Origin of the sequence: Streptomyces sp. NPDC047085 (assembly GCF_040643735.1) — a bacterium.
Lineage (GTDB): Bacteria > Actinomycetota > Actinomycetes > Streptomycetales > Streptomycetaceae > Streptomyces.
Window position 1 is genome coordinate 167,216 of record NZ_JBEYUW010000002.1, and the last position, 57,671, is coordinate 224,886.

37 protein-coding genes and 6 pseudogenes (2 of these 43 running past the window's edge) are annotated in these 57,671 nt (G+C 70.8%); 21 read left to right on the forward strand and 22 right to left on the reverse strand.

Annotated elements, in window-relative coordinates; translation table 11 throughout:
- Positions 1–200, forward strand: partial view of an FKBP-type peptidyl-prolyl cis-trans isomerase gene (locus ABZ865_RS06490; RefSeq protein ID WP_094221596.1) — the 3' end only. It extends 205 nt beyond the left edge of the window; only the last 200 of its 405 coding nucleotides appear in the window; the start codon falls outside the window, past its left edge; its stop codon occupies positions 198–200.
- 20 nt (positions 201–220) lie between these two features.
- Here the strand turns inward: ABZ865_RS06490 and ABZ865_RS06495 are convergent.
- Positions 221–435: pseudogene (locus ABZ865_RS06495) on the reverse strand (tyrosine-type recombinase/integrase); the annotation flags it as partial.
- Positions 436–882: 447 nt separating this feature from the next.
- On the opposite strand from ABZ865_RS06495, the gene ABZ865_RS06500 reads away from it, so the two are divergent.
- Positions 883–1,422 (forward strand): manganese efflux pump, encoded by a 540-nt coding sequence (locus ABZ865_RS06500; protein ID WP_361224867.1) that lies wholly within the window; start codon positions 883–885, stop codon positions 1,420–1,422.
- Here ABZ865_RS06500 and pqqE read toward each other — a convergent pair.
- The 10 genes and pseudogenes from pqqE to ABZ865_RS06550 form a co-directional block, all read right to left on the reverse strand.
- On the reverse strand, positions 1,382–2,509 hold the full coding sequence (gene pqqE / locus ABZ865_RS06505) for a pyrroloquinoline quinone biosynthesis protein PqqE (RefSeq protein ID WP_361224870.1): 1,128 nt from the start codon (positions 2,507–2,509) through the stop codon (positions 1,382–1,384). The genes ABZ865_RS06500 and pqqE overlap by 41 nt on opposite strands.
- On the reverse strand, positions 2,502–2,771 hold the full coding sequence (pqqD, locus tag ABZ865_RS06510) for a pyrroloquinoline quinone biosynthesis peptide chaperone PqqD (protein ID WP_293988689.1): 270 nt from the start codon (positions 2,769–2,771) through the stop codon (positions 2,502–2,504). Before pqqD ends, pqqE begins: the two co-directional genes overlap by 8 nt.
- 95 nt (positions 2,772–2,866) lie before the next feature.
- The gene (gene pqqC / locus ABZ865_RS06515) at positions 2,867–3,565 is read right to left on the reverse strand and encodes a pyrroloquinoline-quinone synthase PqqC (RefSeq protein ID WP_361224874.1); all 699 of its coding nucleotides are present in this window, start codon (positions 3,563–3,565) and stop codon (positions 2,867–2,869) included.
- Positions 3,566–3,569: 4 nt separating this feature from the next.
- Positions 3,570–4,475, reverse strand: a complete 906-nt coding sequence (pqqB, locus tag ABZ865_RS06520) for a pyrroloquinoline quinone biosynthesis protein PqqB (protein WP_361224877.1) — start codon at positions 4,473–4,475, stop codon at positions 3,570–3,572.
- Positions 4,476–4,599: 124 nt separating this feature from the next.
- Positions 4,600–4,704, reverse strand: a complete 105-nt coding sequence (pqqA, locus tag ABZ865_RS06525; RefSeq protein WP_293988696.1) for a pyrroloquinoline quinone precursor peptide PqqA — start codon at positions 4,702–4,704, stop codon at positions 4,600–4,602.
- 46 nt (positions 4,705–4,750) lie between these two features.
- Entirely contained in the window at positions 4,751–6,451 is a 1,701-nt protein-coding gene (locus tag ABZ865_RS06530; RefSeq protein ID WP_361224881.1) for a PQQ-dependent dehydrogenase, methanol/ethanol family, read from the reverse strand.
- Between the two features lie 22 nt (positions 6,452–6,473).
- The gene (locus ABZ865_RS06535; protein ID WP_361224884.1) at positions 6,474–6,935 is read right to left on the reverse strand and encodes an MSMEG_3727 family PQQ-associated protein; all 462 of its coding nucleotides are present in this window, start codon (positions 6,933–6,935) and stop codon (positions 6,474–6,476) included.
- Between the two features lie 200 nt (positions 6,936–7,135).
- Positions 7,136–9,329, reverse strand: a pseudogene (katG, locus tag ABZ865_RS06540) (catalase/peroxidase HPI).
- Positions 9,330–9,463: 134 nt separating this feature from the next.
- Complete coding sequence (locus ABZ865_RS06545; RefSeq protein WP_361224887.1) at positions 9,464–10,858, reverse strand: LytTR family transcriptional regulator DNA-binding domain-containing protein; 1,395 nt, start codon at positions 10,856–10,858, stop codon at positions 9,464–9,466.
- A 454-nt stretch (positions 10,859–11,312) separates the two neighbouring features.
- Positions 11,313–11,462 (reverse strand): annotated as a pseudogene (locus ABZ865_RS06550) (transposase); the annotation flags it as partial.
- Between ABZ865_RS06550 and ABZ865_RS06555 the strand changes: the two are divergent.
- From ABZ865_RS06555 to ABZ865_RS06570, 4 genes and pseudogenes are all read left to right on the forward strand, one after another.
- Positions 11,423–11,797, forward strand: a pseudogene (locus ABZ865_RS06555) (HoxN/HupN/NixA family nickel/cobalt transporter); the annotation flags it as partial. The pseudogenes ABZ865_RS06550 and ABZ865_RS06555 overlap by 40 nt on opposite strands.
- A gap of 128 nt (positions 11,798–11,925) precedes the next feature.
- The gene (locus ABZ865_RS06560) at positions 11,926–12,135 is read left to right on the forward strand and encodes a ferredoxin (protein ID WP_359069246.1); all 210 of its coding nucleotides are present in this window, start codon (positions 11,926–11,928) and stop codon (positions 12,133–12,135) included.
- The gene (locus tag ABZ865_RS06565; RefSeq protein WP_361224891.1) at positions 12,125–13,492 is read left to right on the forward strand and encodes an FAD-dependent oxidoreductase; all 1,368 of its coding nucleotides are present in this window, start codon (positions 12,125–12,127) and stop codon (positions 13,490–13,492) included. Before ABZ865_RS06560 ends, ABZ865_RS06565 begins: the two co-directional genes overlap by 11 nt.
- Positions 13,493–13,526: 34 nt before the next feature.
- Entirely contained in the window at positions 13,527–14,723 is a 1,197-nt protein-coding gene (locus tag ABZ865_RS06570; protein WP_361224894.1) for a cytochrome P450, read from the forward strand.
- 171 nt (positions 14,724–14,894) lie between these two features.
- Here the strand turns inward: ABZ865_RS06570 and ABZ865_RS06575 are convergent.
- A pseudogene (locus ABZ865_RS06575) lies at positions 14,895–15,035 on the reverse strand (glycosyl hydrolase family 65 protein); the annotation flags it as partial.
- 192 nt (positions 15,036–15,227) lie between these two features.
- Entirely contained in the window at positions 15,228–15,437 is a 210-nt protein-coding gene (locus ABZ865_RS06580) for a hypothetical protein (RefSeq protein WP_361224897.1), read from the reverse strand.
- A gap of 238 nt (positions 15,438–15,675) precedes the next feature.
- Between ABZ865_RS06580 and ABZ865_RS06585 the strand changes: the two genes are divergently transcribed.
- Entirely contained in the window at positions 15,676–15,957 is a 282-nt protein-coding gene (locus ABZ865_RS06585; protein ID WP_361224900.1) for a hypothetical protein, read from the forward strand.
- An 84-nt stretch (positions 15,958–16,041) separates the two neighbouring features.
- Positions 16,042–16,230 carry a hypothetical protein gene (locus tag ABZ865_RS06590; RefSeq protein WP_361224903.1) on the forward strand — a complete coding sequence of 63 codons (189 nt, stop codon included), beginning with the start codon at positions 16,042–16,044 and terminating at the stop codon, positions 16,228–16,230.
- Between the two features lie 37 nt (positions 16,231–16,267).
- Here ABZ865_RS06590 and ABZ865_RS06595 read toward each other — a convergent pair whose 3' ends face one another.
- Positions 16,268–16,471 carry a hypothetical protein gene (locus ABZ865_RS06595; RefSeq protein ID WP_361224907.1) on the reverse strand — a complete coding sequence of 68 codons (204 nt, stop codon included), beginning with the start codon at positions 16,469–16,471 and terminating at the stop codon, positions 16,268–16,270.
- A 192-nt stretch (positions 16,472–16,663) separates the two neighbouring features.
- On the reverse strand, positions 16,664–16,816 hold the full coding sequence (locus ABZ865_RS06600; RefSeq protein ID WP_361224910.1) for a hypothetical protein: 153 nt from the start codon (positions 16,814–16,816) through the stop codon (positions 16,664–16,666).
- Positions 16,817–16,850: 34 nt separating this feature from the next.
- Here ABZ865_RS06600 and ABZ865_RS06605 point away from each other — a divergent pair, with 34 nt between their 5' ends.
- The 3 genes and pseudogenes from ABZ865_RS06605 to ABZ865_RS06615 all read left to right on the forward strand — a co-directional run bounded on the left by ABZ865_RS06605 (position 16,851) and on the right by ABZ865_RS06615 (position 19,770).
- A complete protein-coding gene (locus ABZ865_RS06605; protein ID WP_361224914.1) occupies positions 16,851–17,414 on the forward strand; it encodes a GNAT family N-acetyltransferase in 564 nt (187 codons plus the stop codon).
- 152 nt (positions 17,415–17,566) lie between these two features.
- The gene (locus ABZ865_RS06610) at positions 17,567–17,863 is read left to right on the forward strand and encodes a transposase family protein (protein WP_361224917.1); all 297 of its coding nucleotides are present in this window, start codon (positions 17,567–17,569) and stop codon (positions 17,861–17,863) included.
- Positions 17,818–19,770 (forward strand): annotated as a pseudogene (locus ABZ865_RS06615) (N-6 DNA methylase). Before ABZ865_RS06610 ends, ABZ865_RS06615 begins: the two are co-directional and overlap by 46 nt.
- Positions 19,771–19,872: 102 nt before the next feature.
- On the opposite strand, the gene ABZ865_RS06620 reads toward ABZ865_RS06615, so the two are convergent.
- The gene (locus ABZ865_RS06620) at positions 19,873–20,142 is read right to left on the reverse strand and encodes a hypothetical protein (protein ID WP_361224920.1); all 270 of its coding nucleotides are present in this window, start codon (positions 20,140–20,142) and stop codon (positions 19,873–19,875) included.
- Between the two features lie 5 nt (positions 20,143–20,147).
- A complete protein-coding gene (locus tag ABZ865_RS06625) occupies positions 20,148–29,738 on the reverse strand; it encodes an HYD1 signature containing ADP-ribosyltransferase family protein (protein ID WP_361224923.1) in 9,591 nt (3,196 codons plus the stop codon).
- 467 nt (positions 29,739–30,205) lie between these two features.
- Here ABZ865_RS06625 and ABZ865_RS06630 point away from each other — a divergent pair, with 467 nt between their 5' ends.
- Both ABZ865_RS06630 and ABZ865_RS06635 read left to right on the forward strand, forming a co-directional pair.
- Positions 30,206–32,173, forward strand: coding sequence for a tachylectin-related carbohydrate-binding protein (locus ABZ865_RS06630; RefSeq protein WP_361224926.1), 1,968 nt, complete (start codon positions 30,206–30,208; stop codon positions 32,171–32,173).
- A 306-nt stretch (positions 32,174–32,479) separates the two neighbouring features.
- On the forward strand, positions 32,480–35,857 hold the full coding sequence (locus tag ABZ865_RS06635) for a sialidase family protein (RefSeq protein ID WP_361224929.1): 3,378 nt from the start codon (positions 32,480–32,482) through the stop codon (positions 35,855–35,857).
- 101 nt (positions 35,858–35,958) lie between these two features.
- Here ABZ865_RS06635 and ABZ865_RS06640 read toward each other — a convergent pair whose 3' ends face one another.
- On the reverse strand, positions 35,959–38,028 hold the full coding sequence (locus ABZ865_RS06640; RefSeq protein ID WP_361224932.1) for a SpoIIE family protein phosphatase: 2,070 nt from the start codon (positions 38,026–38,028) through the stop codon (positions 35,959–35,961).
- A 298-nt stretch (positions 38,029–38,326) separates the two neighbouring features.
- Between ABZ865_RS06640 and ABZ865_RS06645 the strand changes: the two genes are divergently transcribed.
- Complete coding sequence (locus ABZ865_RS06645) at positions 38,327–41,038, forward strand: SpoIIE family protein phosphatase (RefSeq protein WP_361224935.1); 2,712 nt, start codon at positions 38,327–38,329, stop codon at positions 41,036–41,038.
- Between the two features lie 370 nt (positions 41,039–41,408).
- Positions 41,409–42,416, forward strand: a complete 1,008-nt coding sequence (locus tag ABZ865_RS06650) for an extracellular solute-binding protein (protein ID WP_361227171.1) — start codon at positions 41,409–41,411, stop codon at positions 42,414–42,416.
- Between the two features lie 422 nt (positions 42,417–42,838).
- On the opposite strand, the gene ABZ865_RS06655 is transcribed toward ABZ865_RS06650, so the two are convergent.
- Positions 42,839–43,531 (reverse strand): GNAT family protein, encoded by a 693-nt coding sequence (locus ABZ865_RS06655; RefSeq protein ID WP_361224937.1) that lies wholly within the window; start codon positions 43,529–43,531, stop codon positions 42,839–42,841.
- A 253-nt stretch (positions 43,532–43,784) separates the two neighbouring features.
- Here ABZ865_RS06655 and ABZ865_RS06660 point away from each other — a divergent pair, with 253 nt between their 5' ends.
- The 4 genes from ABZ865_RS06660 to ABZ865_RS06675 all read left to right on the forward strand — a co-directional run bounded on the left by ABZ865_RS06660 (position 43,785) and on the right by ABZ865_RS06675 (position 47,683).
- Positions 43,785–45,692 carry an alkyl sulfatase dimerization domain-containing protein gene (locus ABZ865_RS06660; RefSeq protein ID WP_361224939.1) on the forward strand — a complete coding sequence of 636 codons (1,908 nt, stop codon included), beginning with the start codon at positions 43,785–43,787 and terminating at the stop codon, positions 45,690–45,692.
- Positions 45,693–45,868: 176 nt separating this feature from the next.
- Complete coding sequence (locus ABZ865_RS06665) at positions 45,869–46,510, forward strand: DUF6230 family protein (protein ID WP_361224942.1); 642 nt, start codon at positions 45,869–45,871, stop codon at positions 46,508–46,510.
- Positions 46,504–46,968: a DUF6114 domain-containing protein gene (locus tag ABZ865_RS06670; protein ID WP_361224945.1), complete on the forward strand. Its 465-nt coding sequence runs from the start codon at positions 46,504–46,506 to the stop codon at positions 46,966–46,968. Before ABZ865_RS06665 ends, ABZ865_RS06670 begins: the two co-directional genes overlap by 7 nt.
- Entirely contained in the window at positions 46,958–47,683 is a 726-nt protein-coding gene (locus tag ABZ865_RS06675; RefSeq protein ID WP_361224948.1) for a hypothetical protein, read from the forward strand. The genes ABZ865_RS06670 and ABZ865_RS06675 overlap by 11 nt, the downstream gene beginning before the upstream one ends.
- Before the next feature lie 78 nt (positions 47,684–47,761).
- Here the strand turns inward: ABZ865_RS06675 and ABZ865_RS06680 are convergent, their stop codons facing one another.
- Complete coding sequence (locus ABZ865_RS06680) at positions 47,762–51,544, reverse strand: S8 family serine peptidase (RefSeq protein WP_361224951.1); 3,783 nt, start codon at positions 51,542–51,544, stop codon at positions 47,762–47,764.
- Positions 51,545–51,989: 445 nt separating this feature from the next.
- On the opposite strand from ABZ865_RS06680, the gene ABZ865_RS06685 reads away from it, so the two are divergent.
- Positions 51,990–54,077: a SpoIIE family protein phosphatase gene (locus ABZ865_RS06685; protein WP_361227174.1), complete on the forward strand. Its 2,088-nt coding sequence runs from the start codon at positions 51,990–51,992 to the stop codon at positions 54,075–54,077.
- A gap of 229 nt (positions 54,078–54,306) precedes the next feature.
- Here the strand turns inward: ABZ865_RS06685 and ABZ865_RS06690 are convergent, their stop codons facing one another.
- On the reverse strand, positions 54,307–55,488 hold the full coding sequence (locus ABZ865_RS06690; protein WP_361224954.1) for a hypothetical protein: 1,182 nt from the start codon (positions 55,486–55,488) through the stop codon (positions 54,307–54,309).
- A 170-nt stretch (positions 55,489–55,658) separates the two neighbouring features.
- Between ABZ865_RS06690 and ABZ865_RS06695 the strand changes: the two genes are divergently transcribed.
- The gene (locus ABZ865_RS06695; RefSeq protein ID WP_361224957.1) at positions 55,659–55,844 is read left to right on the forward strand and encodes a hypothetical protein; all 186 of its coding nucleotides are present in this window, start codon (positions 55,659–55,661) and stop codon (positions 55,842–55,844) included.
- Between the two features lie 3 nt (positions 55,845–55,847).
- Here the strand turns inward: ABZ865_RS06695 and ABZ865_RS06700 are convergent, their stop codons facing one another.
- On the reverse strand, positions 55,848–57,671 hold the 3' portion of the coding sequence (locus tag ABZ865_RS06700; RefSeq protein WP_361224960.1) for a glycosyl hydrolase family 65 protein. The gene runs 561 nt beyond the window's last position; only the last 1,824 of its 2,385 coding nucleotides appear in the window; the start codon falls outside the window, past its right edge; its stop codon occupies positions 55,848–55,850.

The window sequence follows — 57,671 nt, forward strand, 5'->3', positions numbered from 1 at the left end:
GCAGTGGCAAGGTCATCAAGGGCTGGGACCGGGGGGTGAGGGGGATGAAGGTCGGCGGTCGCCGCGAGATCATCGTTCCCCCGCGTCTCGGCTACGGCAATCAGTCGCCCTCGCCGTTGATCCCGGCGGGCTCGACCCTGGTCTTCGTGGTGGACCTGCTGGACTCGTATTCCAGCACAACCGGGTGGAGCAACGCCTAGCACCCCGGACCGCTCCTCCCCATGGACTTGTGGCCCATCCATTCCGCCACGCCGGTGATCGGAATCCCGTTCCCAAGCGCGTTCGAGGCGAAGTAGTGCCGGAAGCTGTACATGTCGACACCGTCCTCCGCCGAGAGGTTCTTGAGGAGCCTCTGCACACGGCGGCGTTCCATCAGCTGCGTGTGGTAACCGCTTGGACCGCGCAGCAGATAGTCGTCCGGCCCGATCCTGGCCGTGATCGGCGGCGTCGGGGCCGTCTCTGCGATCGGTGCGATGCGGATACCCGCCCTCGCGGTGCTGGCAGTGGCAGCGGTCGCCGGGATCTTCGTCGTACGCCGACGTCGACGGGCAGCGGCCTGCCGCACCGCTCCATCCCGCGCCGCTCTCGGCATGCCCACCTTCGGCCCTCCGCACAAGGACAGCACACCGACGGGCCGAGGAAGCCGGCGGCCCTCGGCAGACGGGAGAGAGCGGCAATTGTGTGGCCCGGATAACGCCACCTACGAGATGGTCGAAATGAGGCGCGCAGGTTCAATCAGCGAGCCCTCATGGGAGCGGGAAATCTTCCGGAAAGCGGCTTGCCGGGTTTATTCCGCGAACCATCTGAGATACTATGTAGAATTATGGATTCAAGCCGAGGCAGAGTCGTTTTCGCCGACGCCGGTCGCCATCGGGCATCGCCATGATCTGGGAAATACTGGTCCTGGGTTTTGTACTCAGTCTCGACAATTTCCGGGTATCGATCGCGCTCGGCACGGTCCCATTCGGTTTGAAGCGCGCGGTGCAGGTGGCGCTGACCTTCGGGCTGATGGACGCGATTATGCCCCTGGTCGGGCTGTTGATCGGTCACCAGATCGGGGAGTCCGTCGGGGACGTCGCCGATGTGGTGGGCGCCGCCGCGCTTGGCGGGTATGGTCTCTACCTCGTCATCTCGGCCCTTCGGAACCCCGAGCCGGACGAGTTGGACCACCCGTGGGCGTTGTTCGGCATCCCGTTGACGCTGAGCCTGGACAACTTGTTCGCTGGGGCGAGCCTGGGGGTCCTTGGGCTCTCGCCGTGGTTCTCGGCCGCCGTCTTCGGTGTCATGACGGCGGCGTTGTCGCTGGTCGGGCTGCAGCTCGGACGTGCCGCGGCGCGTCTCATCCGGATCCGCTCGGACCTGCTGAGCGGGGTCACCTTGATCATCGCCGCTGCGGCGCTGCCGTTGTGGTCCGGTGGCTGAGCCGACCGGGGCGGTGCGCGCGGGGGACCAGCGGAAGATCGTCGTCCCGCGAGTCGGCGTTGGCGGCCTCGACGGCCTGGGCGACCAGGTCGTGGTCGGGCGACAGGTAGCAGACCGGGTCGGTGCGGGCGGCGTCGCCGGTGAGCAGGAACGCCTGGCAGCGGCACCCGCCGAAGTCCACCTCTCGCCGGAAGCAGCTCCGGCAGGGCTCCGGCATCCAGTCGGTCCCCCGGAACGCGGTCATCACCGGGGACTCGGCCCAGATCCACCGCAGCGAGTCCTCCCGCACGCTGGCCCGCGGCAACGGCAGGGACTGGGCGGCCGGGCAGGGCAGAACGTCGCCGTTCGGCGTCACGGTCAGTTGTCGGGAGGCCCAGCCGCCCATGCAGGGCTTCGGGTAGCGGCTGTAGTAATCGGGGATGACGTAGATGACGTCCATGCGGTCCCGCAGCCGCTCGCGGGCGGCCCGCACGACGACCTCGGCCGCCTCGAGCTGGGCCCGGCTCGGCAGCAGCGCGTCACGGTTTCGCCAGGCCCAGCCGTAGTACTGGGTGTTGGCCAGCTCCAGCCGGTCGGCGCCCACCTCCTCGGCCAGCCCGATCACCTCGGCGACGCGGTCGATGTTGAGCCGGTGCAGCACGACGTTCATGGTGAGCGGCCAGCCCAGCTCCTTGACCACGCCCATCGCCTCGATCTTGCGTTGGAAGGACGGGGTCCCCGCGATCCGGTCGCACACGGTCGGTTCGTCGGCCTGGATGCTGATCTGCACGTGGTCCAGGCCGACGGCCCGCAGCTGCTCGGCCCTCGGACGCGAGAGCCCGAGGGCGCTGGTGATGAGGTTGGTGTAGAGGCCCAGGTCGTGGGCGTCCGCCACGATCTCCACCAGGTCGCGCCGCAGCAGCGGTTCCCCGCCGGACAGGTGGCACTGCAGAACCCCCAGGTCACTGGCCTCGACCAGCACCCGCCGCCACTCGTCGGTGGCCAGCTCGTCCTGGTATCCGGCCATGTTGAGCGGGTTGGAGCAGTACGGGCAGGCCAGCGGGCAGCGGTAGGTGAGCTCGGCGAGCAGGCCGTACGGGCTATCCATCGCTGAGCTCCAGCCAGCGCCGGGCGACGAGCCGGTCCAAGAACTGCCGCACCTCGTCCTCGGGGACGGTCTGGTAGCGGGCGCCGAGCTCGGTCACGATCTCGGCCACGGTGTGCCGCCCGTCGCACAGCTCGAGGACGGCCGCGCCGCTGCCGTTCAGCACCACCACCGTCTCGGGGTGCAGCAGGACCTTGCGCTGCCTGGTCCGGCAGAAGGTCAGCCGGACATGGCGCGCAAGCCTGGGCCGGTCCGAGCCGGACACGCCGACGCCGGGTCGGGTCCTGGTTCTGGTCCGGGTCGTTCCGGTCTGGGTCGTTCCGGTATGGTTCGTTCCGGTATGGGTCGCGTGCATGGTGGTCACTCCGGGTAGGCCTGGTCGATGGCGTCCATCAGGCTCCACAGGACGTCGCACTTGAACGACAGCGCGTCGACGGCGCGCGCCTGGGACTCGGCGGAGAGGCAGTGCGCGGTGACCACCTCCAAGGCGTGCTCGCAGTCACGGGGAGCCTGCTCCAGGCGGGCACGGAAGTAGACAAGGCCCTCGGGGTCGATCCACGGGTACCACCGCTCGAACGCGGCCAGCCGCGCGGCCATCAGGTCGGGCGCGAACAGCTCGGTGAGCGAGGACGCCACCGCCTCCACCCACGGCCGGGTCCGGGCGAAGTTCACGTAGGCGTCGACGGCGAACCGCACCCCGGGTACCAGGTGCCGGTGGTCCTGCACCTGCTCGCGGGTCAGCCCGGCGGCCTCGCCCAGGCGCAGCCACGCCTCGATGCCGCCCTCGCCGCCGGCGCTGCCGTCGTGGTCGATGATCCGTCGGATCCAGCGGCGGCGGACCTCGAGGTCGGGGCAGTTGGAAAGGATCGCGGCGTCCTTGCGGGGGATGTTCTCCTGGTAGTAGAAGCGATTGGCCACCCAGCCCCGGATCTGCCGGCGGCTGAGTCGGCCCGCGTTCATCCGGACGTGGAACGGGTGCTGGTCGTGGTAGCGCCGCGAGTGGGCCCGCAAGATCTCGACGAAGCCGTCGGCGCCGGTTGTGGTGGTCGTTTTCGTCACGGCTCTAAACCTGGACCTCGAGGCCGTCCATGGCCACTTCCATGCCGCTCTCCTCCACGTTACGCCGCTCGGGCGCGCCCTCCAGGAGGATCGGGTTGGTGTTGTTCATGTGTACGAAGATCGTCCGCCCCACGCCCAGCGACGGGAGCTGCGCCAGGCTGCCGTCCGGGCCGTCGATGGGCAGGTGGCCCATCTCCCGGGACGTCTTGCCGGCCAGGCCGAGCCGTACCAGCTCGTCGTCACGCCAGCAGGTCCCGTCGATCAGCAAGCAATCGCAGCCCTCGATCTCCACGTGCAGCGCCGGTGTCAGCGATTGCACCCCTGGCAGGTACACCAGAGTCCCGCCGCTGCGCTCGTCGGCCAGCCGATAGCCCACGACGCGGCCGTGGTCCACCCCGGTTGCGAACCGGTCGCGCTTGACGGTGGGCACGTCGAAAGCCCGGCAGGACAGACCCTCCGCCAGGGCGAGGTCGGCGCCGGGGATCACCGCACGCCACTCGACCGGGCAGTAGCGCTCGAGCGTACGCAGAATCCCCGAGCCGTCGAACAGGGTCTTGCGCACCGCCTGAGTGGCGTACAGCCGCAGGGCGCGGGCCTCGCGCAACAGCAGCAGGCCCAGCGTGTGGTCCAGCTCGGCGTCGGTGAGCAGCACCGCCTCCAACGGCGTCGTCCGGTCGTCGCGCGGGTGCAGGTCTGGAAAGACCTCGATCTGGGCGCGTACGTCGGGCGAGGCGTTGATGAGGAACCACCGTCGTCGGTCGGCACTGACCGCGACCGACGACTGGGTGCGCGCGAGGCCGGCCCCGGAGCGGACCGCGGCGCACACCGGGCAGCCGCAGTTCCACTGCGGGGAGCCACCCCCCGCCGCCGAGCCCAGCACTCGCAGCAACACGCTGGCACTTCCGTTCATCGAGGATCCGGGTCCGTGAGGATCCAGGTCCGTGAGGATCCAGGTCCGTCGTCGGCGCGGCCGTCCGCGGCCGTCTCGAACCGTCGGAGGGCGCCGGACCAGGTCCGGCGCCCTCCCACCTCCGCTAGTCCTCCAGGTCCTCCAACTGAGCGAGGTACATGGTCACCTCGGCCGCGACTGCGATCTCGTCGAACTCGGGTGTCTCCCACACAGCGAGCTGAGTCTCCATGGAGTCACCTCCTCTCTGGCGGATGCGACAGGCTCCGGTCAACGCGCTATGACGGTTCCGGGAGAGCGAAGACGAGCAGGGCGCTTCCGTGCCCCGCGCCGAGCATGCCGGGGAGGAACCCCTCGGCCCATGCGCCCCAACCGACCGGCACGGCGACGTACTGCCTGCCGTCGACCATGTAGGTGCTCGGGCTGCTGTGGTGGCCGCTTCCGCACTGGAACTGCCACAGCTGCTCCCCGGTGCGGGCGTCGAGTGCGTTGAACTCCCCGGAGGGCTCACCGGCGAACACCAGGTCACCGCCGGTGGCCAGCACCGAGGCGCACATCGGGAGTTCGTTGCGCCAGCGCCACTTCTCCTCGCCAGTGGCGTCGAACGCGCTGATGGACCCCGCCATGTCCTCGATGTCCACCTGAACGCCCGCACCCCAGTACGGAATGCTCTCCTTGAACTCCCGGCGTCGCCGGGTGGCCGTGGCGCCGGTGTCCTGGACCGGGACGTAGAAGAGCCCGGTCTTCGGGCTGTAGGCCGCATGGGTCCATTCCTTGGCGCCGGCCGGACCCGGGTAGAAGTGGACCGGTTCTCCCTCCTTGTCCGGGTACACCTTCGCCGTCACCTCGCCGTTCCTCGTGATCGCTCCCCATGTGATGCGGTCCACGAAGGGGGTGATCCCGACCCTCTCGCCGTTCGTGCGGTCGAGGACGAAGAAGTAGCCGTTCTTGTCGAAGTGCCCGAGCAGTTTGCGCCCGTCCTGCTCGAACAGGATGCACTCGGCGATGCTGTCGTAGTCCCACACGTCGTGCGGGGTGCACTGGTAGTGCCAGCGGATCTGACCGCTGTCGACGTCGACGGCGATCACGCAGTCGGTGAAGAGGTTGTCGCCCTCGCGTACCTCTCCGTCGAAGTCGGGTGCCGGGTTGCCGGTGCCGACGTACAGCAGGTTCGTCTCCGGGTCGAAGGTGCCGGTGACCCAGCAGTTCGCCCCACCCCGTGCCCAGGCCTCGCCTTCGGCGGGCCAGGTCTCCGATCCCGGCTCCCCGGGCTTCGGCACCGTGTAGCAGCGCCACTGGTGCTCGCCGGTCTCGAGGTCGAACGCGTCGAGGTGGCCGCGTACGCCGAACTCGCCGCCGGAACTCCCGACGATGACCATGTTCTTCACGATCAGCGGGGCGAGCGTGGCGCTCTCCCCGGCCCGGACGTCACCGTAGGTCTTGTCCCAGACCCTCTTGCCGGTGGTGGCGTCGAGTGCGAGCACACGAGCATTCGCCGTGACGAAGAAGACCTTCCCCCGAGCCACGGCGACCCCTCGGTTCACGTTCCCGCAGCACAAGGAGACGTCGAAGGGGACCGCATGCTTGTACCGCCAGATCTCCACGCCCGTCTTGGCGTCAAGGGCCCAGACCCAGCCGTCCCAGCCGGAGAGGAACATGACCCCGTCGACAACGATCGGGGTGGCCTCGAACGAGTAGGTCGACGCGCCCGCGATCAGGCCGGTCGTGCCGGCCTGGAAGACCCATGCCGGGACCATGCGCTTGACGTTCTCCGTGTTGATCTGATCCAGGGGGCTGTACCGCTGCCCGTTGTAGGCGCCGTAGTAGGTGAGCCAGTTCTGGGGTTCCTCGCGGGCATTGAGGATGCGTTCGTAGGTGACTCCGGCCACTACCGGCGGCGCGACATCCCCGCCCGCGATCTTGCCGCTCAGGCTTCCCTGATCGACAGCCACGCCCGCGTCCACGTAGTCGACGGTCATTTCCTCCACCTCCTGCTTCCTGCTACGGCCGCGGCTGTTCGGGACGGTCGAGGCGAGCCTCCGGCGGAGCGTCTCCCAGGACGACGATGGCGCCGGTCAGCCCCCTGCCCTCGTCATTGCCCGTGGGCGAGCTGAACCAGTAGTAGCCCGGCCCGTCGAGGTTGAGGGTCGCGTGTCCGCGCGAGTGGTTCACGAGCCAGATGAACTTCCGGTCGCCATTGCTCGGCAGGAGCGCGCAGTGCGTGTTCATGTCGTCATTGATGATCTCGAGCTCGATATCGCCTCCATGGGGCATGACCAGAATGTCGGGATCCCAGGCCAGCTCATCCGGGTGGATGCGAATGGTGGCCTCCATGTGGCCATCCGATTTCTCAGTGGCCTGTCCAATGCGTCCGGTTCCCAGCACTTGCCCGAGCGCTGCCTTGTTCTGTGCGTCCAACCCGATCTTGTCCAGCAGGTCGGACCGCTGCTGCGCGGTCGTCATCGGGGCTTCACTCTCCTCATCCCGAATCCCTGTTTTTCGGAAGAAATGTTCTCCGAATCAACTTTGGCATTTCTTGCGTCGAATGAATCACGCCGAAAAGGGAGAGAATTTGGTATTCAATAAACACGCTACGCCGGATGAATCACACCGCCAAACGCGAGCGCCAGTCCGGGCTGCTCATGCCGTTCGTCCGCGACCGGCTACCGTTCGCACCCCGATGTGCCACCGTTGGGAGAAGCCGGACCGCATCGAGCGAGGTCGTACCGGTCGAGGTTCATGACCTTGGCCCACGCGGCAGCGAAGTCCTGCACGAACTTCTCCCGTGCGTCGTCGCTCGCGTAGACCTCAGCGATGGCACGCAGCTCGGAGTTCGAGCCGAAGACGAGGTCGACGCGGCTACCGGTCCACTTGACCTCGCCGGTAGCGCGGTCGCGGCCCTCGAAGGTTTCCGCGGTCGCGGATGTCGGCTTCCATTCCGTGCCCGTGGCGAGCAGATTCACGAAGAAGTCGTTGGTCAGCGACCCGGGCGCCGAGGTGAAGACGCCCAGCGGCGACTGCTGGTAGTTGGCGCCCAGCACCCGCAGGCCGCCCACGAGGACGGTCATCTCGGGCGCGCTCAGGTTCAGCAGGTTCGCGCGGTCCACGAGCAGGTGCTCCGACGGCAGCCGGTTTCCCTTGCCGCGGTAGTTGCGGAACCCGTCCGCGGTCGGCTCGAGCGGGGCGAAGGACTCCGCATCGGTCCACTCCTGCGTGGCGTCCGTGCGTCCCGGGCTGAAGGGGACCTGGACGTCGTGGCCGGCAGTCTCGGCGGCCTGCTCGACGGCGGCGGCTCCGCCGAGCACGATGAGGTCGGCCAGCGAGATCTTCTTGTCCCCGGTCCCGGAGCTGTTGAAGGACTCCTGGATCCCCTCCAGGATGTGCAGCACTTGTGCCAGCGTGTCGGGGTCGTTGACCTCCCAGCCCCGCTGCGGCTCGAGGCGGATGCGCGCGCCGTTCGCTCCGCCACGCCTGTCGCTGATGCGGAACGTCGAGGCCGACGCCCACGCGGTCGAGACGAGCTGGGAGACGGACAGGCCCGGAGGCGAGGACCTGCCTCTTGAGCGCGGCGACGTCAGCCGCCCCGACGAGCTCGTGGTCCACGGCGGGGACCGGGTCCTGCCAGATCAGCGTCTCCCTCGGGACCAGCGGTCCGAGGTAGCGCTGGATCGGGCCCATGTCGAGGTGCGTCAGCTTGAACCACGCCCGGGCGAACACATCCGCGAGGTGGTCCGGGTTCTCCAGGAAGCGTCGCGAGATCGACTCGTAGACCGGGTCCAACCGCAGCGCGAGGTCCGTCGTCAGAATCGTCGGGGCGTGTGTCGTCGATGGGTCATGGGCGTCCGGCACGGTGCCGGCCCCGCCGCCGTCGCGGGGGATCCACTGCCACAGACCGGCGGGGCTCAGCTCCAGGTCCCACTCGTAGCCGAACAGGGTCTCGAAGAAGCTGTTGTCCCATCTCGTCGGGGTGGGTGTCCACGTACCCTCGAGCCCGCTGGTGATGGCGTCCGTGCCCTTTCCGGTGCCGTAGCTGCTCTTCCAGCCCAAGCCCTGCTCCTCAAGGGGGGCGCCCTCGGGTTCGGGGCCGAGGTGGGCGTCCGGGTCGGCCGCGCCGTGGGTCTTGCCGAATGTGTGGCCGCCCGCGATGAGCGCGACGGTCTCCTCGTCGTTCATCCCCATGCGCCGGAACGTCTCGCGGATGTCCCGGGCGGCGGTGACCGGGTCCGGGACGGTGTTCGGCCCCTCCGGGTTGACGTAGATGAGGCCCATCTGGACCGCGGCCAGAGGGTTCTCCAGCTCCCGGACGCCGCTGTGGCGTTCGTCGCCGAGCCAGGCGCGCTCGGGACCCCAGTAGACGTCCTCGTCGGGCTCCCAGACGTCCTCCCGGCCGCCGGCGAAGCCGAAGGTCGTGAAGCCCATCGTCTCCAGGGCGCGGTTGCCCGCGAAGATCATCAGGTCCGCCCAGGAAATCTTACGGCCGTACTTCTTCTTCACCGGCCAGAGCAGCCGGCGCGCCTTGTCGAGGTTGCGATTGTCCGGCCAGCTGTTCAGCGGCGCGAAACGCTGCATGCCGGCGCCCGCGCCACCGCGGCCGTCGTCGATGCGGTATGTACCCGCACTGTGCCACACCATCCGGATCATGAGCGGCCCGTAGTGGCCGAAGTCGGCCGGCCACCACTCCTGCGACGTCGCCAGCACCTCGTCGACATCCCGCGCCAGGGCGTCGAGGTCGAGCGTCCGGAACTCCGCGGCGTAGTCGAAATCCTCGCCCATGAGGTCGGCCACGGCGGGATGTTTCCGGAGAATCGCCAGGTTGAGCCGGTTCGGCCACCAGTCGCGGGTGCTCGCGCCGCCCATCGCGTGACTGCGGTGCCCGGCCGAGGCTGAGAGGCCGAGGCCGCCCGCGCCCCGGACGTTCATCTCGCCGACAACGGCGTTCGGACTGTCGCACACGGGACTCTTCCTTCTGGGAACAGCGGTCGCCAGGCCGCTCAGATGTCCAGCGCGCGGCGCACGGCCGACGCGTTCCGCCGGGAAACCGGCACCATCTCGTTCGCCCGGTCGTCCATGACCAGAGACAGCTCGCCCTTGGGCCCGCGCTCTATCTCCCGGATGCGGCTGAGGTTGACCACATACCGGCGGTGCACCCGCAGGAAGCCGGCATCCGCCAGCTCACCTTCGAGCTTGTCCAGACTCAAAGAGGCGGCTCGCAATCGCCCCTGATCGGTGGAGAGCCACACATCGTTTCCCTGCGATTCGGCGAAGGAGACTTCCGGCAGCCGCAGCAGAACCATCCGGTTGTCGCGCATCGCGACCAGTCGGCGCGGCTGCGCCCGAGGGTGCGCGGCCCCCTCAGCCTGGGGCAACTGCGCCCCGTCGGAGGCACCGAACGAGACCAGGTTCCCGATCACGTGTCCGGACGAGAAGACGGGTCGGATGCTGATCGATGTCGGCTCGTCGGCGAGGTGGGCGAAGATCTGCGTCGAGCCGACCCAGTCAGGATTGTGGGCTGCCTGCCTGGTGGCATACCGGGCGGCTGTGATCAGTTCGGGCAGTCCTGGGTTCCATCGCAGCGTGGGGTCGACCGCCGGGGTGCAAGCCGGGACGCCCAGGAGCACGCTTGCCATGTCGTCGGCGATCACCACCTTGCCCGCGGCGTCCACCGCGGCGAGCGCCGCACTGGAGCGTGCCCTGGCCTGGGTGTAGGCCGCGACCAATTCGGCACCGCTGTCCCGGGCGCGCCTCTTCAGCGGGTACTGGGTCATGGTGGCCGCGTTCGCCAGCCAGCTTTCCGTGGACGCGGGAAGCCGGCTGCGCCAGCAGCAGATATTCAGGACCGCGATCGGTTCTCTGGTCACCACGTCGCGCACCGCGATGCCCGCGCCGACCCAGTTGTGGAGCGTCTGGCACCAGTGCTCCGCGCCCCTGATCGGTACCGGGCCGTGCGCCTCGAGCGCCGTGCCCATGCCGTTCGTACCGACGCCGCACTCGGACCAGCAGAACCAGGGCGCCAGATTGGAGTCGCCCGCTCTGGCGAGCGTGGCTTGATCACCCCACTCGGCCAGGATCCGGCCGGTGGCATCGGTGACAGTGACGACGCCACCGAGGTTGCCCACTTCATGTGCCACGGAGGCAGCACGAAAACCCAGCTCAGCGAATACGACATCGTGCTCGGGCGTATGGCTGGGCTCCGCGACGGCCACCGGAGCCTCGGTGAGGTGAGGATCGACCCGGTATTGCTCTCGGCAGCGATGCCAGGAGATCGCCACCAGGGGCCGGACATCCGGAACCTGATCCTCGCCCTGCACGAACCGTTCCCACGCCGCGAGCACGGTGCCGCCGGCCAGGTTCGCCGCGCCGGGCTCAAGCCGATGTACATCCCTCATGGTTCAGAACCGCCCTTGGTCCATCCCCAACGCCCGACGGCGTGCGGGCTGTCCGCGCCGGTCGCCGCTCGTCGCGGCCGGACCTGTGGCGGACTGGGCCCCGCGTCGCGCGTCGTCCCGCTTCGTCACTCGTTCCAGGCTGTGTCACAGGCCTGCACTCCCCACCCTAGGTACCGTTGTCGGCCTGCGCACGTCCCTCTCCAGGCCGCGTGCGCGAAATGCCACTTCCTGGCCGGCCATGGACAGCGCACCCGCGAGCGAGGTGCGCGGCACGGCAGGCGGTCCACCCGGTGGATCGGCACTACGTCCTCACGGAGATGCTGCTCGGCCTGGTGCTGGCCGGCTTCGCGGGGATTCTCGCCATCGAGACGTTCCTTTGACGCAGACACCTCACTCCTGCCTGCGCAGTGCGTTGATCCGGCGCAGCACGATCAGGCAACAGGCGAGCTTGAGGAACGCGCGGGATCGCGTCGAGCAGGGGCAGCAACTGCGTGACGTCGTCGCGGTTGCCGTCGGTCATCTGGACGGCGAACGCGGTGCCGTTTCCGTCGGTGATCAAGTGGTGTGCTGAGCCGGCCCGACCCCGGTCGACCGGCGACGGGCCCGCCGCCCCCTCCTGACCGTTGGCGACGCGAGGACACCGTCCGAACCGCCGGGCTGCTGGCCGTAATTGTCGCGCTGCAAGTCGTGGCCTGCGGGGTCTTCTTCGTGCTTGTGATCCCACATCACTATGAGGTTGGCACCGAGGCGTTCGGCGTCGGCCTCGGGATTACGGCCTACCCCCTCGGCATGCGGCACGCCTTCGACGCCGACCACATCGCCGCGATCGACAACACCACCCGCAAGCTGATGGCCGACGGGCAGCGGCCGGTGTCGGTGGGCCTCTGGTTCGCGCTCGGCCACTCCAGCGTGGTTGTCGCCATGGCGGCGCTGGTCGCGTCTCAGTGAGTGGTCAGTGGACCAGCCGCTGAGACGCGGCTTCACGCGGCCACAGCCCAGCGCGCGCCCGGACCTCTCCTGGACTAGAAAGGAAGGATGAGCCGGTGTGCCGGAGGGAGTGACCAGTGATGCAGATCCTGGTGGACCTCGCCCGTTGCCAGGGCTATGCGCAGTGCGTGTTCCATGCGCCGGAGATGTTCGAGCTGCACGGCGAGGAGGCGCTGCTGTACCACCCGGCTGTTCCCGACGAACAGCGCGAACGCGTGCTCCAGGCCGCGGCGGCATGTCCGGTCCAGGCCATCCTGCTGGGTGAGGGGGTGAGCCCTGGTGCCCGGTGACCTTCAGGAGGGCAGGATCGTCATCGTCGGCGCCTCGCTGGCCGGGCTGCGGGCTGCCGAGAAGCTCCGCGAGGAGGGCTTCACCGGTTCCCTGACCGTCGTCGGGGACGAGCCCCACCCGCCGTACGACCGTCCGCCACTGTCCAAGCAGGTGCTGTTCGGCAAGGTCCCGGCGGACGCGACCGTCCTGCCGATGCGCCGGGACCCGGAGGCCGAGTGGCGACTGGGCGTGCGCGCCACCGGACTTGACATGGCCGGGAAGCGGGTGCTGCTGGCCGACGGGGAGTCGGTGCCGTACGACCGCGTGCTGATCACCACCGGGACACGGGCGCGGCCCTGGCCGAATGCACAGGAGGCGGCCCTGGACGGGGTGTTCACCCTGCGCACGAGCGACGACGCAGGGCTCCTGGCCGAGCGGCTGGCCGCCGGGCCGCGCCGCGTGCTGGTGATCGGCGCGGGCTTCACCGGCTCGGAGATCGCCTCGGCATGCCGGGAGCGCGGCCTGGAGGTCACGGTCACCGAACGCGGTCCCGCGCCGCTGGTGGGCGCGCTCGGCGGAACGCTGGGGAAACTCGCCGCCGCCATGCAGCGCAACCACGGTGTGGACCTGCGGTGTGGGGTCACCGTCACCGCGCTGCGCGGCAACGGGCACTTCACCGGCGCGGACCTCTCCGACGGCAGCCGGATCGACGCGGACGTGTGCATCGTCGCCATGGGCGCGGTCCGCAACGTCGAATGGCTGGCGGAGTCCGGGCTGGCGGCCGGTCCTCGCGGGGTCGCCTGCGACGCTGGATGCCGGGCCTTCACCATGTACGGGCTCGTCACCGACAACGTCTTCGTGGCCGGTGACGTCTCGCGTTTCCCGCACCCGCTGTTCGACTACCAGATGCTGTCGCTCGAACACTGGCGCAACGCGGTGGAGCAGGCCGAAGTGGCCGCCCACAACATGGTCGCTCCGGAACCGCTGCGGCGCCCGCACCTGGCCGTCCCGACGTTCTGGTCGAGCCAGTTCGGCCTCAACATCAAGTCCGTGGGCGTCCCCACCTTCTCCGACCAGTTGGTCATCGCCCAGGGTTCGCTGGAGGCCCGCCGCCTTGCGGTGGTCTACGGCTATCGCGGCCGCGTGACCGCCGCGGTCACCGTCGACATGGCCAAGTCGCTGGAGTACTACCAGGATCTGATCGAGACCGCCGCACCGTTCCCGCCCGTGGCCGGTGCCTCCGATCGTCCGCCGGCGGCCGAGGTGCCGATCCCTTCCGATGTGCCGGACCCGAGCGTGCTCTCCCACGGCCCCACCGTCGCGCTCACCGGTCACCTGCCGGACCGCCGGCTGGTCATGATGCGGCCCGCCGGGTGACCCATCGCCCCGCCCGTCCACGAGGAGCCCCGCCATGACCGCCGACACCCTGCTGGAACGGATCACCGACTACGCCAACCGTCCCGACCCCTGGCCGCTGTACGCGGAGCTGCGGGAGGCCGGTCCCGTGGTGCCGCAGCACGACGGCAGCTACCTGGTCGGCACCTACCACGAGATCGTCGCCCTGCTGCACAACCCACGGATGAGTGTGGACCCGCGCAACCTCGACACGGCGTCGTCGGAGCAGGCACGCAGACTGCCGTTCCTGCGGCTCGACGACCCTGAGCACCACCGGCTGCGCACGCTCGCCATGCGGCCGTTCGGACCGCCGCACAGCCCCGGCCGGATCGACGCGATGCGCGGCGAGATCGCCCGGATCACCGAGGAGCTGAGCGAGTCGATCCGGGACCGCGAGCAGGTCGACATCGTCGACGACTTCGCGTATCCCCTGCCCGTCACCGTCATCTGCCGGCTGCTCGGCGTCCCGCGCGGGGACGAGCCGATGTTCCGGGAGTGGACGGACGTCCTCGTCGCGGCCGCCGACATCGGGTCCGGCGACGACACCGCGCAGCGGCAGAATGCGGCCGTACAAGCCCAGCAGGAGATGGGCGGGTACCTGCTGGGCCTCGCCCAGCAGCGTCAGGGCCGTCCGACCGACGATCTGCTCTCCGCCTTCGTCAACGAACCCGATCCCGCCCAGCGGCTGACCCCCGACGAGCTCGCGGAAACGGCCATACTCCTGCTCATCGCCGGACACGAGACCACCGTCAACCTGATCACCAACGGCGTCCTCACTCTGCTGCGCCGGCCGGACCAGCTGGAGAGGCTGCGCAACGATCCCGGCCTGCTGCCGCGCGCGGTGGAGGAACTCCTGCGCTACGAGCCCCCGGTCCACATGCGGGAGCGCATCCCTCTCGCCGACGTGGACTTCGCGGGCACGACCCTGCCCAAGGGCGCGTCCGTGATCGTTGCGCTGGCGTCGGGCAGCCGTGACCCCAAGCGGTTCCCTGAACCGGACCGGTTCGACCCCACCCGCCCGGACAACGAGCATCTCGGCTTCTGCAGCGGTGTCCACATCTGCTTCGGGGCACCGCTCGCCCGCATCGAGGCCCAGACCGCACTCGGCGCGCTGATCCCCCGCCTCGGCGCCGCGTCCCTGGTGCAGGACCCTCCGCCCTACCGGACCAACGCCATGCTCCGCGGCCCCCGCCACCTCCCCGTCGCGTTCTGACCCGAGATCTGCGCGCCAGGCGCTCGTCGGCAGTTCCTGTGGTGCCGCCCGGTCCTCCTCCTCGACGGGCAGGCCCACCGGGCGGCGGCCCGGCGGCTGTTGCGGCTCGGGGCGCACAGGTGCGGGCGGGATCCGGCGGTCCACCGGGGTGTCGGCGGTCAGGGTCGTCGGCTCCCCGTGATGCAGCACGACCAGCGGTTCGCCGTCCAGCAGGCGGTAACGCGCATGGGGCGAGCCGATGTCCACCTTCAGCCTGCATCCGCGTACCAGCAGCGTGAACGCCACCCGCTCGGGCGGCATCTCGGACCGCATGTCCCCGGCTATGTCGACCAGCAGGCGTACCGCGCGCTCGAGTTCAGCCGGCGGGCGTGGACACGAGGTCGGCCCCACGCGTCGGTCGTTCTGCTGACGGCGTACGAGGGTGAGGGATCGGCCTTCAGGAGGAGGACGGGCGGTCTGGGTGGGTATCCCGTCGCGATGAGATCCCCACCCAGCCGTCACTCGTCATTCGACGACGCGGAACCATTCTGATTCGGGCTCGTCGAGGATGCCCTCTCGCGTCATGTCACGGCATGCCCGCACCAGGTCGTCCCTGGGCGGAACGGGGGTCATGCCGACGCTTCGCGCGAAGACCCCCAGGCGCCAGGCGTCGAACGCCTCCGAGCCGTCGAGGAGCAGGTCCGCCTCGATCTGAGCGCCGTCGGGTCCGGCCATCCGGCATCCGCGGCCATTGTCGTCTGCTGGACCACCATGGGCACACCGACGCACGATCCTGCCGAGGGCTCCGGGGAAGCGGCCCAGGACTTCTCCCGACGCAACGGCGGCGTGCACGCGGTGTCTGGACGGCAGCGGCCGCCGGGACGTGGTCGAGCCCGGAGCGATCACCACCGGTAAGCAACTCGCCTCGGACGGTGCCGGGCTCCTGTACTGGGGCGATCGTGAGGGCTGCCGGGTGAGCCGAGTTCGGACGGACGGCAACGGCCTGACCGACCTGGTGGTCAACCCGGCCGGCGACATCTCGCAGGGATGCGTGGGCGTGGCTGTGGGCCCCGTACGCGGGCACCTCTACTGGACTCAGAAGGGCCCGGCCAAGCGCGGCCAGGGCCGTATCTTCCGCTCCGGCCTCGAACTCCCCGCCGGGGAGAGCCGCGAGCGGCGCAGCGACATCGAACTGCTCTGGACGGGCCTGCCCGAGCCGATCGACCTATACCTCGAGGGCGACTGGCTCTACTGAACCGACCGCGGCGCTCCTCGGGCTGGCAACGCCCTCAACCGGGCACCGGTCCCGGCGTCGGGCGCCTCCGGCGGTGGACCGCAGATGCTGGCGAGCAGGTTCGCCGAGACGATCGGCCTGGCCGTCGACGTCGACGCGGGCACCGCCTACGTGTCCGACCTCGGTGGACACATCCGCGCCGTCCCGCTGCCCGGCGGCCCGGCCGACGGGCGGGGGGAACGCGACATCGTGTCCCTCCCCCACCCGCTGACCGGCATCGTCGGCATCAGTTGACCCGCACGCCCACATGGCCGGCCGGACGGCCAAGGACCTAAGGGGGCCGCGCAGGTAGGCGGCCTTTCGTGGTGCCGTGCTTCTCCTCGTAGCGTTCCATCGCTTCCCGCACCGAGGGCGGTGGAGGAACTTCGCGGAACTCCCCGCCTTGCGGTGCTTCAGCTTCGCCGGCTTGTGTGTGGGAGTGGATCTGCTCGTGCACCGGGTAGACGTCGACCGCCACGACGTTGTTGACGTTCACCGCCCGGCTTCACCATTGCGCAAGCCGCGGCCCACCATCATGACGATCTCGAGAGCAAGGATGTGATCCGCGGCGGTCAGCGCCGCAAGCCGGACACCGTCCGACCCGATGCTGACCGGCGGAGCATCGGCCTGTATTCGTCTAACGGGCCTGGGGGAAATTGAGCTTCGGGCGTGCTGGGCTGGTGGGTGATCAGCAGGCGGTGTCGCGGACGAGGACGAGTTCGGTGCTCGTCCGGCGGTGGGTGGCCCGCTGCGCGGATCGGTCGGAGACGAGCGAGACGATCGCGAGATGAGTCTCGGCGTAGGTATCGCGGCGTCCGTGCGGCCGTCTCCATTCCGCCAAGGCCGTAAACCGGTGGACAGCTCTCCGGCTCTGGGTGAGCATCACCGCGATGAACAACGAACCTCTCTCCGCCCCCAAACGCGTCCGTTTCGTCGAGCTCAGCGCAAAGGCACTGCGGGCGCTTGCCGACGGTGACCTCGCTGGCGGCAGCGCCGAGGCCGGGGTCGCCCTTGACGAACACTTCGTCGGTGAGCGAGCCCGCTGGATCTTCGGCTACCGCGCCGACCAGCTCGCCAAGGACCCCTCTGCCGCGCCCTGGATCACGCGTGCCGCGGTGTCCGAGCCGGACGGGGTCGTCGTTGGCGACGCCGGGTTCCACGGGCCGCCGGATGAGGCCGGCATGGTCGAGGTTGGCTATACCGTCGTGCCCGGGTACCGCCGCCAGGGCTATGCCCGCGCCATGCTGAGGGCGTTGCTCGTCAGGGCCGCGGCCGACCCCGACGTCAGGACCGTGCGCGCCAGGATCGGATCCGACAACACCGCCTCCCTGGCGTGCATCGAGGGCTTCGGCTTCACGCGCATCGGCGAGCAGGGGGACGAGCGCGACGGACTCACGATCATCTTCGAGGTCCCGGCAGACGCCATTCAGGCCGGGTAGCTTTACGGTCTCGGCGGACATGGTGATCGTCCCGGTCGGGCCGTGACATGAGAAGGGCCGCACGGGTTGGGCGAGTTGTGAAGCTGACCTGGGCCCGTACGGCCTGTTCCCATCCTGCCCTGTCCGGCGTCTCACGCGCACATTCCGGCGAGTTGTTCGCCGAACTCGCCACGGCATGGGAGGCTGCGCGGCAGTCCGCGCTCCGCGAGGCCCGGGGCGGGGAGCGTCGGAGGGCGGAGGGTGCCGGCAGAAAGCCCAAGCTGGTCTTCCTCGATCGGCTGCTGGTCACCCTGGTCCATCTGCGCCATCAGTTGCCGCATGTGGTGCTCGCCGAGCTCTTCGAGGTGGATCGCTCCACCGTCTCCGCGGCCATCCGCCGGGTCCGCCCGCTGCTGGCAGCAGCCTGGCCGAGATCGCCCGGATCGCCGGCGTCGGGCGAGCCGCGGTGAGCAACTGGCGCCGCCGCCATGACTCCTTCCCCACGCGGATCGGGGGCACCGACGTCAGCCCGCAGTTCTCGCTGGCCGAGGTCGAGCAGTGGCTCAGGGACAACGGCAAGCTCCAGCAGATCGGCGGCAGGGAGCTCCTCTGGCCACGTTTCGAGGTCCTGGGCAGCCGGAACGAGTCGGGCCTGGCCGTGGCAGAAGCGGCCCGCCGTATGCGTTCCTCCAGGGTGCGGATCGCTCATCACGAACTGTCCGCCCAGGCCCGTGACCTGGTGGCGGAGGCTGCGAAGCTGGGGCGGGAGGAGGGACCGCGCGAGACTTTCGAGTTCCTGCTGCAGCGGTGGCTGGAAACGCACGTCCGGCAGCTCAGCACCACGCCGCCGCCCCTCGCCACGCTGATGAGCAGGATCGCTCTGACCGTCCGTCTCGGTGCGGGAGACGGCGGTCTGACTCCTCGATCCGGCGTGCGGCACAGGGCACCTGGCCGCCGCGGCCGCGCAGGAGTACGACGGGCCCGGGCTCGAACTGCTCGGCTGCGAGCGGGACCCGGCGCTGGCCGCGCTGGCGTCCGCCCGGCTCGACTTCGTCGCGGAGGACCGTGACATCCGCACCCGGGTCGCGACGGCCGACGCACTGCGGGAGGATCCCTTCGCCGGAGCCAGGGCCGACATCGCGCTGTGCAACCCACGTTCAACGAACGCGACTGGGGATACGAGGAGCTCGCCACCGACCAGCGCTGGACCCATGGACTGCCCCCGCGGACCGAGCCCGAGCTGGCCTGGGTGCAGCACCTCCTCGCCCACCTCAAGCCCGGCGGCGCCGCGGTGGTCGTGCTTCCGCCCGCGGTCGCGTCACGCAAGGCGGGCCGCCGTATCCGCGGCTCTCTGCTGCGCACCGGAGCACTCCGGGCAGTCGTGTCCCTGCCCCCGGGAAGTGCCCAACCGCACAGCGTGTCACTGCAGTTGTGGATCCTGCGGACGGCGCCGGACAGCCCGTCGGCCGCTCCCCCGAGCCAGGATGCACTCCTCGTGGACGCCACACGCTTCGCGCGACCGGGAACGCGCGAGCCGAGCCCCGACTGGAACGCCCTCGGCTCGTTCGTCCTCACCGCACTGGCGGCCCTCGACCACCCCGGCCAGGAGCCGCCGGAGGGCGCCGTTCGCGTCCCCCTCCTCGACCCCCTCGACGACGAGGTGGATGTCACCCCGGGTCGCTACACCGCATCGGCGACGGAACCCTCTCGCAAGGAGCTGTCCGCGAAGTGGGACGAGTTCGGGTCGCTGCTGACCGATCTGGCCGATCACGCGCAGCACCTCTCCGAACTCGACGTGGAGGGCGGCGCGTCCGCGACCACGGCGACCGTCGGGGACCTGGTCAAGGCCGGTGCCCTCACACTGCGCGCCGGTCAGCAGCCTCCGGAGACGGCGGAACCTGTCGGCGGGGCCACCGTGCCACTCCTCACCATTGCCGACCTCCTGCACGACGGCAGCCCCGGCGGACTCCTTTCCGCCGACTCGGCGCACGCCGCCGCGGAGGAGGGTGACGTCGTGGTAGCCGGAGTGATCCGGGCCTTCAAGGCGTGGGTGCACGAAGGGCCTCCGGTGGCACTCGGTCCCCAGCTCTACGCCCTGCGGGTGGACTCGGAGAAGCTGGACGCCCACTTCCTCGCGGGCTGTCTGCGTGCTCCCGCCAACGGCCGCCAGGCAGGCACCCACGCCTCCAGTTCCTCCCGGGTCGACATCCGGCGCCTGCAGGTACTCCAGCTTCCCTTGGAGAGGCAGAGGGTGTACGCGGAAACCTTCCGCCGCCTCAGGGCCTTCGAAGCGCTGCTCGCCAGGGCGCATGGCGCGGGTTCGGGCCTGGCGAGCGACTTGAGTGATCGACTTGCCGCAGGCGGTCTGACCGCCTGAGGGACACCACCCGGTTCCTCGAGCGCCCGGCCGCACGCGTCGCCGGCACCCTGAACGCCTGCTCGTTCCTGATGCCGGGCATGCGCTCAGGGCGAGAAACCTTCACTTTCGGTCTCTGTATCCCTCGATGTGTTCGGCGATTTCTTCCAGAGCCTCCGCTCCGATGACCTGCTCCAAGGCGTCGCCCACAAATTCACGGGCTCGAGCCAGTCGCGCAGGGAGGCCGTACTCCACCACATATTCAAGGAGTATGCGGGGATCTTCTCCTGCTCCAATTCGTGACAGCACCCGATCCAGAGACACGACGTACTCCTCCAGATCCCGGAACAGTTCGGTGAATCCTGCCAGTTCCACCGGGACGCTTCGATTCACGTCTGTCACCTTTTCACGCGGATGTTTTCGACGGGAAGATCACCATCTGCAACCCATTCGGTGATACCCATCGTCGAATTGTATCTGGAACTAACCCGGCCGGCCGGAACGTCGAACTCCAGTACATGATTTCCTCGGCCGCGCCCGATCCCCAGCGTGGCCTCCGCGTCACGCGGGCTCATCGGCTTTCCCTTGGCCGGAACGAGGAAGACCTTGTTCTGGTCACTCGCCCTGATGACCTTGCTCTGAACGATTCCCGCCTTGCCCCGCGAATTCGTGTAGTGCCGCATCCGGATCATCTCTACCGGTGCGTCATCGCCACCTGCAGGACAGTTGTGGACGAGGACCGGCGTGGCCCCGGCCGCCACATAGTACGTGTGGGCCGTGTCGACCGTCAGGTTGTAGACCGCGGCCTGCTGGGTCCAGGAGCTGACCGCTTCGATCTTGACGCGGGTGCCGGAGCCGGTGCGGAGCCATTCGCCGGGCTTCAGTTCGCCGGCCTTCAGCCACTTCTTGAGGTCCGGGACCCAGAAGGGGTGGCCCTCGGTCGCCGTGACGGTGTCGGTCGCGTGGCCCTTGTCGCCGTCCGTGTCGATCGTGAGCCTGACGAGGTGCTTCGTGCCCTTGCCCTCGATCGTGTCGGTGACCTTCTCCTTGGAGGTCTTGCCGGTCGTCGGGTCGGTGGCGAGGACCTCGTCGCCCTCCTCGACCTTCTCGATCGGTTTGCGGCTGCCGTCGGCCATCACGACTTCCGTACCGGGTACGAAGCTGTTGGCACTGGCGAGAGAGGCCACGTCCCTGGCGGTCGAGACGCATTCCGCCACCTCTTCGGCCTCGTTGAGGACCTTCTTGCCCTTCTCCGCCGCCTTCGCGATCTCGTCCGCGTACTTCGCCGCCTTCGCCGCCATCCGTCCGGCCTTCGCCGCCCGGACCGCCGCCGCGCCGGCGCCGCCGAGGACGATGCCGCCCACGGTCGCCGCCGCCCAGGCGCAGGACTCCATGTCGCCCGTGGTGACGCAGTTCTTGATGTCGTTGAAGCCGGTGACGTCGCCGACGATGTTGCCGACCGTCTTGACGTCGTCCCAGACCTCACCCCAGTCGACCGCGTCCGAGACGCTCTCCACGACGCTGCCGACCTGCTTGACGACCTCGTCGCGGATGCGGTCCGCGGCCTTGGCGGCATCGGCGACGACCTGGACCGCCGCGCCGACGATGATCGCCGGAAGGTTCGGGTCGGCCGTGACGATCGCCTTGCCCACGGCTATCAGGGGCTTGGTGGCCGCGATGATCGCCGGGATCGGGTTGTGCTGCGCCGCGAAGGAGGCCGCCTGTCTGGCCTTCTTCGTGATGTAGACCTTGGCCTGGTAGGCGGCCTGGGCGGCCTGTCTCGCCTTCTCACGGGCCCACTCGGTGAAGCCCGTCTTCTGGCCGACCCACTTGACGGCGTTGACGGTGGCGTCGACGACCGTCTTCAGACCCGACTTCTTGTAGACCCAGTTGGCGGCCTTGCCGACGTAGCTCAGCGCCAGCTTGAACGCCGCCATCGGGTTGTTCCACGCCCACTGCACGCCGTGCCAGACGGACTGGGCGGTCTTGGAGACCCAGTGCGCGCCCTGGCGGAGCTTCTTGCCCGTCCAGCTCACGGCCTTCTTGCACCAGCCGCAGCTCGGCCAGTGGCCGTCCGGGTCGCTGTAGTCCAGCGGGTCGCCGGCGCCGTAGGTGTAGCGGTTGGCCAGGATCGACGCGCCGGAGCTGTAGATGTACGAGTCCTGGGAGTCGAAGGTGCCGGTGCCCGGGTTGTACCAGCGGGCCTGCATGTCGACCTGGCGGGTGTCCGGGTCGGTCCAGTCGCCCTGGTACCCCGCGTTCCCGTCCACGTCGGCCGTGCCGAGCACCTGGCCGAACGGGTCGAAGGCCGTGGACTTGTCCAGGGCAGGGGCCGCGCCGTCCGACGCGGACATGCTGCCGACGACGTCGCCGTGCTTGTCCTCCACCGTCAGCCGGGCCGTACCACCTTTCTCGGCGACCGACAGGAGCTCGTCCTCCGCACCGCGGCCGTACGTGGAGGTCTGATCCCTCACCGGGTCGGGTGCGAAGCCTGCGTAGGAGAAGTCCACGCCGTTTCGGGCCGCTATGCGGTCCTGCGCGTCGTAGGTGTACTGCGTTCCGGACTCTCCCGCCTTCACCAGCCGGTCGAAGGCGTCGAAGGTGAAGTCCTCCTTCAGACCGGAACTGGTGCGGGACGCGAGCGTGCCGCGTGATGTGTAGTCGTAGGTGTAGTCGCCGTCGGACAGCAGCCGGTTGCGCTCGTCGAAGGTGGCGGTCTTGCTGCCGTTCTTCACGCGGTTGCCGCTGTCGTCCCAGCCGTACTCCGTCGTCGTGCCGTCGGCCGTCCAGGAGGTGAGGCGGCCGGCGTAGTCGTAGCCGTAGGTGTTGGTCCCGGCCTTGGCGGTGCCGGACGTGGTCTTGGACGTCAGCCGGTCGTCGGTGTCGTAGCCGTAGTCGGTCGACGCCATCGTCTGGCCGGCGCTGTTCTTCAGCGTGTCGGTGTCGAGCCGGCCCAGGTCGTCGTAGGTGAAGCTGCGGGACTGGCCCGCGCCGTAGTCCACCTTCTTGACCTGGCCCGCGCCGTCGTAGGTGTAGCTCTGCCGCACACCGGTGAGCGGGTCGGTCTCCGAGGTCAGCTGCTGCCTGGCGTAGCCGAAGCTCGCGGTGCCGGCCGCGTCGGTGCGGCTGGTGAGCAGCCCGTCGCTGTCGTACTGGTACGTGGCGTCGCCGGACGGGCCGGTCGCCTTCAGCAGTGCGCCCCGGTCGTTGTACTCGTAGGTGTTGTCGCCCTTCGGGGAGGACGCCGCGACCAGCCGGCCCGCCGGGTCGTACTGGAACCGCTTCTCGGGGGTCGCCACGTCGGCGCCCGTGCCGGTCTCACGGACCAGCTGCCCCGCCTTGTCGTACTCGCGCTCGCGGACCACGTTGCCCGGCGCGGTGAGCTTCACGGGCTCGCCGTCGGCGTTGTACGCGGTCGTCCAGGTGCGGGCCGCCTGGGACGGGTCCCGGGCGGTCGCCGGCTCGATCACCGACTCGGCGAGGCCGAGCGAGTTGACCGTGTAGATCGTCGAGTTGCCGCGGCCGTCCGTGTAGCGGGTGCGGTTGCCGAGCGCGTCGTAGCCGAAGGACGTGGTGATGGACTTGGTGTCGGAGACCGGCTCGGTCTGGCTGGTCAGCCGGTTGAGGGCGTCGTACGCGTACGTCGTCGTACGGTTCAGCGGGTTGGTCGACGTGACCAGGTTGCCCGCCTTGTCGTAGGTGTAACTGACCTTGCGCAGCTCGCTGTTGGACGGGTCCAGGTCCTGGTCCTGGACGAGCTGGCCGAGCTGGTCGTAGATCTTCGCCGAGGTGCGGCCCATGCCGTCCGTGTGGCGCACTTCGCGGCCCGAGGCGTCGTAGCCGAGCTGGGTGAGGGCGCCGCTCGGCTCCTGCTGCCGGGTCAGCTGGCTGAGGCTGTCGTAGGTGAACTGGCTGACGGCGCCGCTCGGCGAGGTCTGCTTCACCACGTTGCCCGCGTCGTCGTACTCGTTGCGGGTGGTGAAGGCGCCGGGCTGCGGCTTGCGCTCGATCTGGGTGGTGGTGACCGGGCGGTCCAGGTCGTCGTAGGTCGTCTCGGCGCGGGCGCCGTTCGGGTCCGTGACGGACAGCACCTCGCCGGTACGGGTGTAGGTGTACTTCCACTGGCCCCGGTCGTCGCCCGTGCCGACGGGCACGTCCTTCACGGTGAGCCGGTTCTGGCGGTCGTACTGGAACTTGGTCACGCGGCCGAGCGGGTCGGTGCTCTCGGTGAGGTTGCCGAGCGCGTCGTAGGTGTTGGTGACGGTCGGGGCGACGGTCTCGATGGAGCCCGGCGCCGTGTAGGCGGGCGAGCTCTCGGTGACGGCGCGGCCCAGCCGGTCGTAGGCGGTGCGGTTGACCTTCCCGAGCGCGTCGGCCGACTCCGTGACCGCGCCGAAGGTGTCGTACCCGGTGAAGGTGACGGGCCGGGTGGTGGCGGGCGTGCCGCCGCCGGACTCGGTCTGGACGGCGGGTGCGGTGACGGAGACCGGCCGGCCGAGCTCGTCGTAGCCGTACTCGGTCTTGTTGCCCGCCGGGTCCGTCTTGGAGGTGGTGAGCCCGCGGTCGTCGTAGGTGTAGTCGGTGGTGCGTGAGTCGGTGCCGTTCTCGACCGTCTCGTGGAGGACGTTGCCCGCGTCGTCGTACTCGTAGCGGACGGAGTCGCCGCTGACGCTCACCGGCCAGGGGACGTTGGAGGGGGAACCGCTGGAGGCCGTCGTCAGCACGTTGCCGGCGAGGTCGTAGGTGTACGTCGTACGCCGCGCGAGTCCGTCGGGGTCCATGACCTCGGACTTCACCCGGCCGACCGGGTCGTAGGTGTACGCCGTGACCAGCTTGCCGTTGGCGGTCGTCTCGGTCAGGACGTTGCCGGCGCCGTCGTAGGTGTCGGACTCCACGACGATGTCCCGCTTGGTCCCGTCGGGGTTGTGGAAGTCCTTGAGCGTGATCGACTTGACCAGGTCGTCGCCGTAGTACTGGTACATCAGCGAGCGGCCCATCGAGTCCGTGTGCCGGACGAGCCGGCCGCCCATGTCGTAGGCGTACGACTGCAGGACGGTGTAGCTGTCGTCGCCGCCGTCGTCGTCCCAGTCGCGCAGCCGGGTCTCGGCCATCATGTTGCGCGCGGTGTAGACGTAGTCGAAGTGGTTGCCGTTGGCATCCACCTCCGACGTCTTGTTGCCGAAAGCGTCGTAGGTGTACGAGGTCTCGTTGCCCTCGGCGTCGGTGACCAGCTCCGGGCGGCCGTGGTCGTCGAGGCCGAAGGTCATCACCCGCGCGGCGTCGCCGCCCAGCAGGTCGCTGATCTCGGTGCGCACCACGTTGCCGTCGGCGTCGTAGTCCGTGGTGGTCCGCTGCTGGTGCCTGCCCGAGGTGACGGCGTTGGTCGTCGGCGGGTCGGTCAGGGTGTGGACCCGGGAGAGTTTGTCGTAGGTGAAGGTGGACGTCGTGCCGGCGGGCTGGGCGTCGGTGACGACGGTCTCGGAGAGCTTGCGGCCCAGCGCGTCGTAGGTGTACTTGGTGACGCTGCCGGACGGCTCGGTCACCCAGGCCAGGTCGCCGTTCTTGTAGTACTGGTAGCGGGTGATCTTCCCCCGCGGGTCGGCGGTGGTGAGCGGCAGGCCGGTGGGCGTGTTGCCGCCGCCGATGGCCGGTTCGGCGCCGGTCGTGTACGTGTTCCTGGCCGTGCCGCCGTCGGGCGCCGTCTGGGTGAGCAGCGCACCGCTGGTGTTGTACGTGTACTTGGTGAGATAGCGGTTGTCGGTGGGGCCGGCCGAGCGGCCGTCGCGGGTCTCGGACGGCTGGTCGGCGCGCAGGTCGAAGTCGCCGGTCGCCGTCGGGTAGGTGGTGTACGACGTCTGGCAGTCGCCGGCCGAACGGCAGGTGGTCCGGCTGGTCACGTTGCCGCGGTCGTCGTAGCCGAGGGTGACCTTGTCGCCGTTCTCGCTGGTGATCCCGGTCTGGAAGCCGTTGTCGTCGTACTCGAAGGAGCGGATGGCCACACCGTCGACCGGGTACCGGATGAAGTCCGGCCCGTCGCCGCCGTTACCGGGCGGATCGGTGCAGAAGGCCGGGTCGCCCGGGTCGGGCTGGGTGCAGACCTGGCCGGGGTCGGTCGGCGACGGGGACGGGGACGCGGTGACGGACTCGCGGGCGCCCAGCGCCATCGGCTCGCCGTAGCGCAGCAGCCGCGAGGACAGTCCGTCGTACTCGTAGAAGTACGGGGCGTCCATCGGGTCGCGCACCTCGACGGTGCGGCGCAGGTCCTTGTCGTTGCCGAAGACCGCGGGCGTGCCGACCTCCCAGGTGCCGCCGTTGCGGTCGGTGTATTCCTGGACGCGGTCGCGGGTGGTGTCGTACTGGACCTCGGAGGCGATGCGGCCGCTGGGCAGCGTCGTCCTGGTCAGGACGTCGGCGGTGCGGCCGGCCTCGCGGTAGTGGGCGGCGACGGCCGCGGTGCCCAGCGGGTGGTGGTAGACGGCGACGTCGTCGATGGTGCCCGCGAAGGACTTGGCGGCGGTGGAGCCCCAGCCCGGCCAGGAGGCGGGGGTGGTGGCGTAGGCGGCGCCGATCTGGTTGTAGGTGAGGCTGGTCTGCAGCGGCTGCTTGCCCGTGCTGGTCCCCGAGAGCTTGCCGTCCAGGTAGAGGCTCTGGGTGGAGCCGGACATCGACAGCACGGCGTGGTGCCACTGGCCGTCGTTGACGTTCTTGGTGCTGTCGGTGATCGGCCCGGCCGTGCCGGTCCAGAACTGGCCGCGGAGCTTTCCGTCGGTGCCGACGTACAGCATCGGGACACCGGTGCCGGGCGTGGTGCCCCAGGCCTTGTCCTGGTAGCCGACGAGCGGGCCGCCGACGCCGCCCGCGATGGTCTTGAACCACGCCTCCACCGCTTCGTCACGGCTCTTCTTGAGCGTGCCGGCGGGCAGGTCGACGCGTGAGGTGGTGCCGTTGAAGGACGCGGCGGTGCCGGGGTCGCCGCTGATGGCACCGGCGGCCTTCAGGGTGACGTTCTGGTAGGTGCCGCGGTCCTTGCCGAGGTTGGCCTCGTTGGCGCTGTTCGCCGCGGTGCCCTCCTCCTCGCCCAGGCGCCAGTAGGACTCGGGGCGGGAGTCGAGCACGGTGGTGGCGTAGTGGCTGCCGGTGCCGTAGCTGTACTGGGTGCAGCCGTTGAGCGGGTCGCAGACCGAGTTCAGCAGATCGCCGGTGTAGCTGTACGTCCAGGCCAGCGGGGCGCCGTCGACGGCGGTCGTCTGGACCTTGGTGACGTGCGCGCCGGTCCAGGTGAACGTCAGCGAGCGGGAGGTGCGGTTGTTCGTCGCGGTCGCGAGCTTGCCGGCGCTGTAGGTGTAGGTGACCGAGTTGGAGTACGCGTCGGTGATCTTGGCCAGCAGACCGGTCGTGCTGAAGTCGTACGTCGTACCGGACTTGTCCTGCAGCCTGTAGGTGCCGGCCGTGGAGTCGAAGGTCAGCTTGGCGAAGCGGCCGGGGGGCGGGGCGTACGTCCCGTCCGCGTTCTTGCCGAAGCGGACGTCCTGGCCGTCGGGGTAGCGGATGACGACGTTGCCGCTGCCGTCGTCGTCCGGCGTGAGCCGCATGTCGAAGCGGGTCGTCCAGCCGGCGCCGAAGGCGAGGTCACGCCGCGGGTCGAGGCTGTTGTACGTACGGATGAGCGTCAGGTCGGGACCGACGCCGGCGAGGGACGCGTCGGTCGCGCTGGAGGTGAAGTTGCCGACGTTCGGGTCGAACTCCTTGCCCTGCGCGCCGGAGAGCCGCGAGGTGATCTCGGGCTGCGGAACGGCGGCCACCAGGGCCACCTGCGCGGTGGGGACCTCGTTGGACGCGTCCTTGACGAAGCCGCGCCACAGATAGGTCTTGCCCCACTTCAGCCGGCCGGACGGGACCGGATAGGCCGAGCTCGTCTGGTAGGCCGAGGTGGTGCAGGCGGTCGGCTTGCCGTCCTTGTCGGCCTCGCAGATCTCGAACTTGTACTGGAGCGAGGAGCCGGGGGGCGCGTCGATGTCGACGCCCGCCGCCCACAGCTGCGGGGCCAGGGTCTGGGCCTGGTAGCCGTTGGGCGGGAATTGTTCCTTGACCACCGGCGCGATGTCGAAGACCTGGATGGTCAGGCGGCCCGGCGGCACCTGCTCGTCCGTGAAGACCTTGCCGCCCTGGCGCACCATCGTGAAGTCGAGCATGTAGACGCCCGGCGGGAGTGCCTTGATGGTGGCGTCGACCGTCACCTTGGCGCCATGGGCCACGTTGCCGGTGAGGCTGCCCGCACGCTGCTGCGTGACCAGCTTGCCCTTCTTGTCGTAGGCGCGGTAGGCGAGGTAGTAGGTGGACGGCGTCCAGGTCTCGGCGCCCTTGTTGGTGACGGTGACCTTGACCTGTCCGGCCTGGTTCTGCAGCACCGGCGGGTCGGGGACGGGCTTGGGGAAGCTGTAGGACGCGTTGTACGGGGAGTGGGTGACGAACAGCTTTGGGGGGTTGGCCGTGGCGTGGCCGGTGAACTTCTTGAACGCGAGCGAGTCGGTGGCCGAGGCCCGCAGCGACAGACCGTAGTTGGCCTGGGTGCCGTTGACCCAGCGCTGGACCAGGTCGCGGCCGCCCTTGCCGAGGTCGAAGAGCTCACCGGAGGTGGGGCAGGCCGACTTCGACTGGCCGAAGCCGATGTAGCCGTAGGCGAAGGACTTCGACGCGAGGGCGCCGCCGACCGAGGGGCCCGGGTAGGCGGTGCCGGTGCCGGCGGTCCACGACTCGGTCACGGGGTGGACGGAGACGGAACGCGGCTTGCAGGAGGCCGACTCGAAGTTCACGACCTGGAGCTGCGCACCGAAGATCTGGTGGTACCTGAGCTCCTCGTCGAGTCCGGGGAAGCCGAGGTAGGCGGCGGAGGCGCCGTCCGGTCCCTTGCCGACCTGCAGTTCGCTGGAGCCGACGACGGAACCGCCGCTGCGGACCGTCATGGAGGTGGAGGCGGACGTGGTGTCGACGGAGGGGTCGATGCGGACGGGGTAGGCACGGGCCGGGTCGGCGAGCCACTTCCGGTCGGCGGTCACCTTCAGCGCCTGGCCGCCGTCCTGCTGCCGGACGAGTTCGTACGTCACGGCGTGCGAGACGGACCGGTCGGCGTCCTCCATGAACCCGGCCGGGACGACGGCCCGGGTGCGGCCGTCGGCGTCGGTCAGCAGAATCGATCCACCGTCGGCCTTGGCGGTGAGGCCCTCGAGATGGAGCGGGAAGAGGAAGCTGTTCGGGGCGGCGGCGGACTTCAGGACCAGGGTCTCCTTGGCCCCGCCGGCCTGCGAGTCCAGCCAGAGGTCGGTGTGCGGGAGCACCTGCCCGTAGCTGACGCGGGCGCCGTCCGCGCTGCCCGCCACGGAGGCGGCGCCGCTCAGCCCGTACCCGAAGGACTCACCGGAGGGCAGCGTGACGGAGGAGAGCTCACCGGCGTCGGCCCGGCCGGCGAAGCGGACGGCCACGGAGTCGGCGGTGTTGGACCAGCCGTCGGCGTCCTCGACGAGGGAGCTGTCGATGCTCCGCCAGACGCCGCGGGCGTCACGGTAGTTGAGGGGGCTCGTGGATATCTCGGTGGTGCGGGTGCCGTCCTCGTTGGCGTACGTACGGCTGCGGGCGTCGCGCTCCGAGACGATTTCCTTGCTCGTCCCGCGGTCGAAGCCCTTGACCTTCGCGGGGGCCGGGGTGGTGACCTCGACGACGTTCTTCCGCACCGCGGGCCGTGCGGCGGGCGGGCTCTTCAGCGGGTACTTGGCCCGCAGGGACCGCGGCACGTCGTTGTTGCGCCTGCCACCCGCGAAGTGGCTCAGCCCCTCGGCACTGCCCCAGCGCTGGCCGGGGCCCTTGGCGGCGGCCGGCTCCCCGGGGAAGAGGAGGATCCCGACGCCCGCGACGGCGAGCGAGCCGACGGCGATGACGGTGGCCACGGCGAGCGCGATGGCCTTGCCCCAGCGTGAACGCAGAAACCTTGGCATCAGTAACGTGCGCGCGAGCGTCCGGTACGCCGTCACGGCTCCCCCACAGAACGAACGAATGGTCACAGGGAGCGTGCAGGACCACCATCATCATGTCGACTACATGACAAGACCATTCATCTCGGCGTGATCATTACGTGATCATCACCTCGGGAAGCGAGACGTGATTTTCCTAGGGCGCTCGCCGGTAACGCCGCTTCAGGTCATTGACGTGCGCCGGGAGTCGGCATGGATTCCCCCTGGGGTGTCATTCAGCGGCAATTCGGCCCGAGTTCATGCGACATTCATCTGACGCCTCAGGAGGCACCGAACCGCCCCCAGGCCGGTCAATTCCTTGATGTCCCGTCAACTGCTCTCGGCACGTGGCCGGTTGAGGTCATCCGTTCACCTTCAAGATCCTTATTGGAGATCTTTGTTCACCTTTCTGAAAGGGCAGCGTTCACCATCGGACTCTTAACGTCCATGTCATGAACAGGATTTCACCGCGCGCACTCATCTCCGCCACTGCTCTGGCCGCGGCCCTGGCGACCGCCCTTCCGCTCACCGGCGTACTGCCCTCCGCTCCCGCGGCGGCCGCCGTGTCGCTGACCTGTGGCTCCGGCGGGGCCACCTACACCCTGGACTCCGCGGGCAAGCTCAGCAGAACCGACATGCCGGATCCGGCGGTCGGCAACGCCCTGCCCGCGGTCAGCACCATCGACACCACCTGGACCGGCTACGGTCATATGCTCGCCGGCCCTGGTGCCACCTTCTACGGCATCAAGTCGGACGGGCTGTACTACAGCCACCGGATCAGCTCCAGCAACACCTGGGACGTCCACCACCGGAAGATCAGCACCGGTTTCACCCAGTTCAGGGCCGCCGATCGGATCGACGACATCACCATCGACCGCGGCGGCTACATATGGACGCTCTCCGGCGCCACCAACGACCTGCGCTGGTACCGCTACGACGCGACCGCCAACGACTTCGTCGAGGGCAGCGGCAAGATCGTCGACATGGGCTGGAACTACGACGCCATCTACGCGGGCGACCGCGGCGTCATCTACGGCCGCGACGCGACCGACGGCAAGCTCTACCGCTCGCGCTACGACTACACCAGCCAGCGCTGGATCGAACGCCATGTGCTGGAGTCCGCCGCCGACTGGAGCGACACCAAGTTCATGTCGTCGTACGGCGGTGACACGCTGTTCCGCGTCAAGGGCGGCGGCGCGGTCACGTACTACCGCTTCGACGAGGACATCCGCGACTGGCCCGTCTACAACAAGCAGGTCGAGGCGTCCGGCTGGGCCGGCTACGTCTCGGTCTCGGCGGGGCCCGACATCTGCAAGCTCAACGTCAACCACACGCCCGCGGCGACGCCCGTCCCGCTGGAGTCGTACACCCCCAACTCCGTGATGCAGGCGTCCGACGGCAAGCTGGAGCTCGCCTACACCGACAACATCGGCCGCCTGGTCCACGGCCGCACCGACCCGGCCGACATCAACGGCGCCCAGTGGACGGTGATCTCCGGCCAGGAGGCCTTCACCGGCCGGCCCTCGCTCTCCGCGCACACCGACGGCCGCGTCGTCGTCACCGCCCACAACACCTCCGGCAGCGTCTGGCAGCGCAACCAGACCGCCGTGGGCTCCGCCGACTGGGGCAACTGGATCGATCTGGCCGGCGCCATGGAGCAGCACGCCGTCACCGGCAAGACCCCCAGCGGGCTCATGACCCAGTTCGCCCTCGACGCGGACGGCAAGCCCTGGTACCGCATCCAGCAGCGCGCCAACGTCGACTTCATGGGCTGGATGCCCCTCTCCGGGAGCGACTTCACGGGCCCCCTCACCGCCGTCACCGTGCGCGACGGCATCCAGCTCTTCGGCAGGAAGGCCGACGGCACCCTCTCCACCGCCCTCTTCAAGGAGGGTGGCACGCTCTCGGCATGGACCGGCATGGGCACCCAGGCCATCACCGGCACGCCGTCCGTCATCGTCTACCCCGGCTACCGCATGCGCGTCTTCGCCACGGACGCGAGCGGCAACGTGGTCACCAGCGGCCAGTCCGCCGAGGGCGGGGCCTACGGCGCCTGGGAGACCGTCGCCGGCGTCACCGCGCAGGGCTCCCCCAGCGCCGTGATCTCCCCGCTGACCGGCCTCACCGAGGTCGTCGTCCGCGGCACCGACGGCTGCGTCCACAACACCGGCGAGACCGCCCAGGGCAGCGGTGCCTGGCGCGCCTGGCAGCAGGTGAGCTCCGAAGCGTCGGCCACCGAGCCGACCGCCTTCACCTACACCAGCCCCACCGGTCCGACCTGGGCCTACACCTTCCGTACCGCCGACAACCAGACCCGCATCTACCAGGTCCAGCAGACCTCCTCGCTCAGCGCGATGCGCGCCGCGGCCGACGCGCCGGACTTCCACGGCAGCAAGCTGACCGCCCCGCCGGCCAAGTGATCAGACCGTAGCGGATGCCGCGGCGGCCCGACGGCCGTCACGCCCCGCCCTCACCGCCGCCCGCTCCGCCCCGCTTCCCTCCGTCCTGTCGGCACGGGGGCGGGGCAGGCCGGGCGGCGGTCTGCCTACGGCCAGGTGGTCACCTCGGGTCCTCACCCGCCGGCCTTCACCCGTGGGTCCTCATCCGCCGGTCCTCACCTGCGGGTCCTCACCCGCCGGTCCTCACCCGCGAGTCCTCACCCGCGAGTCCTCACCCGCGGGTCCTCACACGTGGGTCCTCACCGCACCAGAAAGGTCTGCACCGCCGTGTCCCGGCTGCGCATACGCGCCCTCGGCGCCGCCCTTGTCACCCTGCCCCTGATCCTCCTCGGAGCCGTCGCTCCGCCCGCCGCCGCCGGCGGTGTACAGCCGTCGTCCGACGGCCTCATCGGGACCGAACAGATCCTGTTCCGCTCCGGAACCGCCGGATACGGCTGCTTCCGCATACCCACGATCGTCCGTACGAAGGCGGGCACCCTGCTCGCCTTCGCCGAGGCCCGCCGCTCGCCCTCGTGCGGCGACCGGGGTGCCATCGACATCGTCGTCCGCCGCTCCACGAACGGCGGCCGCACCTGGGGCCCCGTCCGCGTGGCGCTCGCCGGCAGCGACACCGACCCGGAGACGCCCTACACGCGCGGCAACCCCTCCCCCGTCGCCGACCTGCGCACCGGCGAGGTCCATCTGCTCTCCACGTCGGAACCGGCCGAGCCGGGCGGCAAACGGCTGCCGCGGATCCAGCACAGCACGGACGACGGGCTGACCTTCGGCCCGCCGGAGCCGCTGCCGCGGCTGTCGAACCCCCAGGACGGCTGGTTCGGCACCGGCCCCTCGCACGGCATTCAGCTCCAGCGCGGCGACAAGGCGGGCCGGCTGGTGGTGGGGGCGTACGAGTCCCCTCCGCAGCCCGGTCAGGATCCCCAGCTCGTCGGTGTGCTCTACAGCGACAACGGCCACGACTGGTTCCCGAGCGCCACGGCCGACTCCTTCGGGCCGGGGATGCTTCCGGGTGAGCCCACGGTCGCCGAACTCGACAACGGGGACGTCTACATCGGCGCCCGCAACAACAACGGTGCCTCGTCCGGTCACCGTACGCACGCCGTCAGCACCGACTCGGGCGCGACCGTGCCCGCGCAGCAGGTCGTGCCGTCGCTGACCACGCCCGAGGTGCAGGCGTCGGTCCTGGCGCTGGAGCGGACGTACCAGGCGAGGCCCGGTGACACTCTCGTCCTCTCGGCGCCCTCGCACCCGACGGACCGCCAGAACATGCGGATCCGCTACTCCACGGACCGTGGCACCACCTGGCACGACGCCGCACAGATCAACGCCAAGCGGGCCGGGTACTCGGACCTGGCCGAGCTGGCCGACGGCGAGATCGGCCTGGTCTACGAGGGCGGCGACGGCTTCTCCGCGGCCAACATCTACTTCAACCGCTTCACCCCGGCGGCGGCCGGCGTGCCGGGCACCTTCACCGGCGCGGTGCATCCAGGGGCCTCCCGGGCCGCGGGCCGCACCACCCCTGACACGACACCGGACGCCGACGACGCCTATCTCGCCGGAGGTTCGGCGCTCGGAACCGGTCGTTGGGGCCAGGGTCTGACCCTCGACGCCACCGGTGAGTACGCCGACGTGCCGTACGCGCCGGGAATCGACCCGGGCGACGGCGACTTCACCTACTCGCTGTTCTTCAGGTACAAGGCGCAGCCCGGCGAGACCCAGCAACGGGTGCTGATGTGGGCCTACGGGTACGGTGCGACGAAACCGCAGGTATGGGTGCGCGCCCAGCCCGGCCAGAACCGGCTCTACGCCTGGGTGCAGGGCACCGGCGGTACCGCCTCCGTCGCACTGACCGACCCCGGCCCGTCGACCGCCTTCGGCGACGACGCCTGGCACCATCTGGCGCTGGTGCGCAGCGGCGGACGGATCACGCTCTCGGTGGACGGCACGTCCTCGGCGCAGGCCACCGGGGTGGCCGGATCGGTCAGCGCCGACCGCGTCGACGGTGTCGACGGGATCCGGCTCGGGGCCAAACCCGACACCGCGGCCGGTGACCCCTTCAGCGGCGTCCTGGACGAGTTCCGCGTGTACCGCGGCGCACTGACGGATGCCCAGCTCGCCGAGTTGCGAACGGCGAACGCGGCCGCTTCCGCGGACGGTTCGCTCGGTGTGCGGCTGCCGTTCCAGGTGGTCGACACGGCCGACGTGCCCGCGCTGACCTCGGTCGCGATCGAGGACGACGTCTCGGGGCACTGCGCCGACGGCACCCTTCTCGGCGGCGTGCCCGGTGAGGTGGCCGGCCGGGTCGGCAAGGGCGCGATCACCGTCTCGGCGTCCCGGCCCGGCGTCGAGGTCCCCTATCTGCCGGCCCTCGACGTCGGTTCGGGCGACTTCACCTACACCCTGTGGTTCCGGCACACCCTGACCGAGTCCGACGCGAACGCCGCGCTGCTGTGGGCCTACGGCTCGGTCCCCGGCGAGCCCTCGCTGTGGGTGCGCGCGCAGCCGTCCCAGCGGCGGCTGCTCGCCTGGGCCGAGACGCCCGCCGGTGCGGTGCAGGTGGCGTTGACCGACCCCGGCCCGTCGGCCGCCTTCGGGGACGGCGCCTGGCACCTGCTCGCGGTCAGCCGGAGCGGCGGCACGCTGCGGCTGAGCGTGGACGGCACCACGGCCGCCGAGACGACCGGGCTGTCCGGCGCCCTCACCTCGACGGCGACACCGGAGGGGCTGAGGGTCGGCTCCAAGCCGGGCACCCTCGACGTGTTCACCGGCACCTTGGACGAGGCCCGGCTCTACAAGCGGGCGCTCACGACGGACGAGCTGACGAGGGTCGCGCAGTCCGCCGTCGGTTCCACGGGCGGCTACCCGGCCGACAGGCCCGCCCTGTCGTGGTCCATGGAGAACGACCACACCGAGGCCCACCAGGTGGTCAGACCGGCCGCGGGCCCGGCGACCCCGGACTCGTCGGTGCACTGCGACCACGCCTTCGTACGGGGCGGAGCCGTGCCCACGGCCTCGGCGGGCGGCGGCCGGTTCGGCGCCGGGCTCGCCCTGGACGGCACGGACGACTCCGTCGAGGTGCCGTACGGCGCGGACGTGGCCCTCGGCTCCCGTGACTTCACGGTGGCGACCTGGATGCGGTACACGGCGAGCCAGACGAGCGCCAACCAGGTCGTCTTCTGGGCGTACGGCGTCGGCGGCGCCGAACGGCAGTTGTGGCTGCGGGCCCAGCCGGGCCAGGACCGGCTCGCCGCCGTGCTGCAGACGAACACGGCCACCACCACCGTCTACGTCGCCGACGGCAGCGCGGCCTACGCCTTCGGCGACGGCGCCTGGCACCATGTGGTGCTCCAGCGCACAGGCGGAAGGCTGAGCCTGTCGGTGGACGGTGGCGCGCGCGGCGAGGCCACGGCTCCGGCCGGCTCGGTGACGTACGAGGACGGCTTCGCCGTGCTCGGTCTCCATCTGGGGGCCAGGCCGGACGGCTACGACCGGTTCAAGGGCTCCCTGGACGAGTTCCGCCTGGTGCGGCGCGCGCTGACGGCGGATGAACTGACCGCCCTGCGCACGTCCAACGCGGACACCGGGACGGCCACCACCGTCCGGCTCCCGTTCGAGACGCTGTCGCCTCAGCCGTACGCCCGGATGTGAGCCGGATCCGCCGGACGTTCCCAGGACATGCGCGACAGCCCCCGCTGTCGGTCCCGGCGCGCTGACCGCCGCGGTGACGGCGTGATCCTCGATGGGATCGCTCAGGACCGGACCCGGGCGATGAGCAGCGCCACGTCGTCCTCGCCCCCGGGTGAGCGCAGGATCTCCAGGATGCGGTCGCAGGTGCCCTCCAGATCGTGGCCGCGGGTCGCGGTGAGGGCGTCAAGGAGGACGTCCAGGCGGGCGTCGATGGGTTCGCTCCGGGTCTCGACCAAGCCGTCGGTGTAGAGGACCAGTTCGTCGCCGGGGTTCAGGGTGATCGTGGCGGCCTCGAAGGGCACTCCGCCGACGCCCAGGGGCGCGCCGGTGGGGAGGTCGAGAAGCCGTGCCGGGTGGCCGCGTCGCAGCAGGGCGGGGGGCAGGTGACCGGCGAGGCAGATCTCGCACGTGCCCCGGTGCGGGTCGTAGACGCAGTAGATGCAGGTGGTGATGGTCTGCTCGACTCCTTCGGTCAGGTGGTCCAGGTGATGGAGGGCCTCGGCGGGGGCGAGGGAGAGTTCGGCGAAGGCACGGGCGGCACTGCGGAGTTGCCCCATGGTGGCGGCGGCTTCGATGCCGCTGCCCATGACGTCCCCGACGACCAGGGCGGTTCTGTCGCCCTGGAGAGGTATCGCGTCGTACCAGTCGCCGCCGATCTCGCTCGTGGCGCCGGCGGGCTGGTAGCGGCAGGCGACGTCCAGGCCGGGCAGGTGCGACGGGCGCTCCGGGAGCAGACTGCGCTGGAGGGTGAGGGCCGCCTGGCGCTGGGCCTGGTAGCCGCGGGCGTTGTCGATGCAGACCGCGGCCCGGGCGGCCAGCTCCCCCGCGAGGATCGCGTCGTCGTCGTCGAAGGGCGCGGGGTTCCGGGTGCGTGCGAGGTCGAGGGCGCCCAGGACCTCGCCCCGGGCCAGGAGCGGTACGGCCAGGTAGGAGTGCACGCCGGCCGCCGCGAGGAGGGCGGCGGCCTCGCCGTGCCGGGCGATGCGCTCCAGGTCCTGACGGGTGGTGTGGGGCACCAGTACCGGTCGGCGGGTGCGCACGCACCGGGTGATCAGGCGGTCGCTGTCGTACGGAGCGAGTTCCCCCGGCGGATCGGCCGCGTGCACCGCCTCGGTGGGCTGGGCCGCGCTGACCGCGAGGGCGCGGAAGAGGGCGGGTCCCTCGTGCGGCGGGGTACGGCCGTCGAGGACGCTGTCGAGCACGTCCACGGCTGCCACGTCGGCCAGGACCGGGACGACGAGGTCGGCGAGCTCGCGCGCTGTCGTCTCCAGATCGAGGGTGGTACCCACGCAGGCGGAAGCCCTGGCGATCAGCGTCAGCCGTTGCCGGGCCTGTGCGGCCTCGGCGGCGGCTTGGTGACGCTCGGTGACGTCGATGACGGAGTAGGCCAGGCCCAGCACCCGTCCACCGGAATCCTCCAGCCGGTAGTACGAGACGGACCAGGCGTGCTCGTGGTCCGGGTCGTTGGGGGGACGGCAGACGATGTTCCGGTCCACGACCGACTCGCCCGTCTCCAGGACACGGCGCAGACGGGCCTCGGGGTCCGTGTCCAGGAAGGTCAGGATCTCGCGGACCGGCCGACCGAGACGCTCGGCGGCGGACTGGCCCGTGATGCGTTCGAGAGCGGGATTCATGGCCACGTACCGCAGCTCGGGATCGAGAATGGCCAGCCCGACCGGGGACTGGGACACCAGGCGCATGGCCAGGGCGGCATCCCGCTCGATCCGCTCCACAGCGGCCTGGTCCGCGACGAGGCCCAGGGCGTAGACGTCGCCGAGGTCGTCCAGCAGCCGCATGTTGCGGAACTCCACCAGGCGGGTGCTGCCGTCCTTGTGCCGGATCGGGAACGCCCCCGCCCAGTCGGTGCCGGATTCCATGACCTCGGCGAACAGCTTGATCACCGCGTCCCGGTGCTCCTCGTGGACCGTCAGCCGGGCCGCGTTCCGGCCCAGCGCCTCCGCCGCGGTGTAGCCGAACAGGTCCTCGGCCTTCGGGCTCCAGAAGACCACCTGGCCCTGCGCGTTCAGCACCACGGCAGCGACGCTGAGCAGATCGAACAGGCCACTGGGCGGCGCGGCGAACCCCGCCACCGACCGGCTGTGGCCTGCTCGGGAGGAGTCCGTCGTACCCATGCCTCATTGTCCTTCCCGCTCGGCACCCCGGCTCCTGCCGTACCGGCGGGTGTGCTGCCTTCATCCATGGTCGGCCGGACCTGGGTGACACACACCTGGACCGACCGCTGGCCGAACCGGTCCGTCCCGGTCGATGCGTGGTCGGCCGCCCAGAAACGGTGGAAAACGATAGAAAGGGGATATGAGCGGAGCTTCGGGTCACTCCGGGCGTGATGCGCCTGATGCGTCCGTGCGGACTCATCGGCCCGGTCCGCCCCGTCAGGCGGAAGAGACACGGCGGTCGGGCTCGCTGCTGGGCGTGCACAGCCTCGCGGGCCAGGTCTTCCTGCTCCAGCTGGCCGTGGTGCTGCTGCTCGCCGCCGCCGCTCTGGTGGCACTCGTGGTGCAGGCTCAGCGAGACGTGATGGCGGACGCCCGGCACCGGACGCTCGCCACGGCGCAGACGTTCGCGCACTCCCCGGGGATCGTGGCGGCACTGGACAGCGCGGACCCGGCCGCCGCACTGCAGCCGCACGCCGAGGCGGCCCGGAAGGCCGCGGGCGTCGACGCCATCATCGTGTACAGGCTGAACGGGATCACCCTCACCCACAGTGACCCGCGGCAGATCGGCAGACGCGTCATCGGGCCCTACGCGGCGCCGGCGACCGGCAGACCGTTCACGAGCACGTTCAAGGGCTCACTGGGGCTCTCCGTGATCTCGGCGGTTCCCGTCAAGGGTCCCGACGGCTCGGTCGTCGCCGTCGTCTCCGTGCCCGTCACGGTCGAGCGGGTGCGACACAAGGTGAACCAGCAGCTGCCGGTCCTCTTCGGCGGCACCGCCGCGGCCCTGGTGGTCGCCGCGGGCGGGTCGGGACTGGTGAGCCGGCGGCTGCGGCGGCAGACCCACGGCCTGGGGCCGACCGAGATGACCCGGATGTACGAGCACCACGACGCGGTGCTGCACGCGGTGCGGGAGGGCGTGCTGATCGTCGGCGACGACGGCCGGCTGCTGCTGGCCAACGACGAGGCACGACGGCTGCTGAACCTGCCGGCGGACGCGGAACGACGGCCCGTCACCGAACTGGGGCTGGACGAGGACCTCGCCGGACTGCTGACCTCCGACCGCCCCGCCACCGACGAGGTGTACCTGGCGGCCGACCGGCTGCTCGCGGTCAGCAAGCGGCTCACCGCACCGCACGGACTGACCGGCAGCGTGGTCACGCTCCGGGACACCACCGAGCTGCGGGCCCTCGCCGGCCTCGCGGAGGTGGCGCGCGAACGGTTGCAGTCGCTCTACGACGCCGGAGTGCGGATCGGCGCCACGCTCGATGTGAGGCGCACGGCCGAGGAGCTGGCCGAGGTGGCGGTGGCCCGGTTCGCCGACATCGCCACCGTCGACCTGCTGGACCAGGTCCTGCGCGGCGACGAGACCTCCGGGGCGCCCGCCGGGATCACCGAGCTGCGCCGCTGCGCCGTCGCGGGTCTCGACGCGGGCCATCCCCTCCACCCCGTCCACGAGCTGATCCGGTTCGTCCCGGCGCACCCCGTCTCCACGGCGATGGTCGAGGGCCGCCCGGTCCTGGTCGACCTGAACGCCTCCGACGTCTGGCGGGACGTACAGCCCGAACGTGCCCGGCGGATCCTCGATCACGGCATCCACTCCCTGCTCGTGGTGCCCCTCCGCGCCCGCGGCGTGGTGCTGGGCGTGGTGGACTTCTGGCGCGCCCAGGGCTCCCCGCCGTTCGAGGACGAGGACGCGTCGTTCGCCGAGGAGCTGGCCGCCCGGGCAGCGGTGTGCATCGACAACGCCCGCCGGTACACCCGCGAACACGCCATGGCCGTCGCCCTGCAGCACAGCCTGCTGCCCCGCGCGCTGCCCGAGCAGTCCGCCCTGGACGTGGCCTACCGCTATCTGCCGGCCCAGTCCGGAGTGGGCGGGGACTGGTTCGATGTCATCCCGCTGTCCGGTACCCGGGTGGCGCTGGTCGTGGGGGATGTCGTCGGCCACGGTCTGCACGCCGCGGCGACGATGGGCCGGCTGCGCACCGCCGTGCACAACTTCGCCGGCCTGGACATGCCGGTGGAGGAGCTACTGGGCCGGATGGACGAGCTGGTGGCGCAGATCGATGCCGAGGAGGCCACCGCGGCGAAGCACGGGCAGGGGATGATCACCGGAGCGACCTGCCTGTACGCCGTCTACGACCCCACCTCCGGGCGGCTGACCGTCGCCACCGCCGGCCACCCGGGACCGGCACTGGTCCGGCCCGACGGGACCGTCTACTTCCCTCGGCTGCCCGTCTCCCCGCCACTGGGACTCGGCGCCGGCCTGCCCGTCGAGACCGCCGAGCTCACGGTGCCCGAGGGGTCCCGGCTGGTGCTCTACACCGACGGGCTGATCGAGGACCGCACCCGGGACCTGGACGCCGGCCTGGAGGCCCTGCACGAGGCTCTGACCGGGCCTGGCCGCACGCCGGAGGCCACCTGCGTGGCGGTGACGGCGGCCATGCTGTCCGACCAGCCCCGGGACGACATCGCGCTGCTGGTGGCCCGCACGCGCCGGCTCGGACCGGATCAGGTCGCCGAGTGGGAGGTGCCCCGTGACCCGGCGGCGGTGGCCCCCGTGCGCTCCGCCTGCGCCCGCCGGCTGGCGGAGTGGGGGCTGGAGCAGGTCGCGTTCACCGCCGAACTCATCCTCAGCGAGCTGATCACCAACGCCGTCCGCTACGGAGCCGAGCCCATCACGGTGCGGATGCTGCGCACGCGGCCTCCCGGCAGTCCCGATGCGGGCACTCTGATCTTCGAGGTCGCGGACGGCAGCAGCACCTCACCGCGGCTGCGCCGGGCGAAGGTCACCGACGAGGGCGGCCGCGGCCTGTTCCTGGTCGCCCGCTTCTCCGAACGCTGGGGGACCCGCTACACACCCACCGGCAAGGTCATCTGGGCCGAACGGCCCCTGCCCCACGGCGCCGCGCCGGAGGGCGAGGATCTCGGCGAGATCCTGCTTGCCGAGTGGGACGACAGCGCGCTGTGAGGTGCGCCGGGAGAAGCCGGGGGGTGCCGGGGCGAGGACGATGATCGCGGGCGTCCCGGACGACGTTCCGCCCTCCGGGCCCCCGGGTACTCTGGCCTTGGTGGCCACTTGGTCGGCGCCGTGGAGCCGGGGAGGCGCAAGGCGCAGCGGGAGGCCCGCCGCCCGCGGTTCCGGTCCCAGGGGCACCGCCGACAGCGGGTCGAGGCGACCACCTCGCCCCCCAGGTCCGGGAGCAGCCGTGACTACACCGTGTGCCCGAGCAGCGGCGGGCTTCGGCTGCTTCGCTCTTGTGGCACTCAGCCTGAGCGCCTGCGGGAACACACCGAACGCCGGCCCCGCACCGCCGTCGTCTGCCACGTCCGCCGAGAGCATGGGCGGCATGCGCGCGCTGATCGCGGCGGCGAAACGGGAGGGCGCGCTCACGACGATGGCGCTGCCGCAGGACTGGGCCAACTACGGCGGCCTGATCAGCGGCTTCGAGAAGAAGTACGGGATCACGGTCACGGTCGAGGAGCCGCTGGGGCACAGCGAGGACGAGATCGACGCCCTGAGGAACAGGGGGAACGGGCCGAGCGCGCCCGACGTGATCGACGTGGGCGACACGTTCGCGCGGAAGGCGGCGGCGCAGAACCTTCTCGCGCCGTACAAGGTGGCCGCCTACGATGCGATCCCCGACCATCAGAAGGATGCGAAGGCCCGCTGGTCCAACAACTACGGGGGCTACATCTCCATCGGCTGCGACGCCAACCGGGTCGGGGCCTGTCCGGAGACCTTCGCCGATCTGCTGAAGCCCGGCGCCACGGGCAAGGTCGCACTCGAAGGCGACCCGCCCCGGTCGGCCACGGCCTTCGCCAGTGTCTACGCGGCCGCGCTGGCGAACAACGGGTCGTTCGACAACGTCCAGCCCGGTCTCGACTTCTTCGCCGAGCTCAAGAACCGCGGCAACTTCAACCCTGTCCACTCCACCTCGGCGACGGTCGCGAGCGGCCGGACCCCCATCAGCATCAACTGGGACTACATCAACCTCCATTACGCCGAGGAACTCCGCGACAAGGGCGTGAACTGGCAGGTCTCGATCCCCTTCGACGGCACCTTCGCCCAGTACTACGCGCTGGCGGTCAACAAGAACGCCCCGCACCCGGCGACGGCCCGCCTGTGGCAGGAGTACCTCTTCAGCCCGGAGGGCCAGAACCTCCGGCTGCGCACGTACGCCCGCCCGGTACTCATGGACGCCATGCGCCAGGACGGCACCCTCGACAAGACCGCCGCCGCCCGACTGCCGACGGTCGAGGGAACACCACAGTTCCCGACGGACGCACAACTGGAGCAGGCGAAGGCAACAGTCACCCAAGGCTGGCCGAAGGCCGTCTCCGGCTAAGCCTGGTGAGACCAGCGATTGAACGGATCCACAGCCCTGAATTCCCGCATACCGATGAACCGACATCCGCCGGTCGCCTTGTGCACCGAGATGGCGGGCGGCCCATAGAGGGCGTATCTGTCATCCCCTGTGGCGATGTATTCGAGATCGAGTATCTCGTACAGCTTGGGAGGGAGCAGCGTCTTCTGTGGAGCAAGCCCGAAGGAGTCGCAGGATACGGATGTGCGCGATGCGTGCCGCGTGCAGGGCTGGCCAAGTCCGACCGCGTCGAGTACTGACGGGGCGCTGGGCTGGTCCTCTGCCTCGGCGCCGCACGGGTGAACACGGCTCCGCCCCGGTTCCTCCCCGTCCCGGAGATCGCCTTGCCGGCGATCAACGGGCGGGGCGGGCGCCGGGGCGGGCCGCGTCAGGTACCGGCCGCGTCAGGTGCAGGCGGCGTCCGGGGCGCGGTCCAGCACCGCGGGTGACACCGTCCCGGCCATGCGCAGCTGGATGAGGTCACGGACGGTGGGCCACTCCTCGTCGAGGATCGAGTAGAACGCAGTGCTGCGGACCACGCCGTCCAGGCCGCGCGAGTGGGCTCGGCGGATGCCCTCGCAGGTGGCGCCCAGCCGCTCGATGGCGGCTCGGGAGCGCAGATTGCGGGCGTCGGCGCGGAAGGAGATCCGGCGGACACCCCAGGTCTCGAAGGCATGGCGCAACATCAACAGCTTCGCCTCGGTGTTGATGCCGGTTCCCTGGGCACGGGGCGAGAGCCACGTGTTGCCGATCTCGGCGGCGTCCGGCACCGCGGTCGCCGGATCGCCGTACGGGACGCCGGGAACCGAGGGCCAGACCATCGGGCCCTGCCAGTAGTCCAGCTCCTGGAAGCGCGTGGCGCCCACCACCCGCCCGTCCACGGCATTGATCACCGCGAAGGGCAGGATCCGGCCCACCGCCTGTTCACCGAGCGCACGCTCGATGTAGCCGTGGGCACCCTCCACGCCGTGGGGGACGGGGGTGAAGGCGTAGGTCGTACGGTCCTCGCCCGCGGCTTCGGCCAGGGCCTCGGCGTGGTGGGGGGCGAGGGGCTCCAGCCGCGTCTTGCGGCCGACGAGGAAAACGGGTGCGGGCAAGGGCCTTCGGTCCTTCGTGAATGGGGGTGGCCCGCCATCGACGCCCAATGCGATGGCGGTGGTTCAGCATGCGGCCCGGGCGGGTTTCCGTGGGGAAAGAAGCAGTAAAGAAATTCGGACAATCAGGTGACTTGGACCTCGTTCGTCCGGATGGCGCACACCCGGTCGTGCGAGTGCCCGGCCGGAGGGACGGTGGCGGTGGCCCGCGCGCCCATGAGCAGCCGCTTCACCCTCGTCCCGTGGGGAGCTCGACATGCCTGAGAACACCGAAGCCAAGCCCGCCCAGCCGGGGATCACGGCGGCGAACGAGGCGGTACGGCGGCGGTTCGCCTTCGACGACGCCCAGGACCTGGAGGACGCGCGCCGCGGCTTCATGGGCACCGCGCGGGAGAGCGTGATCCGCGACGCCGAGGGGCGCGCCGTGTGGGACCTGGACGCCTACGGATTCCTGAACCAGGACTGCCCGGACACGGCCAACCCCAGCCTGTGGCGGCAGAGCCGGCTCTGCTCCGATCACGGCCTGTTCGAGGTGGTCGAGGGCATCTACCAGGTGCGCGGCTTCGACCTGTCGAACATGACGATCGTCGAGGGCGGCCACGGCATCCTCGTCATCGACCCGCTGATCTCTGCCGAGACCGCCGCCGCGGGCCTCGCCCTGTACCGCGGCCACCGCGGGGACCGGCCCGTGACCGGTGTGCTCTACACGCACAGCCATGTCGATCACTTCGGCGGCGTGCGGGGGGTCGTCACCGACGAGGACGTCGCCGGCGGCGTTGCGGTGATCGCCCCGCACGGTTTCCTGAAGCACGCCGTCAGCGAGAACGTCTACGCCGGTACGGCCATGAGCCGCCGGGCCGCCTACATGTACGGCGCCGCGCTGCCGAAGGGCGAGCGCGGGCAGATCGGCGCCGGTCTGGGGCAGACGACCTCGACCGGCGCGGTCGGCCTGATCGCGCCGACGCTGGACATCATCCGCACCGGGCAGACCGAGACCGTCGACGGCATCCGGATGGTCTTCCAGCTCACCCCGGGCACCGAGGCGCCCGCGGAGCTGAACATCCACTTCGCCGACCACGCGGCGCTGTGCATGGCCGAGAACGCCACCCACAACCTGCACAACCTGCTCACCCTGCGCGGCGCCGAGGTCCGCGACCCCCGGGTGTGGGCCGGCTACCTCACGGAGGCGATCGGACTGTTCGCCGACTCCAGCGACGTGGCCTTCGCCTCGCACCACTGGCCGGTCCGGGGCCGCGAGCGGGTCGTCGCGTTCCTGACCGAGCAGCGCGACCTGTACGCGTACCTCCACGACCAGACCCTGCGCCTGATCAACCAGGGCCTGACCGCGCTGGAGATCGCCGAACGGATGGAGCTGCCCCCGGCGCTGGAGCGGGCCTGGCACACCCACGGCTACTACGGCTCGGTCAGCCACAACACCAAGGCGATCTACCAGCGGTACCTGGGCTGGTTCGACGGCAACCCGGCGCACCTGTGGGAGCATCCGCCGGCCGAGTCCGCGCGGCGGTACGTGGATTTCATGGGCGGCGCCGACGAGGTCCTGCGCCGGGCCCGCGAGTCGTTCGCCGACGGCGACTTCCGCTGGGTGGCGCAGGTCGTCGGCCATGTGGTGTTCGCCGACCCGGACAACGCCGAGGCCCGGGCGCTGCAGGCCGACGCCCTGGAGCAGCTCGGCTACGGCAGCGAGAACGGCACCTGGCGCAACTTCTTCCTCATGGGGGCGTACGAACTGCGGCACGGCTCGGTCGGCACGCCCACCGTGACGGCCTCACCCGATGTGCTGGACGCGTTGACACTGGACCAGCTCTTCGACGCGCTCGCCATCCGGGTGGACGGTCCGCGCAGCTGGGACGCGGACATCACGGTCCGCTGGAACCTGACCGACGGGGAGCCCGTCACGATGCGATTGCGCAACGGCGTCCTCACCCATGTCACCGACACCGGGGCCGGTCGCGAACGGGCCGCACCGGACGTCGAGTTCACCCTCGCCGAGAGCGATCTGCGGGCCGTGCTGCTCGGCGCCGTCGCCCCGGCCGACCTGACGGCGCGCCCCGACGTCCAGGTCAGCGGCGACGCGGGCAAGCTGGCCGAACTCCTCGGCCACCTCGACGAACCGGACCCCGACTTCGCGATCGTCACGCCCTGAACGCGCGGGCGGCACGCCCGGCCGCATCTGTAGCCCGAAGAGCCCAGTAAACGTTGCATCACCCGTCCGGCGGACCCGGCGTGCAGCTGATTGCCGCGCCCGGGACCCTAGGATCCGTCACCGACAAGCAGAACAAATGAGACATCTTTGGCTTTGTCGGGCACCGGGGAGATCACTTGACGACCGAAGGAGACCGGATGGCGCACGGGGTGGGCAGAACCCGCTGGAGGGTCTTCGCGGCCGTCCTGGTCCCCGGTGTCGCCGCCTGCGCGGCACTCGGGATCGCCATGGCGCAGGGCGTGCTCGCCGCGTCGTTCTTCATCTCCGGCGAGAAGTTCCAGATCACCGCGGACAAGCTGGTCGCCAACGGCTTCAGCCTCTACAGCACGATCGACGTGACCAGGAAGCGCGAACCCGTGCCCGTGCTGGTCACCGGGGCACGGCACGCGGAGATCAGCGGGCTGTGCCAGTCCGTGACGATCGACCTCCCGGTGCTGGGGCCGCAGACGCTGAGACTCACCGGCGGCGACGAACGGCCCATCGAGGCGTCGGAGCTGTTCATCGACGCGACCGCCGAGGCCGCCGGGCAGGCGAACTTCCGGGACCTGGACCTCGGCGTCGCGCAGGGTGCCATCACCGAGGGACCCGTCAGTCCCGGGGACCGGAAATCGCGGTTCTTCGACCCCGACCTCCCCGGCCAGCAGGCCCGGTCGGTGACCCTGACCGACGTGCGTGTGAACGCGGTCGCGGTCTCCGCCGCCACGTTCGACGTTCCCGGTCTGCGTGCCGTGCTCGAGCGGGGCCGCCACGAATGCTGACCCCGGTACGACGCCTGATCGCCCACTTCCCCGGCGGATCACGTGAAACGCCCGTCACCGTGGCGGAGATCCGGCACAGGTTCAGGACCTGGCGCGGTGAACGTCCCTTCTGGGCCGGGGTGTTCACCTTCAAGGCCGGGCTGCCCATCCTCTACTGGCCTTACGCGCATCTGGACCTGGGCGGCATTCCCCTGGCCCTGTCGACCACGTCCGGTGCCGGATCCCTGACCATCGGCGTCCTGCTCATGACCCTGGGACTCGCCCTCTGGTACCGGCCCCACCTGCGCGTGTTCGCCGGGATCGCGACCCTGCTCCTCTCCCTCATCTCCTTTCCGGTCGCGAACTTCGGCGGCATGTTCCTCGGAGTGATCTCCGGCCTGATCGGCGGCTCGCTGGCCTGCGCCTGGATGCCGCCGCCCACGGCCGCTCCGGCGGAGGAGGGCCCCAGTGGCGGCTGACCACCGGCTCGGGCCCGTCGCCTGCGCCCTGGCCCTGGCCGCCGTGCCCCTGGCCCTGCACCTCACCGCTCCCCCGACACCGGCGCCGCCGACGACGCCGGCAGCACCAACAGCACCGGTGACCCCGACGACTCCGAGGACACCGACAACACCGACACCGACACCGAGGAGCGCGTCGGCACCGCCCAGTGCCTCGCCGGCACCGTCCTCATCCTCCGGCGCACCGCTCGACCTGCCTCCGGTCCGCCCGGCGAACGGCTCCTGGGTACTACGCGCGGACCGGCTCGTGCTGCGCGGCAGCAGGTTCCGCGGCGTGGTCACCCTGCGGACCGCAGCCGGGGCCGTGCGGGTACTGAAGTTCACCGCGCGGTCACTGGAGGCCGTCGACCTGGACGTGACCGCGGGCCGAGGGCGTGCGGCGCTGCGGCTGCGGTCCAGGCCCGCGAGCACGTCCACCATCGAGGGGCGGGGCGACGACGGCACAGTGACGCTTTACGTCAGCAAACTGTCCGGCACGCTCGTGGGCCTCGGCGGCGCCCCGCTGCCGGCGGACCGCGCCGTCACCCTCACCCCCGACGCCGTACCTCTCTGGCTCTCCCAGCCCCCCTCCCTGACCCGCACGCTCACCTTCGTCGACGCGACCATGTCTCCGGTCGCGCAGTTCGGCGGCCAGCTGTCCCTGACGGGGCTTGCGCTCCGCACCGCGGCCGGGTGACGTGCGACCCGGCGCGGCGAACCGCCGGACGGCACCCCCGGTGGGGGTGCCGTCCGGCGGTCGCCGGCGCGAGGTGGGTCAGCGCACGTCGTAGGCGCGCACCACGGTCTGGGTGACCGAGTTGTCGTTCGCGTCGGTCAACGTGACCTTCAGCGTGACCTGTTTGCCGGAGGCGTCGGCGTGGTTCACCGTCGCGGTCCAGACGCCGTCGTGCTCGGCGGTCGCCGCCTCGGTCCACGTGTCGCCGCCGTCGTACGAGTACGAGAGCTTCGCGGTGCGCAGGGCGCCGGGTGTGTAGCCGGCGTGGCCGGTCGCGGTGAGGGTGATGTGCCGGCCGTCGCGTGCCGCCAGCGTCTTCATGCCGTCCTCGGGGATGTCGTAGCGCGGGAAGAGGAGGGGCAGGCCCTGCGAGTACGCGTTCTCGTCGAGCCGGGAGCGGAAGGACCAGGTGGTCTCGGTGGAGGTGGAGCGCTTCCAGACCTTCGCGGGCGAGCCGAACTTTTCGGTGCGCAGGGTCAGTTCGTACGCGGAGTCGGCAGCCAGGACGTCGAAGACGCCGTAGGGGTAGATGCTCGACCCGGCCTGCTGACCATTGATGCGCAGGGTCATGTTGCCGATGTCGCCGAACGAGCCCTGGGTCGCGCTGTGTTCACTGTCGCCCCAGAAGCCGGGTGCGATGCCCATGAGGTTGCCCTGCCGCTCGGCGGCGAGCTGCTCCCGGCCCGAGGCGTCGCGCGGGGCGGCGGGGGCGAGGACGCCGCCGTACCAGCTCTCGGTGCGCTGTTCGCCCGCCGTGTAGGTGTGGGTGGCGCCGTTCATGAACTCGCCCCAGGGGAAGCTGCTGGAGACCCGCTGCGAGAAGCCGGTGTCGCCCGTGGAGTAGTACTCGGTGCGCTTGCCGGGCGCCGCGACCAGGTCCAGCAGACCGAGGGAGACATTCGCGTCCGGCCGGTATGCGATCACCCCGTCGAGGTAGTCGGCGGCGACGCCCATGGCGTGGTAGGTGGCCTCGGTGCTGCCGAGCTCGGTGTCGCGGTCGCGGTAGGTCCGGTCGGACTCGATCGGTCCGTTCTCCGGGAAGGCGAGGTTGTAGACGTACGGGCTCACGGCGGTGGCCCGCCAGTCGAGGGTGACCGGGCCCGATGCGAGCCGGTCCAGGACGGTCTTCGCCTCGTCGGCGGGAAGCGCGAGGACCGGTAGCGGTCCGCCGATGCCGACGGAGGGGTACCAGCGGGCGGGGGCCTCGTGGTAGGCGATGAGCGCGACGGCTCCGGCCGCCTTGGCGTCCTGGGCCTGCTTGCCGACGGAAGTGGTGGTGTCGGGGACCCGGATCAGCGCGATCCTGCCCTTGACCTGGGCCGAGGCGAGTTCCGCCGGGGTGCCGGCGCCCGCGGCGACGACCTGGGCGCTGCCGGTGCCGTCGAGGTTGGCGGAGCCGGTGCCGGCGGTGACCGGGTGCAGGCGCGGTCCGTCGGCCATGCCGAAGTCGGTGATCTGCGGGGCGTAGCGGCGCCAGTAGCTGCCGAACTCGAAGTCGCCGTCGTGGGCGCGCCCTTGGACGTCGGCGTAGAAGCCGTTGATCTGGCGGCCGCCGCTCAGCGAGCCCGCGTGCTGCCAGACGCCGTCCCACGAGCGGGAGAAGGCCAGGGTGGTGCTGTGGCTCTCGCTGGGCCGGTCGGTGCGCACGGACAGGCGGTGCGCCTCGCGTGCGTCGAGGACGACGGTGGTTTCCTTGGCGATGTCCAGCTGCGGGTCGGCCGCGTAGGTGATCGAGTCGGTCTGGGGGCCGTCGCTGTCCGGCGTGGTGATGAAGGAGGACAGGAAGTAGCTGCCGGGCCGGATCCGGTACGTCTGCTCGGCGGCGCCGCTGTTGTAGCGCCGCTCGCCGATCGCGTCGTCCATGCCGACGAGGTCGACGGAGGAGGAGCCCGCGGCGGGGTTGCCGCTGCGGTCGACGACCTTGACGCGGAGGGTGACGGTCTCCGGCTGGACGTACAGCGCGAACGGGGTGGAGACGGTGACCCGGTCGGCGGCGTCGGTGCCGGTGGTGGCGATGACGCGGCCGGTGACGTCGCCGTACTGGCCCGCCTTGAGCGAGGCGTCCGGGTCCAGCCGGAGCGGCACCTCGACGGTGCCGCCCGCCGGCACGGTGACGGTGCGGTCGGCCGGCTTGGCGAGGGCCGAGTGGACGGTGGAGCCGTCGTTGCCGGTGACGTCCCGGACGGCGAGGTTCAGCGTGACCGGGTGGTCGGTGGTGTTGGTGTACGGCACGTCGACGGTGGTGCGGTCGGCCTTGCTCTGGGGCCAGCCGAAGCTGCCGCCCTGGACGGCGGGCGCGCTGAGCACGGTCTGGTCGATCGCGGCCTTCACGTCGAGGCGTCCGCCGCCGGTCTCACGTACGTCGCCGGGGACGGCGCTGTCTGCGGAGGAGACCAGCGCGGCCTTGACCTGCTGCGCGCTCCAGTCGGGGTGGCGCTGCTTGACGAGGGCGGCGGCACCCGCGACATGCGGGGTCGCCATCGAGGTGCCGCTCATGGTGCGGTACGCGTAGACGCCGCGGCCGCCCGCGGAGGCGGCGGAGATGTCGACGCCGGGCGCCGCGATCTCGGGCTTGAGGGTGTGCGCGTCGCGCACGGGACCGCGGCTGGAGAACCAGGCGGTGGAATCGTCGCGGTCGACGGCGCCGACGGTCAGCACGCTCGGCGCGCAGCCGGGCGAGGACACCGAGTTGAGGGACGGACCGGTGTTGCCGGCCGCGATCACGAACAGGGTGTCCTTGTTGCCGCGGGCCAGCGCCTCGGTGGCCGTGGCCATCGGATCGGAACAGTCGGTGGGGGCCGGGTTGCCCAGGCTCATGGAGACGACGTCGGCGTGCTGGTCGACGGCCCACTGCATGCCCGCGATGATCCACGAGGTGGCGCCGGAGCCGGAGTCGTCGAGCACCTTGCCGACGAGGAGTTCGGTGCCCGGTGCGACACCGCGCTTCGTGCCGCCGCTCGCCGCGCCTGTGCCGCCGACCGTGGAGGTGGTGTGGGTGCCGTGACCCTGACGGTCCGCGGTGTCGGGCGAGTCGGTGAAGTTCTCCGTGGCGCCGATCCGGCCCTTGAGGTCGGGGTGTTCGGCGTCGACGCCGGTGTCGAGCACGGCGACCTTGGTGCCCTTGCCGTCGTACCCGGCAGCCCAGGCCTCCGGCGCGTGCACCTGCCGGGTCGACCTGTCGAGCGTGGCCTGGACCTTGCTGTCCAGCCACAGCTTCTTCAGGTCGCCGGCCGCCCGGGAGCGGGGCGTGCTGATGTCCGCCCAGAAGGAGGCGGCGTTCTTCTTGGACGCATTCAGGGCGACGCCGTCGACCGCGTCGAGGACGAGGCCGCGCTCGGCGCCGCGCGGGGTCGCGGGCACGCCGCGGGCGACGTCGACGGAGGTGTCGTAGACGGCGATGAGCGGCAGCGTGTCGGAGTGCGCGTCGTCGTAGCCCTGGCGCACCAGGCCGGTGACGTTGAACAGTTCCTGGTCGACGCGGCCCGCGGCGATCGCGGGGGCGGCGCTCTCGGGGTAGACGTAGAGGTCCTTGCCGACCTGCCGGGTCTGGACGAGCGGTGTGCCGCCGTCCTCGTCGGGCAACGGGGTCGCGGAGCTGTGTCCCGAGGGGTCCTCGCTGACCAGGACCCGGTCCCCGGTCACGAGGGTCACGAGGGTCACGACCGAATGCGCGGCGCCCTGTGCTGCGGCGGTGGATCCGGTGAGAGGTCTCTTCTTTCCGGCGGGCCCTCCGGGCGTCGCCGCGACGGAGGGCACGGCTGCGGTGGCGGCCAGGACGGCGGCTGTCGCCGCGCCCAGAAACGTACGCGATATCGAGCGCATCGCTCTCCAAACCGGTCGGTGCTGGCGGTGGGCCAACCCTGACAGACCGTTGGAGGATGCAGAATTCGCAGGCCCAGGCGGCTTTGCGCCGTGGCAGCTTTCCGCCACGGAGCCAACTGGGCGCGGATCGGCGCCTCTTGACGCATCCTCAAAGTGGAGAGTCTTGCGGCGGTCGAGACGTGGTGGCACGGCGTCCGGCGCCGGGCATGACAGGTGGTGCCACTTGAGGGACGCGGGCATGTGACAGGCGCTGGCACAAGGCATCCCGTGCCGCGCCCCGCCGAGGTGTCGTGGCCGTGCGGCGGGAATATCGTCCGTATAGGGCCAACGCTCGACAAGGCCGGGCCGGGCATCCGCGCCGACCGTCGAGGGAGGGTGGGACAGCGTGCGCAACCGTGCCGACGTCGACACGGCCGCCGGCTCCGGCCCGGAGCTGCCGGCCCAGATGCTGGCCGAGGTCGTACGGGAGACGGGCGCGTCCGCGGGCTATGTGTACCTGCTGCCGCCGGGCGGGCGGGTGCTGCGGCTGACGCTGCTGTGCGGGGACACACCGAAGCTCGTCGCGCCCTGGTCGCGGGTGCCGCTCGCCGATCCGGTCCCGGTGGCCGACGCCGTGCGCGAGCGGCGCCTGGTGTGGGTGGGCAGCCACGAGGAGATGGCCCGCTCGTACCCGCGGTCCGCGCTCGTGCTGCCCTACAGCTTCGCGGCGGCCGCGGCGCCGATCATCACCGACGCCACCGTCTGGGGCGGGCTGGTGCTGCGGTGGCCCGCCTCGCACCCGCCGCGGATGCCCCAGTGGGAGCGTGACGCGGTGCACTTCTGCTGCCACCGCCTGGGACTGCTCCTGCGACGGGCCGCCGCCGCGGGTGACCCGGTGCTGCCCGGGCCGGAGCCGCGCGTGGTTCCCCCGCTCCGCCCCCGCGCCCCGGGGCCGGTCGAGAAGACGGCCGCGGCCGACTTCGCCGAGCGCCTGCCCGGGGGCAGCTGCGCGCTGGATCAGGACGGCCGGATCACCTTCATCACCACGACCGCCGCCGACCTCCTCGGAGCCGACGTCCCCGGCCTGCTGGGCGCGCGCCTGTGGACGGAACTGCCGTGGCTGGCCGAGCCGATGGTCGAGGACCACTTCCGTGCCGTGGTCTTCAGCCACGAGCCCAGGTCCTTCACCGCCCTGCGCCCGCCGGACCGGTGGCTGTCCTTCCATCTCTACGCCGACGCCTCCGGCATCAGCGTCCGCATCACCCCCGCCGCCCACATCCCCACCGCCCTCGCCTCCGACGTGCCGGAGGTGCCCCGGCCCGCCTCCCCGGGCGCACCGGGCGGGGCCCTCGGGCTGTACCACCTGCTGCACCTGGCGGCCATGCTCTCCGAGGCCGCCGGGGTCCAGGACGTGGTGGACATGGTCGCCGACCAGCTGCTGCCCGCCTTCGACGCGCAGGGCCTCATCCTGTTCGTGACGGAGGCCGGCAGGCTGCGGGTCATCGGTCACCGGGGCTACGACGCCGAGGTCGTCGCCCGCTTCGACGGCACTCCCCTGGACGCCGCGCCGAGTCCGACCACCCGCGCGCTGCGCGACGGAGTGCCCAGCTTCTTCTCCTCCCCGGAGGAGGCGGAGCCGCTGTACCCCGGCATCTCCCGGATGTCGGGCAAGGCCGCCTGGGCCTTCCTGCCGCTGATCGCCTCCGGCCGGCCCGTCGGCTGCTGCGCGCTCTCCCACGACCGGCCCCACCGCTTCGACCAGGAGGAGCGGGCCGCCCTCACCGCGACCGCCGGTCTGGTCGCCCAGGCCCTGGACCGGGCCCATCTGTACGACGCCAAGCACGACCTCGCCCACGGCCTGCAGGCCGCCCTGCTGCCCCAGGCGCTGCCCCCGGTCCCCGGCCTGGAGGTGGCCGCCCGCTATCTTCCGGCCGCGCACGGCGTCGACGTCGGCGGCGACTTCTACGACCTCATCCGCCTCGACGAGGCGACGGCGGCCGCGGCCATCGGCGACGTCCAGGGCCACAACGTGAACGCCGCCGCCCTCATGGGACAGGTCCGCACCGCCGTGCACGCCACCGCCGGCGCACCCCCCGGGGAAGTCCTGGCCCGCACCAACCGCCTGCTCACCGATCTCGACACCGGCCTGTTCACCAGCTGCCTCTACGCCCACCTCGATCTGGACGGCCACCGCGCCCTCCTGGCCAGCGCCGGCCACCTCCCTCCCCTGCTGCGCCACCCCGGCGGGCACACCGAGGCGCTCGACCTCCCGCCGGGGCTGCTGCTGGGCATCGACCCGGCCGCCGACTATCCGACGACCGAGGTCGCGCTGCCGCCCGGCGCGGTGCTCGTCCTGTTCACCGACGGCCTGGTGGAGGCCCCCGGTGTCGACCTCGGCGAGGCCGTCGCGGGCCTCGCCGACCGGCTCGCCCGGGCCGGCGGCCGGAGCATGGACGCCGTCGCCGAGATCCTCGTCGAACCGGCGCGGCAAGCGGCGTCCCGCAGTGACGACATCGCCCTGCTGCTCATCCACCCTTGCGGCAGCGGCCGTTGACACCGGTCACCGGCGGTCGCGGCGCGCGGCGGGCCGCGACGAGGTCGTCTCCGCCTTGTACGACTCTGTGCATCGGCTGCCACTGGCCTGGGCTAACGAACGCGCGCTCCCCCGAGCCAGGCGGCACAGTGAGAGTGCCGGCCGCGCGCCGGCTCGTTCCGTCACACCGCCGATGAAGCGTCACGCAGGGCCCACGTCCGCCAGAAGGAGGCCGTCGACTCGGTCAGTGTCAGTACCGCAGCACCGCGGCCACGCCGCCCGCTCCCGCGAGGGTGCCGTCGGGGACGAAGAGGACCTGCGTGTCCGCCGCGATCGCCCGGTCGACGAGCTGCTCGACGATGTCGGTGGACACGCCCATCGCGTGCGCCGGGGGCTCGACGAACGGCTTCGGCTCTGGCAGGGTCACCGGCGCGGGCACCTCCACCAGGTCCAGCACCCTGCCGTCCCCGGTGATCCGGCCCGCCAGGACCAGACCCTCCTCCACGATCAGCCGTTGCACCCGCTTGTCGGCGACGGCGGTCCACACCTCCGCCGGGCCACCGGCGTACTTGCCCAGTCCCTGCGCCTCGCCCAGCTGGGACAGGGCCTCGGCGACCTGCCGCTCGTGGAACTCGGCGAGGACCGGCTCCAGCCGCTTCATCAGCTCCTGCGGCCTGTCCTTGTCCATCCCGGTCAGCGGCAGCGTGCCCGCGATGTGGCCGCCGTGCGCGGTCACGTCCCGGAACGCCGCGAGGATCTTGTCGCCGCCGACGACGAACAACGGCAGACCGGCGTGCTCGCCGAGGGCGTCGCCGAGCCGCTTGTCGACCCTGCGCAGATACTGCTGGACCCGCTCCTCGTGCCCCTCGTAGGGCGCCGCGTGCGGGATCGCCCCGGGCAGCGCGTCCTCCGGCGACGGGGCCGCGGGGGCACACGGGAAGCCGTGGTGCTCCACCTCCAGCAGGCGCCGCACCGAACCGTGGTACAGCCTGCACTTCTCCTGGTCGAGGACCAGTGCCAGGAACGGCCGGGACCGCTGCTCGGCGCCCACCAGGTAGCGCGTCAGGAACGACGTGGCGAACTCGACCCGCGGCTCCACCGCGGTCAGCGACGTCATCTGCCACACCTGCACCGGCTCGTTCGCGGCCAGATACACGACCATGGCGTCGTCGGGCTGGTACGGATCGACCTCGCGCTCGATCAACGACGGATCCAGCACGTGGTTCCGCAGCTCCAGCTTCGTATCCCGCCCCACGTCGGGGTCGTCCGCCAGCCGCCGCTTGGCCTCGATGACGAGGTCCCGCAGGATGATCCGGTTCTTCTCGCTGAAGGGGAAGTCCGGTTCGGTCGGTACGACCAGGGTGATGGCGGGGTACGGCCGCTCCTCACTGAGAGCGGCCCGGATCTCGGGAGTCAGCTCTGAGGTGTGCATCTTGTCAGCGTCGCACCACGCGTGGGTACCCGCACCTCGAAAGCCCCGAAGGTTCGCTCGCCGCACGGGCAGGGGCGGCGTACCGTGAGCGGTACAGATTCACGGGCTCGTCGAACGCCGGTGACCGGGCCTCCGGAAACGCAGACCTGATGCGAGCAAGGAGTCGAGTCATGCGTAAGAACTCTCCGGTCAAGGGACATCACGGCCTGGCCGCACGAGGACAGGGCAAGCTGCTCTACTACCACACCCAGGCCTCCCAGGCGGCCATCGAACAGGCCAAGAACCAGCAGCAGCCGCCGGTCAAGCGCCCGCCGCAGCAGGAGCACCGCCAGGCCGACGGCCGCTGGACCAGCTGACACTCACTGCACCAGCAGCAGCCGCACCGTCTCCCCCGGCTGGACGGACACCAGCCGGTCCGGGAGGCGGATGTCGATCGGCGAGGCGTGCGAGGCCGGTACGGCGGCCTCCAGCAGCCCGGCGCGCAGCCGCAGGTGGACACCCCAGTGCTCCTGGTAGCGCAGGGCGAAGCCGTAGGAGGAGAAGCCGGGCAGCGGCACCGGGTCGAGCCACACCGCGCCGTCGCGGGTCTCCAGACCGGTCAGGCCGCGCTGGACCAGGTCGAGGGTGCCGGCCATGGCGCCGAGGTGGATGCCCTCGCCGGTGGTGCCGCCCTGCACGTCGGCGATGTCGCCGCGCAGCGCCTCGTCCACGCAGCTCCAGGCGTCGGCGCGGCGGGCGCGGGCCAGGATCCAGCCGTGGACCAGGCCGCTGAGGGTGGAGCCGTGGGTGGTGCGGCGCAGATAGTGGTCGACGGTGGCGGACCAGATGTCGTCGTCGAGATGGTGGCCGAGCCGGGCGAACAGGGAGCGGAGTTCGGCCGGTGAGAAGAGGTAACCGAGCATCAGCACGTCGGCCTGCTTGGACGCCTTGTAGCGGTTGACGGTGTCGCCCTCGGCCTCCAGGATCCGGTCCAGGCGCCGGATGTCCTCGTACCGCTTGCGGTAGTCGTCCCAGTCCAGTTCGGCGAGGTCGCCGTAGCCCTCGAACTGGCTGACCACCCCGTCGTGGAAGGGCACGTGGAGGCCGCGGGAGACCTCCTCCCAGCGGGCGGGTTCGTCCAGCTCCAGGCCGATGCTCTCGGTGAGTTCGCGGCGGCGCGGCTCCGGCAGCAACTCGAGCAGTTCCAGGGCGCGGGTGAGCACCCAGGCGGCGGTGACGTTGGTGTACGTGTTGTCGTCCAGGCCGGGTTCGGCCGCGCCCGGGTAGGCGTCGTGGTACTCGTCGGGGCCGACGACGCCCCGGATGCGGTACCGGCCGAGACCGTCGTCGTAGGTGGCCGAGTCGGCCCAGAACCGGGCGATCTCCAGCAGCATCTCGGCGCCCTCGCCGTGCAGGAAGGCGGTGTCGCCGCTCGCCTCGCAGTACTGCCACACGTTGTACGCCACCGCCGAGCCGACGTGCCGCTGCAGCCGGGAGTGGTCGGGCAGCCAGCGCCCGGAGCGGGGGTTGAGGTGCACTTCCTGGGTCTCCTCACGGCCGTCGCTGCCGCTCTGCCACGGGTACAGCGCACCGCGCCGGCCGAGCTCGCCGGCCGCGCGGCAGGCCGCGTCCAGGCGGCGGTGGCGGTAGTGCAGCAGGGCTCGGGAGACCTCGGGCAGGTGGAGGTTGAGGTACGGCAGGACGAACAGCTCGTCCCAGAAGACGTGCCCCCGGTAGGCCTCGCCGTGCAGTCCGCGGGCGGGGACGCCGACGTCGAGGTCGGCTGTGTGCGGGGAGAGGGTCTGCAGTACATGGAAGAGGTGCAGGCGCAGGATGCGGCCGGACTCGCCCGGCACCTCCAATCCGGCGCCCCGCCACAGCTGCTCCCAGGCCGTGGTCTGCGCGTCGAGCAGTTCGTCGAAGCCGGGCGCGGCACCGACCCGGTCGACGGCCGCGTCCAGCGGGTCGCTGATGGCGGGGTCGTGGGAGGTGTGCAGGGCGACGCACTTGTCGATCGTGACCGTATGGCCGGGGGTCAGCCGCAGGTTGAGCCGCTGGACGGCCCGCCCGGGCTCGTGCGCGTCGGTGAGCTCCGCGCCGGTGACGTCTCCGTCGACGGTCAGCCGGGAGGCGAGGCCGATCACGATGTCCGAGGTGCGGGTACGGCAGTGCAGCCAGCTCGTGCCGGGTGCGGCGGTGCCGGT

Bases quoted from the DNA above. Each gene is read 5' to 3' on its own strand.
- ABZ865_RS06500 (WP_361224867.1), top strand. From the start codon at position 883: ATGATCTGGGAAATACTGGTCCTGGGTTTTGTACTCAGTCTCGACAAT.
- pqqE (WP_361224870.1), bottom strand. From the start codon at position 2,509: ATGGATAGCCCGTACGGCCTGCTCGCCGAGCTCACCTACCGCTGCCCG.
- pqqB (WP_361224877.1), bottom strand. From the start codon at position 4,475: ATGAACGGAAGTGCCAGCGTGTTGCTGCGAGTGCTGGGCTCGGCGGCG.
- pqqA (WP_293988696.1), bottom strand. From the start codon at position 4,704: ATGGAGACTCAGCTCGCTGTGTGGGAGACACCCGAGTTCGACGAGATC.
- ABZ865_RS06530 (WP_361224881.1), bottom strand. From the start codon at position 6,451: ATGACCGTCGACTACGTGGACGCGGGCGTGGCTGTCGATCAGGGAAGC.
- ABZ865_RS06535 (WP_361224884.1), bottom strand. From the start codon at position 6,935: ATGACGACCGCGCAGCAGCGGTCCGACCTGCTGGACAAGATCGGGTTG.
- ABZ865_RS06545 (WP_361224887.1), bottom strand. From the start codon at position 10,858: ATGAGGGATGTACATCGGCTTGAGCCCGGCGCGGCGAACCTGGCCGGC.
- ABZ865_RS06560 (WP_359069246.1), top strand. From the start codon at position 11,926: ATGCAGATCCTGGTGGACCTCGCCCGTTGCCAGGGCTATGCGCAGTGC.
- ABZ865_RS06570 (WP_361224894.1), top strand. From the start codon at position 13,527: ATGACCGCCGACACCCTGCTGGAACGGATCACCGACTACGCCAACCGT.
- ABZ865_RS06580 (WP_361224897.1), bottom strand. From the start codon at position 15,437: ATGGCCGGACCCGACGGCGCTCAGATCGAGGCGGACCTGCTCCTCGAC.
- ABZ865_RS06590 (WP_361224903.1), top strand. From the start codon at position 16,042: ATGCTGGCGAGCAGGTTCGCCGAGACGATCGGCCTGGCCGTCGACGTC.
- ABZ865_RS06625 (WP_361224923.1), bottom strand. From the start codon at position 29,738: ATGCCAAGGTTTCTGCGTTCACGCTGGGGCAAGGCCATCGCGCTCGCC.
- ABZ865_RS06630 (WP_361224926.1), top strand. From the start codon at position 30,206: ATGAACAGGATTTCACCGCGCGCACTCATCTCCGCCACTGCTCTGGCC.
- ABZ865_RS06640 (WP_361224932.1), bottom strand. From the start codon at position 38,028: ATGGGTACGACGGACTCCTCCCGAGCAGGCCACAGCCGGTCGGTGGCG.
- ABZ865_RS06650 (WP_361227171.1), top strand. From the start codon at position 41,409: ATGGGCGGCATGCGCGCGCTGATCGCGGCGGCGAAACGGGAGGGCGCG.
- ABZ865_RS06660 (WP_361224939.1), top strand. From the start codon at position 43,785: ATGCCTGAGAACACCGAAGCCAAGCCCGCCCAGCCGGGGATCACGGCG.
- ABZ865_RS06670 (WP_361224945.1), top strand. From the start codon at position 46,504: ATGCTGACCCCGGTACGACGCCTGATCGCCCACTTCCCCGGCGGATCA.
- ABZ865_RS06680 (WP_361224951.1), bottom strand. From the start codon at position 51,544: ATGCGCTCGATATCGCGTACGTTTCTGGGCGCGGCGACAGCCGCCGTC.
- ABZ865_RS06685 (WP_361227174.1), top strand. From the start codon at position 51,990: ATGCTGGCCGAGGTCGTACGGGAGACGGGCGCGTCCGCGGGCTATGTG.
- ABZ865_RS06690 (WP_361224954.1), bottom strand. From the start codon at position 55,488: ATGCACACCTCAGAGCTGACTCCCGAGATCCGGGCCGCTCTCAGTGAG.
- ABZ865_RS06695 (WP_361224957.1), top strand. From the start codon at position 55,659: ATGCGTAAGAACTCTCCGGTCAAGGGACATCACGGCCTGGCCGCACGA.